The sequence below is a fragment of the Streptococcus cristatus genome (assembly GCF_003944225.1).
Lineage (GTDB): Bacteria > Bacillota > Bacilli > Lactobacillales > Streptococcaceae > Streptococcus > Streptococcus cristatus_K.
This window is the reverse complement of sequence record NZ_RJPN01000002.1, coordinates 57672-115342: the sequence shown is the minus strand read 5'-3', so window position 1 is coordinate 115342 and position 57671 is coordinate 57672. Positions and strand designations below refer to the sequence as shown.

Sequence of the window (57671 nt, the reverse complement as noted above, 5' to 3'; positions counted from 1 at the left end):
GATTTTAAAATCATGTCTGGAACCCCATTGACTTCTGTATTAGATTTACAAAGAGAAACAGAGCGATTAAACCAGCAGAAAGGACAACTGGCTCATAAGAGCCTAGCAAAAAAAGTTAGAAGGTATTTATCGAATCTTTTTAAAAGTTAGATAATAGTTTCTGTAGAAAGAATAATGAAATTTTTAGTCAATTATTATAAGCAGATTTCCTATTTGCTTATCAGTTTTTTAGTTTTGGATACCATAGCTGTTGCGACTTTATTCTTATTTCAAGTAAATAAGGGTTTAGATAATTATGCCAGCCTCGGTTTGGTTTTTCTCGTTTTAATAGCGGTTTTATTTGGTGTAGGTCAGATTATTGCCCAACTGCTAAATCGAAAATTATTAGTCTGGTCTTTTCTCGTTTATGGAATCTACACCCTGTTTTCTTATTTGCTGACGGTGACGCAGCATGTGAATGATTTTGATTTTAAAGCAGAGAATGTTTTCAGTAATCACTTTGTAGAAGTTAACGGTTTACCTTACTTGCTGCTAATATTTTTATTTGCTTATCTCATTAACCGCTTTTCTTCTCTACAAAAATATCATTCCCGAAGCTTTCTAACTGTTGATGAATTTAATATCGGTTTTCTAGAGATACTTTTCTTGTCCCAATCTTTTCTTCTCTTATCGCTAACAGATAGTAAGATGACCGCTATTTTTCAGCAACAGAGTTTGTTGATGAATTATCTTTCAGATAGCGGCTTTAAAATTTCTCAGGATTCGATTTTTAAGTTAATTGGTTTTATTATTTTACTCTTTTTCTTATTTTCGATTCCTAGCTTTTTAGCGGTAAAGGGTTTGATAGATATTTCGAGAAATAAAGGAAGCCTTTCAGTCGCAGTCTTAAGTAGCGCAGCTTTTTCTATTATCTTTAACTACACTATCCAAAATAGTATTCGAGCGGATGTTTCTGTGTTAGAACTTCATTTATTTACTGGGGCAAGTCTCTTTCAGATAGCAGTCTTTTTTGCACTATTTATTTTTATCTATCTTGCTTTTAATCAAATTTTTCTACCCACAATTATCATATTGGCGATAGGTGTTAGTTCAACAATTGCCAGCAGCTTGAAATTTCAATATCGACAAGAGCCAATTTTGCCAAGTGATATTAGTTGGCTAAAAGATCCGAAGCTCTTATTTGATTTTCTAGGTGGTAATTATGGAATCTATGCGATTGCTAGTGTGGTAGCTATTGGTCTTTTCTATTGGTTTTTCCGTAGGAAAATTTTACCTGGAAAAATAATCGCCATGGTAAAAATTCAACTTATTTCACTAGTTATTCCTATTGTTTTTTTCTTAGGTGTTTTACAGATATTCTCTTCGAAAGAGAATGGCAAAGTTGCCGATAATATTCCAGTTGTGTCCATTTTGAATAATTATCATGATTTGACTTGGTTTGGTAATACAGTTAATTCGCAAATGAAGTCGGTTTCTTTTGTTTGGTTTACTCAATTATCTGATAAGCCTATGATTCAGCCGGCGGGATATTCTAAAGAAAGAATTCAAGAATTGGAAAAGAAATATGGGGCACTAGCTGATTCTATCAATCAGGAACGTAAGCAGAAAATAGAAGAACAGACAGTCATTTATGTTCTTAGTGAGAGCTTTTCTGATCCAGCACGGATTTCTGGTGTATCTATGTCGCAAAATCCGATTCCAAATATTCAGAAAATCATGTCTAAGACTACCAGTGGGTTGATGCAATCAGATGGCTATGGTGGTGGAACTGCGAATATGGAATTCCAAACGCTGACCGGTTTACCGTTTTATAACCTATCACCCTCTGTCTCTGTCATTTATACAGAAGTTGTACCAAAGATGAACAAGCTTCCGGCAATCAGTGATTCCTATTCTTCTCAAAATCGTACAGTGATTCATTTAGCTTCACCAAGTAATTATTCCAGAAATATCATATACAAAGATCTGGGATATGATACCTTTATTCATTATGGAACTCAAGGATTACAGGGAGATCATATTGGTGGAAACTATAGTGATAGAACGACCTATAATCAAGTTCTAGACCGTCTCAAAACAGACCAAAGTCAATTTTTCTCAGTTATGACGATGCAAAATCACATGCCTTGGACGGAAGTTAATCCGATTTACATGTCTGCTAGTTACTCAGGTTTCACGGAGGCAGGAAATAAATCCTTATCCAGCTATGTAAGGATGCTCTACCACACAGACAATGCGACCAAGGAGTTTCTAGATAAGCTTTCTAAAATTGATAAAAAGATAACAGTAGTCTTTTATGGAGATCACTTGCCAGGTCTGTATCCTCAGTCAGCTTTTAAGGATCATCCTGAAAATCAATATTTGACAGATTACTTTATCTGGAGCAATTATGAGACACCTAAGTTGAACTATCCTTTAGTCAATTCTAGTGATTTTTCAGCCTTGCTACTTGAGCAGACCAATTCGAAAGTATCTCCTTACTACGCTTTATTGACGGAGGTTCTCCATAAAGCCAGTGTGGACAAGAAAGCACTGGATTCATCCGCTCAGGAAATTGCAGATGATTTGAAATTGATCGAGTATGATATGGTTGGTGGAAAAGGATATCTTTCGAAGGATTTCTTTGCTGTACCAGCAAAATAAAAAATAGAATAGGTTTACCAATTCTATTTTTTATTATTTTATGCTAAACTAGTAGTAAGGGGGGTGAAGATATGATAAAGATTTTTGGGAAAGTCCGCTATCATTGGCAACCAGAAATGTCGGTGTTGGTGATTTATTGGTCTTTGTCTGTCATTCCGATTTTTATAGGACTGGCCTTGATGTACGAAAGCTCCAGTGTTCCGACTCTTGTCCTCTTTTCATTCTTTTTATTCATGGTCTTACTGGCTATCGGTGTGCATAGATATTTCACGATTTATGATGACGGTATTTTGCGCATTATTACGGCAAATCCTTTCACGCCAATCAAGATTGATATTTCAACTATTGAGAAGCTAGAGGTAACAAAGACGTCTATCACCCTTCATTTTACAGGGAAGAGTCGTAGCAGGACCTTCTGTATGCGGAAGTGGCCAAAAAAATATTTTGTCAATGCCCTAGCTTTAAATGAGCATTTTAAAGGCGAAGTGGAATTAGTAGACAATCTGACTCTTCTAGACTATTTCGAGGTCTACTATGGTGACCAATCTAAGAAAAATTAGTCTTTTAGCAGAGCTCGGGTTGGACAGTTTTTAATAGCCTCGAGAATCTCAGGCTGACTCTCAACCTCTTTCTCTAAGAGCTGGTCGTCTTGATAAAATTTGACAATGCCATTATCGTGATAATCAAAAAGATCTGAGTAGGTCTGGCAGAGTCCGCAAGCAATGCAACGTTCGGGAATGAGTGTAACTTTCATACTCATATTGTAATAAGATTTTTAGAAAAACTCAAGGAGGAAGTCATGGAAAAAGAACCATGGGAAGCAGATGTATATGATAATGGAGCAGAGAAATTGAATCGCAGAAAGAAAAGTCAGGCGAGTAAAGTTGATCGCTGGCTGACCATATTAGCAGCTATTTTTCTAGTGATGGTCATTGCTATGGCACTCTTTTTCGCCTATCTATCTACTGGTGGAAGTGATAAAAAGACCGTTATGGATGGGTTTTATGGTACTTCTAATGCAGCTGCATCTTCAAGTAGCAGCGCGGAACAACCAGCTCCATCAGAACAACCAAGTGAATCAGAAGAAAAGCCAACTCAGTCTTCAGAAGGTACCTTGACTGTTCAGCCTGGTGAAGGAGAAGCTGCGATTGCAGCGCGTGCAGGTATCTCTATTGCAAAATTGGAGCAATTAAATCCGTCGCACATGTCTACTGGTTCTTGGTATGCCAACCCAGGTGATATTGTTAAGATTCAGTAGGAGCGGGTTATGAAACAGATTCAGATTGCGATTGATGGACCTGCGTCAAGTGGGAAATCCACTGTTGCAAAGATTATTGCCAAAGATTTTAATTATACCTATTTGGATACGGGTGCCATGTACCGTGCAGCCACTTACCTAGCTTTACAAAATCATTTGACTGAAAATTATGTAGATGAGATCGTAGCTTTGCTCGAGACTTATTCGATTAGTTTTGGTCGTTCTGAAAATGGTGAGCAGCTAGTGTTTGTAGGAGATGTTGATGTCACTCATCCGATTCGAGAAAATGAAGTAACCAATAATGCGTCGTGGGTATCAGCTATCCCGGAAGTGCGTGAAAAATTGGTTCATTTGCAGCAGTTGATTGCTGCACAAGGTGGTATCGTCATGGATGGACGTGATATTGGAACGGTCGTTTTGCCAGATGCAGAATTGAAGATTTTTCTAGTTGCTTCAGTTGAGGAAAGAGCAGAACGCCGCTACAAAGAAAATCTTGAAAAAGGGATTCCGGCTGATTTGGAAACTCTTAAAAAAGAAATAGCGGAGCGGGACTACAAGGACAGTCATCGTGAAGTATCACCTTTGAAACCAGCGGCTGACTCCATTCATTTTGATACGACAGGCATTGGAATCACAGAAGTTGTCAAATTTATTGAAGAAAAAGCAAAAAAAATTATTGACAAATAAAAAGAAACTTGATATGATAGTGGAGTTGAGAAAAGCAGAAGTGAGAACTTCTCGCCTTGCGACTAACGTTGTCTGGCTCTACAGGATTCAGTTTCAGTGATGAAATACTATCATGTAGTGCGGGTTTGCGTTAGCAGGTCCGCACTTGTTTTTCTCTAAAAATAAAAAAAGAGGTGAAAACCATAGCAAAACAAGACTTATTCATCAATGATGAAATTCGTGTGCGTGAAGTTCGGTTGATCGGTCTTGACGGCGAACAATTAGGTATTAAACCGCTTAGCGAAGCGCAATCTCTTGCGGATGAAGCAAATGTCGATTTAGTCCTGATTCAGCCACAAGCTAAACCACCTGTTGCGAAAATTATGGACTATGGTAAGTTCAAGTTTGAGTACCAGAAAAAGCAGAAAGAACAACGTAAAAAACAAAGCGTTGTTACTGTGAAAGAAGTACGTCTCAGTCCTACCATTGATAAGGGGGATTTTGATACAAAACTTCGTAACGCACGCAAGTTCCTTGAAAAAGGAAATAAAGTTAAGGTATCCATTCGCTTTAAAGGCCGGATGATTACCCACAAAGAAATCGGGGCTAAGGTCTTGGCAGACTTTGCTGAAGCAACTCAAGATGTTGCAATCATTGAGCAAAAGCCTAAGATGGATGGGCGTCAAATGTTCATGCAAATGGCACCGATTAGTGACAAAAAATAAACTGTCAAAAAGTTAGAAAAAGGAGATTTTATCATGCCAAAACAAAAAACACACCGCGCATCAGCTAAACGTTTCAAACGTACAGGTTCTGGTGGCTTGAAGCGTTTCCGTGCTTACACTTCTCACCGTTTCCACGGAAAAACTAAGAAACAACGTCGTCATCTTCGTAAAGCATCTATGGTGCATGCTGGAGATTTCAAACGTATCAAAGCAATGCTTACAGGTCTTAAATAAGAGATTTTGTAACAATTATCTAGGAAATATTGGAGGAAATAAAACATGGCACGTGTTAAAGGTGGCGTTGTATCACGCAAACGTCGTAAACGTATTTTAAAATTAGCTAAAGGTTACTATGGAGCAAAACACATCTTGTTCCGTACTGCAAAAGAGCAAGTAATGAACTCTTACTACTATGCATACCGTGACCGTCGTCAGAAAAAACGTGACTTCCGTAAATTGTGGATCACTCGTATCAATGCGGCAGCTCGTTTGAACGGACTTTCATACTCACAATTGATGCATGGTTTGAAATTGGCTGAGATCGAAGTGAACCGTAAAATGCTTGCTGACTTGGCTGTTAACGATGCAGCAGCTTTCACAGCTCTTGCAGATGCAGCTAAGGCTAAACTTGCTAAATAAGAATACAAAAAGTTGAAACATCGTTTCAACTTTTTTCTTGTCAGGATGACAATCGCCAAGTGTTTTAGTATAATATAGTGAGAATGAATGGAGGACTGAATGATGATGTCAAATCGGCTAGCTTGGGATGAATACTTTGCAGCACAGGCACTTTTGATTGCCAACCGTTCGACCTGTAAGCGCGCCAAGGTCGGAGTGGTCTTAGTCAAGGATAATAAGGTCATATCGACCGGCTACAATGGCTCTGTTTCAGGAACAGAGCACTGTATTGATCATGAATGTTTGGTCATCGACGGTCATTGCGTGCGAACCTTGCATGCAGAGGTCAATGCTATCTTGCAGGGAGCTGAGAGAGGCGTTTCTAAGGGATTTACGGCTTATGTGACTCATTTTCCCTGTTTAAACTGTACCAAGCAACTTCTTCAGGTCGGCTGTAAGCGGGTAGTCTACATCAACCAATATCGAATTGATGACTATGCTCAGTATCTCTACAAGGAGAAAGAGGTGGAATTGGTTCATCTGCCACTAGAAGATGTGAAAGAGGCCATTGCTCAGACGGAATTGGTATAGTTTGTTTGAAATGTTTAGCACTAATAATCCACTTGAGTAGAACAAATCTAAATGATAAAGTTATAGTTTTGAACTATAGCTTTTCTTTTGAAAATGATTCAGCATAATTCTAAAAATCATGATATAATGGAGAGGTTATATAGTCCCGATAAGATGGTAGGAAACTTCTATCAGTACTTTGTAACTCGCAAACAATGACGGCTCCAAAGTTACTCGTCATTCAACGGTTGCAGCTATGCAGCGGTCACCCTATGCGCCTTACTAGCTTCAGAAATAAAGGCATCGTTTTTATTTCTTTCGCGTCGTAACTCGTGTGCGAGATGATTTGCAATCATTTTGGAGTTTGTTTACTTGTTTAATATTTTTTAAGGGGGGACATTTCTATGTCAGAACGTAAACTTTTCACGTCTGAATCTGTATCGGAGGGACATCCCGATAAGATTGCAGACCAAATTTCCGATGCTATTTTGGATGCTATTTTAGCTCAGGATCCAGAGGCTCATGTGGCAGCTGAAACTGCTGTTTATACAGGCTCCGTTCATGTTTTTGGAGAAATTTCGACTACTGCCTATGTAGATATCAATCGGGTGGTTCGTGATACCATCGCAGAGATTGGCTACACCAATACAGAGTATGGCTTTTCTGCAGAGACAGTAGGCGTCCATCCATCTTTGGTGGAGCAGTCGCCAGATATTGCCCAAGGGGTCAATGAAGCATTTGAGGTTCGAGGAAATGCTCAAAAAGATCCGTTGGATTTGATTGGGGCTGGTGACCAAGGCCTTATGTTTGGTTTTGCGGTGGATGAAACACCAGAGCTCATGCCATTGCCTATTTCTCTCAGTCACAAACTGGTGCGTCGTTTGGCAGAACTGCGCAAATCAGGTGAATTGTCTTATCTGCGACCAGATGCCAAGTCTCAGGTTACGGTCGAATACGATGAAAATGATCGCCCAATTCGTGTAGATACGGTAGTTATTTCTACTCAGCATGATCCTGAAGTCAGCAATGAACAGATTCATCAGGATGTTATCCAAAAGGTGATTGCTCAGGTGATTCCAAGTGGATACTTGGATGGTCAGACCAAGGTCTTTATCAATCCTACTGGCCGCTTTGTTATCGGTGGCCCGCAAGGAGACTCTGGCTTGACAGGACGTAAGATTATTGTGGATACCTATGGTGGCTATTCTCGCCACGGCGGTGGTGCCTTCTCTGGTAAGGATGCAACCAAGGTCGATCGCTCTGCATCTTACGCGGCTCGTTATATCGCTAAAAATATCGTAGCTGCTGGTTTGGCTAAGAAAGTAGAAGTGCAGTTGGCCTATGCTATTGGGGTAGCTCAGCCTGTTTCAGTCCGCATTGATACTTTTGGAACCGGCGTAGTTTCTGAAAGCAGACTTCAGAACGCTGTCCGCCAACTCTTTGATTTGCGTCCAGCAGGTATTATCCAAATGTTGGATTTGAAACGACCAATCTATCGCCAAACAGCTGCTTATGGTCATATGGGTCGAACAGATATCGATCTTCCTTGGGAACGCACAGACAAGGTAGCTGCGCTCCAAGCGGCTTTGCAATAGAATAGTAGCCCTCGGTTTAAACTGAGGGCTTTTTTGTCTAGGAAAATGGATAAAACTATGATATAATAAAGAGTAATACCGTGAAAGAGCTAATTTTAAAACATGAAAAAAATTGTAATTAATGGTGGTCGCCCTTTAAAAGGAGAGGTGACTATTAATGGTGCCAAAAATAGTGTTGTGGCCCTTATCCCAGCTATTATTTTAGCTGATAATGTTGTTACTTTAGATGGTGTGCCGGCGATTTCGGATGTTGATAGCCTCATCGAAATCATGGAAATCATGGGAGCGACTATCAAACGGTCTGGAGATTGCCTAGAGGTTGATCCTAGAAATATCAAGAATATGCCGATGCCATCTGGTAAAATCAATAGTCTACGAGCGTCTTACTATTTCTATGGAAGTTTGCTAGGGCGTTTTGGAGAAGCGACAGTTGGGCTTCCTGGAGGCTGTGACCTTGGTCCTCGTCCGATTGATCTCCATCTCAAGGCTTTTGAAGCGATGGGCGCTCACATGACCATGGAAGGCAATTATATGAAATTGTCAACGGGTGGCAAACGCTTGGCTGGAGCTAGTATTTACATGGATACTGTTAGTGTAGGTGCCACAATTAATACGATGTTGGCAGCAGTCAAGGCTGAGGGGCGTACGGTGATTGAAAATGCGGCGCGTGAGCCAGAAATCATCGATGTAGCTACGCTACTTAACAATATGGGAGCTCATATTCGTGGGGCTGGGACTGATATTATCACGATTGAAGGTGTAGACAGCCTTCATGGAACGCGCCATCAGGTTATTCCAGATCGGATTGAGGCTGGGACCTATATTTCTTTGGCGGCAGCAATTGGACAAGGTGTCCAGATCAATAATGTCCTTTATGAACATTTGGAAAGTTTCATTGCGAAGCTAGAGGAAATGGGTGTGCGCATGACCATTTCAGAGGATAGCATCTTTGTAGAAGGGCAGAAGGATTTAAAAGCTATTAACATCAAGACTTCGCCTTATCCTGGCTTTGCTACGGATTTGCAGCAGCCGATCACTCCGCTCTTGCTGACAGCTCATGGCCATGGAAAAATCGTTGATACCATCTATGAGAAACGGGTTAACCATGTCGCTGAATTAGCAAAAATGACTGGTAAAATCTCAACCGCTAGCAATCAAATCGTCTATGAAGGACCAAATCAGCTGCAAGGTGCTTCTGTGAAAGCAACGGATTTGCGTGCAGGTGCAGCATTGGTGATTGCTGGTCTGATGGCACAAGGCCGAACAGAGATTACCAATATTGAATTTATTTTACGCGGTTATTCCAATATTATTGAAAAATTAAGAAGTCTGGGTGCTGACATCCAGCTCATCGAAGAATAAGCGTTCATCGCTTATTTTTTATAGAGGAAGCCTATGAATTTGTGGACACAGTTAGCAGCTTTTTCTTTTATTGAAACAGAGCATTCGTTTTTACGCCCGATTCTTTTTGGAGATGCAGAATCCCTTTATAAAATTGCTTCTAATCCGGATAATACCGAATTTATCTTTCCGACTGAAAGTAGCTTGCAGGAAAGTGAATATGTCATCGCCAATTATTTTATGAAAAATCCCTTGGGAATCTGGGCAATTTGTGATAAGGAAACGAATGAAATGATTGGTTCCATTAAATTTGAAAAAATGGACGAAATAAAAAAAGAAGCTGAACTAGGATATTTTTTGAGGAAAGACTACTGGGGACAGGGCTTGATGACCGAAGTTGTCCGCGAATTGATTTTTCTTTCCTTTACGAAATTCGACTTTAAGCGTCTAACAATCATCACGCATGAAGAGAATATTGCCAGTCAAAAAGTTGCACTGAAAGCTGGTTTTAAGCTCTTCCGCCAGTTTAAGGGGAGCGATCGCTACACGAGAAAGATGAGAGATTACACCGAATATCGCTACGAAAAAGGAGATTTCAATGAGTAAACACCAGGAAATTTTAGCTTATCTTGAAAATCTTCCAATTGGCAAGCGGGTCAGCGTTCGGAGTATTTCAAATTACTTGGGTGTCAGCGACGGAACAGCCTACCGAGCGATAAAGGAAGCTGAAAATAGAGGAATTGTCGAAACCAGACCCAGAAGTGGGACTGTCCGCGTGAAGTCGAAAAAAGTTGTTTTAGAGCATCTGACCTACAAGGAAATTGCGGATATTACTGGTTCAGAGGTGCTTGCCGGCGAAAAGGGACTGGAAAAAGAATTTAACAAGTTCTCCATCGGAGCTATGACCGAGCAAAATATCCTACGTTACTTAAACGAAGGCGGCCTACTTATTGTCGGGGATCGGACGCAGATTCAGATCTTGGCTCTTGAGAATGAGAATGCTGTGCTAGTAACGGGAGGATTTGAAGTTGACCCAGAGGTTTTAAAATTGGCCAATCGTATTGAAATTCCCGTACTAAGAACCAAGCACGATACCTATACCGTGGCGACCATGATTAACCGCGCCCTGTCCAATATCCAGATTAAAACTGATATTTTGACAGTAGAACAGGTTTATAGGGCTAGTCACGAATATGGTTTCTTGCATGATACAGATACAGTTCGTGACTATCTGGACTTGGTTCGTCGTAATCGCACCAGTCGTTTTCCAGTCGTCAATCAGCATCAAATGCTGGTTGGTGTCGTGACGATGCGGGATGCGGGAGATAAGTCTCCTTTGACTACCTTGGATAAGGTTATGACTCGCAAGATCTTCATGACTGGACTGTCGGCGAATATTGCCAATATCAGTCAGCGCATGATTGCAGAGGATTTTGAAATGATTCCGGTGGTACGTAGTAATCAGACTCTCCTTGGAGTGATTACACGTCGGGATATTATGGAAAAAATGAGCCGTTCTCAGATTTCTAGTCTACCGACTTTCAGTGAGCAGGTGGGCCAGAAGCTTCATCGCCAAGAGGATATTTTTTCTTTCACTGTCGAGCCTTTCATGCTGGAGCAAAATAGAGTCTTGGCTAATGGCGTCTTGACGGAAATTATCACTCGGATTACGCAGCAGTTGATGACGAGGAATAGCCAGAGCTTAATCGTTGATCAGATGATGATTCATTTCTTTCAGGCTGTTCAGATTGATGATGTCCTGCAGATTCGGCCACGGATTATTCATCAAACACGACGAACAGCAGTGATTGACTATGATATCTACTTAGATTCGCTATTCGTTGCCAAAGCAACGATTACTGTAAAAATTACTTAGTAAAGAGGTTAATAATGATTACTATAAAATCACAACGTGAAATTGATTTAATGGACAAGAGCGGAGATTTCTTAGCTTCTGTTCATATCGGCTTGAGAGATTTGATCAAGCCAGGTATTGACATGTGGGACATCGAAGAATATGTCCGCAAGCGCTGTAAAGAAGCTAATGCCTTGCCCCTTCAGATTGGCGTAGAGGGCAGCATCATGGATTATCCTTATGCGACTTGTTGTTCTCTCAATGATGAGGTGGCCCATGCCTTTCCTCGCCATCAAGAATTGGTAGAAGGCGATATCATCTGTGTGGACATGGTTGTTGGCTTGGTCGACAAGGCTGAATTGGATGTATCTAAGCTGGACTTTAACAACGTAGAGCAGATGAAGCAATATACAGAAAGCTTCCGTGGCGGTGTCGCAGATTCTTGCTGGGCTTATGCAGTGGGTCAGATTAGTCCAGAAGCGCAGCAACTCATGGATGTGACCAAGGAATGTCTCTACCGAGGAATTGCAGCTGCAAAAGTTGGCAATCGCATTGGAGATATTGGTGCAGCCATTCAAGAATACGCTGAAAGTCATGGATACGGAGTAGTTCGTGATTTGGTTGGTCACGGTGTTGGTCCAACCATGCATGAGGAGCCAATGGTGCCGCATTATGGCCGTGCGGGACGTGGCCTGCGTTTGCGGGAGGGAATGGTTCTGACCGTTGAGCCAATGATCAATACAGGTACTTGGGAAATTGACACAGACTTTGAGACCGGTTGGGCGCATAAAACCCTAGATGGCGGTCTTTCTTGCCAATATGAGCACCAATTTGTCATTACAAAAGATGGTCCTGTGATTCTAACCAGCCAGGGCGAAGAAGGAACTTATTAAGTATAGAGGGCTGGGCTTGTCCCAGTCTTTTTGAATAGGAGAGAGATGTGACAGGATTCATCAAAAAGATAAGAGAAAATGAATTTCTCAGAGCTTTTTTCCATTTTTATCAGGCGTCGGAGGCAGATATTACTAGTATTGCTGTGGCCTACTATTTTCTGATTTCGATTTTTCCCTTGCTATTGATTGCGGCAAATATTCTGCCCTATTTTCAAATCCAGCCAGATGAACTCTTGGTTGCGCTAAAAGACTTACTGCCAGAGTCATTGTATCTGACGATCGCCAAAGTTGTCCGCGATGTGCTGACCAAGCCATCGACAGGTTTGCTGAGTATTTCTATCCTGTCTGCCCTGTGGACTTTTTCCCAGAGTATGACTTTTCTGCAAAAGGCTTTTAACAAATGCTATGGTACGAAGCAAGGGCGGGGGCTTATCTGGGAGCGCATCTTTGCTTTTATCATGAGTCTAGGCTTGCAAGTCCTATTAGGCTTGTCGCTCGTTTTGACCATATTCGGTCGAATGCTGGTTGGGATTCTTTATAATTTCTGGCAGTTTGACCGTGGCCTCTACCAGCAGTTGCTGACCATGACAGAGCCTACGATTTATCTGATGCTCTTTCTTTCGCTGATTCTGCTTTATTTTTCTTTACCCAATGTGAAGATTCCTAAAATCCGCTATGTGCTACCGGGTGCGACCTTGGTTCTTGTTATCATTTATAGTCTCATGAACCTTTTTACTGTTTATATTGAAGCTTACCTGGATCGCTTTTTAGATGTGCGTTTTGTCGGCTCAGTGGTGGTTGTGATTATCATGTTTTGGTTTATCCTGATTGCCAAGGTGCTGATCATCGGGGCCGTTCTCAATGCAAGCATCCAAAGTCGTTTCGTATCGCACTTTGAAAGCCGTAGTGGTGAGCTTATTCTGAGATTTGATGACGAAGGACCAAAGGATAAGGATGCAGATGTCTAATAGGTAAGACATGAAACAAACAATTTTTAATGCCTCGTTAGAGGGAAGTATGAACTTAGTGACGGATCAGTATATCACAACTTCATTTGAGGATTTCAATGAAAAAGGTTATGAGGGAAAGCTTTTAGGATTTATCACAATGCAGTTTATCCTATTTCTGATCTTCCTTTTAAGTATTCGGCTTGAGTCTCTAAATTTTCAGTTTTTCTTTATGAAAGTAAGTCTCATAAATGGTGCTTTATTTGGATTAGGATTTGTAGGGTTTGTCGGCTATTTAATTGATCTAACCAAAATAAAAAATCAGTCAATACTATCCTACTATTACTATAAAAAATGGATTCATTTTGTGATCTTTCTTCTTTGTTTGCAGTGTATAGTAGTAGGTATAGCCGGAGCAGGAACGATAATTGGAGAGATTTTATCTGGCACATTATATACGGTTGCTTTTATTCTGTACTTTATTAGACTATTTCAAAATTTTCAGAAGAACACGTTCGAAATTTTGTATCAAAAGTCTACTTACTCAAATAGAGGAGCGGATTTTCTCGATCGTTTTGTTGTATTTGCAAAAAGGTACGGAGGGCTTATCCTATTCCTAATAGTTATTCTCCGTATCTTTTTTCCAAACTCGGATTTTATTCAGCAAAATGGTACCCTTCGTTCAATTTTTATAGCCATTAATCCAATATTATTTGCCCCCTTCCTTTATTTTCTGTATGCTTTAAGTGTGAACAATTTTCAAGGCTACTATCTCAAAAAATATTTGGAAGATTACCGCCAGTTATCTGACTACTCCATAGAAGACTGGTATGGGAAAGAATCGAAAAGATACAAAGAGTCGTTGGATCAGGAGGTTTAGTTCTTCATGGAAATTTTCAAAGATAAGTATTTTTAAATATTTTATTGCATTTGCAATAAAAATCTGCTATACTATCTTCAGAAGGAGGAGGTATGTCGATTTTACGTGAGATTGGAATTATTGCTCGGGCTTTGGATTCCATCGCTAATATTGAGTTTCGTGACATAGATTTGGCGCGGGGGCAGTATCTCTATCTGGTGCGGATTGCGGAGAATCCTGGAATCATTCAGGAGGAGCTGTCGGATTTGCTCAAGGTAGATCGCTCGACGGTGGCTCGTTCAGTCAAAAAGCTAGAAAGCAAGGGTTTACTGGAACAGCGGCCAGCTACCAATAACCGCAAGAACAAGGAATGGTTTGTTACCGAAAAGGGGGTGGCCCTCTATCCTCTTATCTTAGCGGAAAACGAATATTCGGAGCAGGTGGCGTTGGAAAAATTTTCAGAAACTGAGCGAAAAGAGTTAGAAAAGTTGCTGGTTCGCGTCCGAGAGAATATTACCAAGGATTGGGAGCTGGTCAAAAAAGGACAGAAAAGAAATTATTGAGGTAGAACATGAAAATTGCAGTTGAAAATGAATTTTGGGCTTTGTTTCCAGAAGCGCAGATTAGTGTCTTAGTGGTCAAGGGACTAGATAATAAAGTTGATGAAAGTAAGGATCCTTATTTCAAATCCCTGTTAGATAAGGGCGCAAAGCGAGCAGCAGACTTTATTCCAGATGAGAATTTCACTCAGAATGATGTTATTCAGGAGTGGCGGCAGGCTTTCAGCCAATTCAAGACCAAAAAAGGAGCGCGTTCCTCTATCGAAGCCCTGCTCAAGCGGGTCAGTCAGGGACGGGAATTCAACCCAATCAATCCCTTAGTAGATATTTATAATAGCGTTTCCCTCTCTTATGCTGTTCCTTGTGGCGGTGAGGATTTGGACAAGATTGTCGGCGACCTTTATCTGGGAAAGGCCAAGGGTGGTGAAGCGTTCTTTCCATTAGGAGCTGAGACTGATGCACCAGCTTTACCGGAAGAAATCATCTACTATGATGATGAGGGAGCGGTCTGCCGTTGCCTTAACTGGCGAGAAGCGCAGCGGACTATGTTGACAGAAGAGACCAAGGATGCTATCTTGGTTATCGAAGCCATCAATGGAGAGCAGGCGGCGCGTGCTCAAGCAGCTATGACTGAACTCCAGACTCTGATTGAGGATTATTTTGGTGTTAAGGGTGAAATCACCCATCTGACTCTTGATAATCCAAGCTTGGAAGTCTAAAAATAAAAACATCTGGATCAGAAATATCTGGTCCAGTTTTGTTTCTATAGGTGAAATAGCTGCTCTACTCTTATTCTGCCTTATTTTTAAAGACAAAAATCTTGCTGAAGACGTAGTTGAGAACGATAATCAGCACTTGAGCTATCAAGGTTTCAATGGTGTTGACCATCTTAATATCGTTGTGGACGAATTGACCAATAATCTGCGGGAAGCTAGTGACAAAGATAAAGGTTAGCAGCAAGTTCAAGGCCATAGTTGCCAGTCGGGCTGTGAAAAATTTGACCAATCGCACTGGCCAGCCTTGTCTTTTTTGCTTGAAAACGATGGTATCGTTGGTCACAAAGGCAAAGAGAATCCCTAGAATATCACCGATTATCGTAGCTAGTAGTTCGTTTCCTGTCAGTTCATAGCAGAGCATCCGACTGACAACGGATACGACAGTTGTTGCCACACCAAAGAAAAGATAGGACAGAACCTCATTGTCAAAGAATTTTTTGATTAAAGTTTTCATAAAGATAGTCTATCACATTTCTAGGATTTATGCTATACTAGTGAAGTTGTCGATTTTTGGGAGATAATTTTCCCGTCTGACGCAACCCTTGGCGCTTAACTTCTTTCGCCAAGCATATTACACGCGCTCATGCGCTAAAGGAGAAAACATGAAACAAGAAAACTTATCAGTCCGTGATTTGGTTCAGATTGCCATTGTTGCTGCTATTTATGTAGCCCTTACGATTACGCCCCCTTTAAATGCTATCAGCTATGGTGCTTACCAGTTCAGAATTTCTGAAATGATGAACTTTATGGTCTTTTATAATCGGAAATACATCATGGGAGTGACCATCGGCTGTATGATTGCCAATCTCTATAGCTTTGGAATTATTGACGTCTTTGTCGGCGGCTGGTCAACTTTAGTCTTCCTATCATTAGGTGTCTACCTCTTTAGTCGCTATAAGAATCAATACCTGATCAAAGATTTGCTTCGTTTGGATCATTTCTATTTTGCTATTTTCTTCTCAATTTCGATGGTGACGATTGCAGCAGAGTTGTATTTCTTACAGGGCTTGCCATTCTTCCTGACTTGGTTCACAACGGCTATTGGAGAATTTGCTTCCTTGATTGTTGGAGCTATCATTATTAACCAGATTGCGAAAAGGATTGATTTGACGAAATAAGGCAGCAGAGAGCGGAATTTCCGCTCTTTTTCTGTCTTCTTTTTTAGTGAGAATTCGGAACAAATAGAGGAAGATTTTGTGCATTGTGGTATAATGTCCACACTTTACTTAGCAGTCCTAATTTTATATATAGATTGAGTCTCAGATCGCTTTTTTAAATATCAGAAATACATATGACTTTGAATAACTCGCTTCAACTCATCATTTTATGGGTAATTTAAAAAATATATTTTGCAATGATTGTTTCATGCCTAATTAGGTAAATTAGCCATTCTTCGAGCGGTCGTATTTATATTTTCATTGTTTGAGGGAAGATCTTACCGTTTGCAAATTGATGGTTAAGTCGATATATTTTTCCTTCTCAAGTATTTTCCAAATCATTTAAACTTTTTAAAGATAAGAACCACTTTCTAATTAATCAAAGACTACTTCAAATTTTTCAACTCTTGATAACATGAGAAAACCTCCGTAAAATGATTCAATTTATCATAACAAAAAAATACCGAAAAACACCATATTATATTGGTATGCGTCTGGTGTTGGATGAAATTGACTTTCGAAAACATTAACTATATAATGTCTGTAAACAAGAAATAATGAGGTAACGATATGAATAAAACAGAATTACTGTTACAAAGACTAGATGATATTGGTCAGTCTCTAAAAGATTCTAGACAAGCACTAGCTTTGCTGGCACTTGGTTCTTGCGGAGCAGAAAGAGAACGATTGGATCAGTACTCAGATTTGGACTTCTTTGTTATTGTAAAAGATGGCTACAAGCATGCCTATATCCAGGACCTAACCTGGTTAAGTAAGCTAGAACCAATTGCATTTCACTACCAAAATACAGTGGATGGACATAAAGTTCTATTTGAAGATGATGTTTTTTGTGAATTTGCTGTCTTTGAAGCTCATGAACTAGTAAACATTCCCTTCGCTGAAGGCAAGATTATCTGGAAGGAGGTCGGTTTTGATGGAACAATCTGCCAACCACAAAGATTGCCATCAAAAGAAAATAGAGACCGTGAATGGCTGTTGGGAGAAATTTTATGCCATCTCTATATAGGACTAGGTCGCTATCAGAGAGGCGAAAAATTGGCTGCTTATGATTTCATCCAAAACAGATCCGTCAAGCTTTGGACCGAACTAATCAATTTGGAAAAAACTTCTAAATCTAATTTTATAGATATTTTTAACAGCAACAGGCGATTTGAAAAAGGTTATCCAAATGAGGCCAAACAATTACCCTACTTTTTGCAAGGTTACGAACGAATCTCTGAATCTGCTCAGGCACTCCTAGAATATCTTGATAAACACTATCCTCTTAACGCATTTATAAAAGAAAAAATTCGCAATTTATTATAATAGAGACTTTCCAAAAAATGACCTAAATTCCAAAAGTTAGTTATCTTTGTCAACTGTAGTGGATTAATGAAATTTTAAAATCTGTAGAGGATAATTGATGTCCTCTACTTTTTTATGTTCAGAGTGAGAAAGATTCATTTCTTAAAGTTGCCAAAGTTAAAAGATCCAAAGGTTAGTATTTGATTGGTTTAATCAGAGACTAAAAAGTACCTTTGAGGTTACTTTTTTAGTTGAGCTTAGCGTTTACTTTAGCTATTGGACTGCTGGGTGAGGTGTGTTATAATAGAAGTATGAAAGAAAGAATGTCAGAATTAGTCAAATTGCTTAACCGATACGCTCATGAGTATTATACGGCAGATAGGCCAAGTGTATCAGACAGCGAGTATGACAGACTCTATCGTGAGTTAGTGGAGTTAGAAGAAAAGTACCCAACTGATATCCTACCTGATAGCCCGACGCATCGGGTGGGTGGGAAGATTTTAGAAGGATTTGAAAAATATCCACACCAGTATCCTCTCTTTAGTTTGCAGGATGCTTTTTCACGTGAAGAATTACTAGCCTTTGACCAGCGGATTCGCAAGGAATTTCCTCAGGTTTCCTATATTTGTGAGCTCAAGATTGATGGACTTTCTATTTCCCTAACCTATGAAAAGGGAATCTTGGTAGCAGGGGCGACTCGGGGGGATGGCTCTGTTGGAGAAAACATCACTGAAAATCTCAAGCGGGTCAAGGATATTCCGCTGACTTTGAAAGAGCCGCTGGACATTACGGTTCGCGGAGAGTGCTACATGCCCAAGGCTTCCTTTGATGCGGTCAATCAGCTGCGGCAGGAGAACGGTGAGCCTGAGTTTGCCAATCCCCGCAATGCGGCAGCAGGAACCTTGCGCCAGTTGGATACAGCAGTTGTGGCCAAGCGCAATCTAGCAACCTTCCTCTACCAAGAAGCCAGTCCGACTCAGGCTGGCAGCCAGAAAGAAGTCTTAAACAAGCTAGCGTCTTTGGATTTCTCAGTCAATCCGATTCATTTTCTAGCAGCTTCGATTGATGCCGTTTGGGAGTTTATTGAAAAGATCGCTCAGGAGCGGGACAGTCTGCCTTATGAGATTGACGGTATTGTCATCAAGGTCAATGACTTGGCGGTGCAAGAAGAACTTGGCTTTACTGTCAAGGCACCCAAGTGGGCCATCGCCTATAAGTTTCCTGCTGAGGAAAAGGAAGCCCAGCTTCTGTCTGTTGACTGGACAGTCGGCCGGACGGGAGTTGTGACTCCAACGGCGAACTTGACGCCAGTTCAGCTATCGGGGACGACTGTTAGCCGAGCAACCTTGCACAATGTGGACTATATTGCAGAGAAGGATATTCGTCAGAAAGACACCGTTATCGTCTATAAAGCGGGGGATATTATTCCTGCTGTTTTGCGCGTGGTGGAGTCTAAGCGGGTCTCAGAAGAGGCTTTGGAAATACCAAGTCACTGTCCGAGCTGTGAGAGTGAGCTGGTGCACTTTGAAGATGAAGTAGCTCTGCGCTGTATCAACCCGCTCTGTCCAGCTCAGATCAAGGAGGGCTTGATCCACTTTGCCAGCCGGGATGCCATGAACATCACGGGTCTTGGTCCAGCAGTAGTCGAAAAGGTCTTTGATAAGGCCTTGGTCAAGGATGTGGCTGGAATTTATCGACTTTCTGTAGAAGATTTGCTGACCTTGGACGGCTTTAAGGAAAAATCAGCGAATAAATTGTATAATGCCATTCAAGCTTCTAAGGAAAACTCAGCAGAGAAATTGCTCTTTGGTCTGGGAATCCGTCACGTGGGAAGCAAGGCTAGTCGGATTTTGATGGAGAAATTCCACGATATGATCAAGTTGTCACAGGCCAGTCAAGAGGAAATTGCTTCTATTGACAGCTTGGGGACAGTTATCGCTCAGAGTCTGCATTCTTACTTTGAGCAGGAAGGCAGTCAGCTTCTGCTGCAAGAATTACAAGAAGCTGGCGTTAACCTAGACTATCTAGGGGAGAAAGTGGCAGCTGATGCCGCTCTCGCTGGCAAAACAGTCGTATTGACCGGAAAATTACAAAAATTAACACGGAATCAAGCTAAAGAAAAATTGCTGAGCTTGGGTGCAAATGTCGCTGGAAGTGTGTCTAAAAAGACAGATTTGGTGGTGGCAGGTAGCGATGCCGGCAGCAAATTGACCAAAGCTCAAGAACTTGGAATCGAGATTCGAGACGAGGACTGGCTAGATAGCTTGTGAGGCTGAGTATGGAAAATAAAATAAAAAAAGCAAGATTGATTTATAACCCAACTTCTGGGCAGGAAATTATCAAAAAAAACATTGCCGAAGTCTTGGATGTCTTGGAAGATGTTGGCTATGAGACCAGTGCCTACCAGACGACTCCAGAGCCTTTCTCTGCTCAGCGAGAAGCTGAAAGAGCAGCAAGAGCAGGTTTTGATTTGGTCATAGCAGCCGGTGGAGACGGTACTATCAATGAAGTAGTGAATGGGGTTGCGGGCTTAGATGTGCGCCCCAAGCTGGCTTTCATCCCAACCGGTACAACCAATGATTATGCGCGTGCCTTGAAAATTCCGATGGGAGATCCAGTAGCTGCAGCTCGGATTATCGAGAAAAATCAGACGATTCAGATGGATATCGGCCGGGCTTATGGCAGCAAATACTTTATCAACATTGCGGCGGCAGGTACGCTGACAGAGCTGACTTACAGTGTCCCTAGTGAAGTCAAGACCCGTCTAGGCTATCTGGCTTATGTAGCCGAAGGAGCCAAAATGCTGCCACGTTCCAAATCCCGTAAGGTACGGATTGAGCATGACCATGGTGTTTTTGAGGGCAAGATTTCGCTTGTCTTTGCAGCCTTGACTAATTCTATCGGAGGCTTTGAAAAACTAGCGCCAGATACCAAACTGGACGATGGAAATTTCACCTTGATTCTTGTAAAAACGGCCAAGTTGTTTGATATGCTTAGTCTCATCATACAGGCAATTAATGGTGGCCAACACGTGACGGATGCCAATGTTGAATATCTGAAAACCAGCAAATTGAAGCTAGAAGTATTGGATAAAAAAGCACCCTTTATGTTGAATCTGGACGGTGAGTACGGAGGAGATACACCAGTAGAATTGGAAGTTTTGCACAATCATCTGGAGTTTTTCGCCAATATAGATGAAATCGATGAGAGCGCTCTTTCCTTAGAAAAATTAGAATGAAGAGATAAATGAAAATGCTAGACTATAAAGTCATTGTCCATTACCATAATCCTAAGGGAGATTACTTTTCTTATGATTTGTGGCAGTGGCAGACGGATCAGTGGGGAAAAGAAGCACCTTTTTCTAAACTAGATTATTTTGGTATTCAGGGAGAACTATCTTTTGAAAGTTGGGAGCCTCTTAGTCAGACTCATGTGATTGTCAAGCGTTCAGACTGGTCCAGCCAATCTTGCGACTACCACATTGATTTATTGCCAGTACATTTGCCCACAGAGGTTTGGTTGATTGAAGGAGATCATCAGGTCTACTATTCCTTGCAAGCGGCGACGACGAGCCACCAATATTCGCGGCGACGTCCTCATAATTTCGATGTGGCTATTCGGTCGGATTATTTTGACGAATGCTGGGGCTACCAAGGTTGGCTTGGGCATCGTCTGCAGGGGCAAGTAAATGAGTTTAAAGTTTGGGCTCCGACAGCCAAAAAGGTTGAATTGGTAGTTTATAAAACTTCCGATAATCAAGCAGCCGTTTATAAAGAATTCCCTATGGAAAAGGGCGAAATTTATTCGCACGATCATGAAAAAAATACAATCGGAGTTTGGTCAGTAGAAGTGCCAGAAGATTTAGCTGGCAAGGCCTACCAGTATCATGTTCATTTTGAGAACCAGCATTTTTTGACGCGCGATCCTTATACAATCGCTACCAGTCCTGATGGCAAGCGCTCAGCTGTTGTTACTGAACAGGACAAGACTGTTGCTGGTTTTAAGGTATGTCAAGGCAAGGAGGCAACTTGGCGTTTAGATAACCCAAATCAAGAGGTCATCTATGAGATGCATATCCGAGATATTAGCAAATCGCCTAGTTCCGGTGTCGCAGAGCATTTGCGAGGGACTTTTTTAGGTGCTTGTCAACGTGGCACTAGAAATAGTCAGGGAGATCAGACTACTTTTGATTATATTCGCAATCTAGGTATCAATGTCGTGCAGCTCCAGCCGGTTTCTGATCGACACAAGGACTATGACGAAAATGGCCAAGTTACCTATAACTGGGGCTATGATCCACAGAACTACAATGCACCAGAAACCAGTTTTTCTTCTAATCCGGATGATCCAGGTCAGGCCATCCGAGATTTGAAAACCATGATTCAGGCTTACCACGATGCAGGGATTTCTGTGACCTTGGATGTGGTTTACAATCATATTTATTCGACCTTTGACTCAGCCTTTCAGTCAACAGTTCCCGATTATTACTACCGGATGAATCCCAACGGTTCTTTCCAAAATGGTACCGGAGTCGGCAGCGAGACGGCCAGTGAGCATGAAATGTTCCGCAAATTCATGATTGATTCCCTTCGCTACTGGGTAGAAGAATTCAATGTGGATGGCTTCCGTTTTGATTTGATGGGAATCCATGATGTCACCACCATGAACATCATCCGAGAAGAAATGGATAAAATTGATCCACGGATTTTGCTTTATGGTGAAGGTTGGGACATGGGAACAGGCCTGATGCCAGAGGACAAGGCTAAGAAGGACAATGCTTATCAACTGCCACGGATTGGCTTTTTCAATGATACTCAGCGCGATGCGATAAAGGGGGCTGAAGTCTACGGTGGTCTGAAAGCTGGTTATGTGAGCGGACAAGCGACTGAGGATATTATAGCAAAAGCCATTTTGGGCAGTAGTGAGTTAGGCTCCTATTTGACACCAAGCCAAGTTCTTAATTATGTGGAGGCGCATGATAATTTCAATCTGCATGACTTGCTGGTTGACTTGCACCCAGATGATGATGAGGTCACTCGGACCAAAAGAATTGAGCTGGCAACAGCTATGAACTTGCTCATGCAGGGAATGGCATTTATGGAATTGGGCCAAGAATTTTCCCGCACAAAATTAGTAGGAACAGGCGAAGAGGGCCAAGTCCTGCCTAGCGACCGTGACAGAGCAATGAATAGCTACAATGCTCCCGATGCTGTCAATCAAGTGAATTGGGAATTGATCAGCCAACATCAGGAGAGTATTGACTATATCAAGCAGATTATTCACTTAAAGACAAGTCAGAAGGAATTTTCTTATCAAACCTATGAAGAGATTTACAAACATGTCTTTGTAAGAGAAGCCTTTGCCGGTAGTGGTATCGTCATTTTTGAGATTAAAGATGAAAAACATTATGAAATCATTTTTAATGCAAGTGGCCTGCCCTATTATCTTGAGAATGCGGATCATCTACGTTTATTGGTCGGAAATAGTCGTCATAAGAGACCCTTCTATGTGGAGAATCTGACCGCTTCCGTTTTTGAAGTGATTGCATAGTATGAATAAAAATAAGAAAAGATTGAAGACAGGCTTTGTGGCTCACGTTTTCAATCTTTTTTGTGCTTCAAAAATAAAAACTCTCCCCAAAACATTTTCAATGTTTTAGGAAGAGTTGAGTAGCCTCATAGATTAGGGACTGGCACTTGAACTGGAGGAGCTAGAAGAACTGGAGGACTCTCCGCTAGTTCCCTCTTCGCTGCTAGTGCTAGAGTGAAATTGTTCTGGGTGAAGTACTCGATAACTTGGTGAATTAAAGAGATCCACAGAAGATACACCGCCACGTTTTGAATAAAGGCTAGTCGATTGATCACCTTTTTCTTTCTCAATAGACTTGAGGGCTTTCAAAGAGTTGATGTAGTTGTAATCATCAGGATTGACTTTTCCTAGGTTATTGCCCGTATAAAAGCGGAATAGGTCCCCTGTCTGAATAGCATCGCTCATTTTCAGCTGTGTATTTGCGGCTGTTCGGATAGCTTCTAGTTCAGCCGTTGTTGACTCGTCTGGCAGAGTGATCTCCTCACCAGTTTGTGTGTTGTAAATGCGGCCACTATAACTTGTGTATTTTGGTGTTACAAAGTTATTGGTTGAGCGGAAGGCCACGATTTGCTGGTGCTGAGGTGAGAGGAGGTCTTGCCCGACTTGAAGGTAATTTTTAGAGTCAATCCCCAATAAATGCTCCAAGGTTGGCAGTATATCGATTTGTCCGCCAAAGGTATCGATAATTTTTCCCTTTTCCATTCCAGGTATCACGACCATGTATGGTACTCTCTGCAACATGGCGTTGTCGTAACTAGACCAAGTCTCAGAATTTTTATTGATCAAAGGTGCCAAAGCTGGATTACGAGAATTAGAAATTCCATAGTGGTCTCCGTAGAGGACGATGATTGAATTTTCATAGAGTCCAGCTTCTTTTAGGTAGTCAAAGAAAGCTTTGACAGCGGAGTCGAGGTAGTTTGCTGTTGCAAAATAGCCATTGATGGTTTCGTCTTTGGTATCTGCCAGTGGGAAACCAATCTCATCGCCAATCAGACTGGTCGTATAAGGATAGTGATTGGAGACAGTGATGTATTTGGCATAGAAAGGCTGTTGCAAATGTTCCAGATATTTGATGGAATCTTTGAACATAATCTTATCGTTCAAGCCATACTGGAAGGAGTTGGTCTCGTCTTGCTTGGTAAAGTAAGACGCATCGAAGAAATAATTATAGCCCCATTGCTTGTAGGCAGTGTTACGGTTCCAGAAGCTACCTGTATTTCCATGGAAAACAGCAGATGTATAATCTCCGTTTTTTGATAGGATAAAAGGTGCTGCCTGTTGGGTATTGGTACCGCCGTAGTTTACCATGAAGGAGCCTTGGTTGAGACCAAAGAGACCTGTTTCAATCATGGTTTCCGCATCGGAAGTCTTTCCAGCTTTAACCTGATTAAAGATATTTGAAAAAGCTAAAGTTGAGTTGGAGTGGTAAAGGGAGTTGAGGAAAGGCGTAACTTCATATTCCTTGCCCTCCATCTGCAGTTTATAATCAATCAGAAACTGCTGGAAACTCTCTAGATGGACATAGATAACATTGCGGCCTTTGGCAATACCATAGTATTCAGAGTTTGGCTCAGCATAGTGGGATTGGATATATTGTTGAACGGGCTCTAGATCCTTGGCAGAGGCTTTGGAACGCTCTTTATTAGCAGCATAGGTTTGATTAGCACTGTAGCCGAGAAAGGCAGGAAGACCAAGGGCGCGAACGACATAGTAATTTGAAAATCCGCGTGTCAGGAGCTCAGGACGATCAATTTCTGCCAGGAAAAGATTGGCCGAAAAGAGCATCGCTGATAGGGATGTTACGGCAAAACTGGCGCGGAAATTAAACCTACGATGATCCAAGCGGATATACTTTTTATAAAAAAGCCAGCCTAGAATCGGGAAATCAATGATATAGATAGCATCCCAAGGGCGGAAGAGCTCCATGGCTGCTGCCCCGAGACCTGCAGACACCTTGCTAGAGGCCAACATGGTATTGACTGTCACAAAGTCGGTAAACTCACGGTAGTAGATGGAGTTTGAGACCAACCAGACAAAGAGCATGATGTAGATAGCTGTGCTGACACAATAAAAAAGCTTAGTCGGCTTGATATAAAGAGCGAGTCCAATCAGTAAAAGTCCAATTGGGAAAGGGTTAATCAGAGCCAGAAAAATTTGATAGGCTCCTTGAATATCTAAATTAAAATCAACGGTATAAGCCCACATGGTTTTTAACCAATAAATCGTGAGCAAGCTCAAGACGAAACCGAGCCTTGTACTCATAAAATTGAGTAAATTCTTGGTTATTTTTTTCACAGAAAGATACTTCCTTGTCTTATTTCCTAAAAATTCTCTTCTTCTAAGTATATCACAATTTTTCAAGTTGAGGAAAAATTGAGGTGATTTAGTGTTTAGTTTATTTTATTTGTAAGGTAATTTAATAAGGGCAATTATTTCCTAGCTTCAAGATTATTCGCAAAAATATCTAAAATTAAACAGGCTTTGTTTCAATATTAATGATGGAAAGTGGGAATAGGGAAGCTTACTTGAAAGTCCGCCTGATAAAATAAATATTTAATATATAAAATGTTGAAAATTTCTTCTACTAAAACAAGATTATGTGAAAATAATAAATATGCTTTGAGAATTTTCACAATATTTGGTATAATAATGCTTATGAAGAAACTTACTGTTAATAAACAGACAGAGGAAAAGTTGAGAAAAGGAATTTTAGTTCTAGATAAGAATGATTTTCCAACTCTTTCATTCACCGATCAATGTGTGGAATTGCATAGTCAGCAGGGGAAGTTCTTGGGAACGGCTTATCTCTCCTTACAAAATAAGGGACTTGGCTGGCTGATTTCCTATGCTAAGGTAGAGCTGAACTCAGCTTTCTTTCAGCATTTGTTTGAAAAAGCTAAAGACAAGCGTTTCTATTACCGTCATGCGGAGGATACGACAGCCTATCGCTTGTTTAACCAAGAAGGTGACGGTTTTGGCGGTTTTACGGTTGATATCTATGAGAAATATGCCGTTTTCTCTTGGTACAATTCCTTTGTTTTTTCAATCAAGGACCAGATAGTGGCTGCTTTCCAGCAGGTCTTTCCTGAGGTCGCTGGAGCTTACGAGAAGATTCGCTTCAAGGGCTTGGACTATGAGTCTGCCCATCTCTACGGAGCAGAAGCGCCAGCCTATTTTACGGTTTTGGAGAATGGCGTTCGCTATCAAGTCTTCATGAATGATGGCCTGATGACTGGGATTTTTCTGGACCAGCACGAGGTGCGGGGGAGTCTGGTTGACGGCTTAGCTAGCGGAAAAAGTCTGCTCAATATGTTCTCCTACACAGCAGCATTTTCGGTGGCAGCTGCCATGGGCGGTGCCAGTCAAACAACTTCGGTGGATTTGGCCAAACGTAGCCGCGAGCTTTCCCAAGCGCACTTTGAAGCCAATAGTTTGGATTTAGAGCCGCATCGTTTTGTGGTCATGGATGTTTTTGATTATTTCAAATACGCCAAGCGTCATGAATTAAAGTATGATGTGATTGTCCTAGATCCGCCGAGCTTTGCTCGCAATAAGAAACAGACTTTCTCTGTTGCGAAAGATTATCATCGTTTGGTGGCTCAGGCCTTGGAAATCTTGAGTCCGAATGGAATATTGATTCTTTCGACCAACGCAGCTAATGTTTCTAAAAGTAAGTTTAAAAAAGAAATTGAAAAAGGATTTGCAGGAGTTCCTCATCGCTATCTGGCGGAATATGGTCTACCAGCAGACTTTGTATACAATAAGAAAGATGAGAATAGTAACTACCTCAAGGTATTTACAATTAAGGTGGACAAATGAAATTAGTCGTTTCAATCATGCCCAGAAGTTTAGAAGAGGCTAAAGCAATTGATGTGAGTCGTTATGATGATGCTGACATTATCGAATGGCGCGCGGACTTTTTGCCGAAAGAGAGCATTCTCAACGTTGCTCCTGCTATTTTCGAGAAATTTGCTGGTCGTGAATTACTCTTCACACTGCGAAGTTGCGCAGAAGGTGGCGAAATTGATCTGTCAGATGATGAATATGTTGCTCTTATCAAAGAAGTAGCCAATTTTTATTCGCCAGACTATGTTGATTTTGAATACTATTCGCATAAAGATAAATTTGAAGAAATGCTCGAGTTTCCAAATTTAGTTCTCAGTTATCATAATTTTGAGGAAACGCCTGAAAATATGATGGAAATTTTGTCAGAATTGACAAGTTTGGCACCAAAAGTGGTCAAAGTTTCTGTCATGGCGCATAATGAGCAGGATGTCTTGGATCTGATGAACTACACTCGTGGATTTAAGATTTTGAATCCTGAGCAAGAGTATGTGACGATTTCTATGGGAAAAGTCGGAAAGATTTCTCGCTTAGCTGCAGATTTGACAGGTTCCAGCTGGTCTTTTGCCAGCGTTGAACAGCCGAGTGCACCAGGTCAGGTTTCCCTCGCAAACATGAAGGTTGTTCGGGAGATTTTAAATGAAAATTGATGGCCATACTCGTCTAGCTGCAGTGGTTGCTAAGCCGATTAAACATAGCATTTCACCATTTATTCATAATACTGCCTTTGAGAAGACTGCTGTCAATGGTGTCTACCTTGCTTTGGAAATTGAAGCAGAGGATTTAGAAGCGACCGTTGCTAATATCCGAAGGTATAATATGTTTGGGATAAATTTGTCAATGCCCTACAAGCAGGAAGTCATCCAATATCTTGATGAATTGGCTCCCAGTGCACGTCTTATCGGGGCTGTGAATACAGTGGTGAATAAAAATGGTACATTGATAGGATATAATACGGATGGCAAGGGATTTTTTAAGAGCTTGCCGTCTTTTGCTATTCAGGGCAAAAAAATGACCATTTTAGGTGCTGGAGGAGCCGCGACAGCTATTATCGCTCAAGCTGCTTTGGATCAGGCGGAAGAAATCTTTGTCTTTACTCGGCAGACTTCCTATGATAAGACTGTCAGCAAGATGACAGTTATCAGCCGCCAGACTAAGAGTAGGATTCATGTATTGAACTTAGAAGACTTGGCTATCTTGCAGGATAAAATCAACCAGTCAGACCTTCTGGTCAATGGAACAAGTGTGGGTATGGATGGCAAGACTTTGCCATTAGCAGAAAGTGTTCAGCTGCCGAGCCAGATTTTAGTTGCGGATGTGATTTATAAACCTTTTGAAACACCTTTTTTAAAGTGGGCTCGAAGTCAGAAGGTAGTGGCAGTGAATGGTCTGGGGATGTTGCTTTATCAGGCAGCAGAAGCTTTTGAGCTTTGGACAGGACAACCCATGCCTTGTCAGGAAATTTGGCAGCAGCTAGAAGCTCTGTATAAATAGTCACTCGTACTCAGCTGCTCTATGGTGGAGCAGGAAAAATAAGGAGGCACTTATGAAATTGAATGTAAATCTCCCCCACCATCCCTATGACATTGTAATTGAAAAGGGGACTTTATCTCAGGCTGGAAAGTGGCTGCGTCAGCTTTGGCAGCCTCAGAAGGTGGTCATCATCACGGATAATCGAGTCGCTCGACTCTATGCGGAAAAGGTCAAGCTGAGCATAGAAGCAGCTGGGTTTGAGGTCTATGTTTTTGACTTTTTAGAGGGTGAAGCCAGCAAGAACTTAAAGACGGTCAACAAAGCTTATGAATTCCTGGTCAAGGTTGGCCTGACCCGCAGTGACGGCATTGTAGCCTTGGGTGGTGGAGTCGTCGGTGATTTGGCGGGCTTTGTTGCTTCGACCTATATGCGGGGCATTCATTTCGTGCAGATTCCGACCAGTCTGACAGCCCAAGTGGACTCCTCTATCGGTGGTAAGACAGGTGTCAATACGCCTTGGGCCAAGAATATGGTCGGGACTTTCACCCAGCCTGACGGGGTTCTGATCGACCCAGAAGTCTTGCAGACCTTGGGCCAGCGGGAACTGATCGAAGGCATGGGCGAGGTGGTCAAGTACGGCTTGATTGAGGATAAGGAACTCTGGGACGAGCTTTCAGAAATGGATGGCAGCCCAGAGTCGATTTTGGAGCATGCGGAGAGTATCATCTACCATTCCTGCGATGTCAAGTGTAAGATTGTGGTCGAGGACGAGCTGGATAATGGCGTCCGCCTCTATCTGAATTTCGGCCATACCATTGGGCACGCTATTGAAGCGACCGCGGGCTATGGCAAAGTCATGCACGGTGAAGCTGTGGCGATTGGCATGGTACAGGTTTCCCGCGTCGCTGAGAAGAAAGGCCTTATGCCAGCCGGAATTACAGAAGACATCATCCGTATGTGTCAGAAGTTTGGCTTGCCGGTAGATTACCAGCCTTGGGATGAGAATGCACTCTATCAGGCCCTGACCCATGATAAGAAAGCTAGAGGCAACTCTATCAAACTAGTACTGGTGCCTGAGCTGGGTTCGGCTAGCATTCACCAGATTCCGCTGGAAGAGATGAAAGAATTTCTGAAGAAATAAGTGCCAGATGGAGTTTAATACGATTGGACAGTTTAGATAAAAATAGACGGAATGTCCAGTTTTTCCATCTCAGAATAGGAGAAAATGTATGAGATACTTAACAGCAGGAGAATCCCACGGACCACGTTTGACAGCTATTATTGAGGGGGTGCCGGCTGGTCTTCCTTTGACCGCTGACTATATCAATGCCGAGCTCAAGCGCCGTCAGGGTGGATACGGCCGCGGTGCCCGTATGAAGATTGAAAGCGACCAAGTTGAGATTACGTCTGGTGTTCGGCATGGATTGACCATGGGCGGTCCGATTACCCTCAATGTCACGAATCTGGACCATCAGAAATGGCTGGAGATTATGAGTGCGGTAGATGTGGATGAAAAGAAAAAAGGGCTACGCAAGATTACCAAACCACGCCCTGGCCATGCTGACTTAGTTGGCGGCATGAAATATCGCTTTGACGATTTGCGAAATTCTCTGGAGCGCTCTTCTGCCCGCGAAACGACCATGCGTGTAGCAGTCGGAGCAGTAGCCAAGCGTTTGCTGGAAGAAATCGGTGTAGAGGTAGCCAGCCATATCGTAACCTTTGGCGGCATTGATATTGATGTGCCGGCCGATCTAACTGTAGCAGAGATCAAAGAAAGAGCTGCCCAGTCAGAGGTTTCCATTGTCAATCCCGAGCGCGAAGAAGAAATCAAGGCCTACATTGATCAGATTAAGAAAGACGGGGATACCATCGGTGGTGTCATTGAGATTGTCGTTGGCGGTGTGCCGGTCGGTCTGGGTTCCTATGTCCAATGGGACAAGAAGCTGGATGCCAAGATTGCTCAAGGAGTCGTGTCTATCAATGCTTTCAAGGGAGTTGAGTTTGGTGTGGGCTTTGAAGCCGGCCGTCTCAAGGGCAGTCAAGTCATGGATGAAATCCTCTGGTCTGAGGAAGATGGCTTCACTCGCAGGACTAATAATCTAGGTGGCTTTGAGGGTGGTATGACCAATGGTCAGCCAATTGTGGTGCGAGGTGTTATGAAGCCTATTCCTACCCTTTACAAGCCACTGATGAGCGTGGATATTGAGACCCACGAGCCTTATAAGGCGACAGTGGAGCGGAGCGATCCAACGGCTCTGCCAGCGGCGGGTGTTGTCATGGAAAGCGTGGTGGCAACAACTTTAGCCACTGAAGTTCTGGAGAAGTTCTCTTCGGACAATCTGGAAGAACTGAAGGATGCGGTAGCCCGCCATCGGGAATTTGTCAAGAACTTTTAGATGTAAGGAGAGGGCATGGAGAGAAAAACGGTCTATATCGCTGGTCTGGGACTGATTGGAGCATCTTTGGCTTTGGGCATCAGGCGAGCTCATCCTGAGATAGAGATTCTTGGTTATAATCGAAGTGAAGAATCGCGTGGAGTTGCATTAGAGCGGGGAATGGTAGACCGGGTAACGGATGATTTTGCCGCCTTTGCTCCATTGGCTGATGTGATTATTTTGGCTGTGCCCATCAAGCAGACCATAGCATTTATCAAGGATCTAGCGGAGCTGGACCTGAAGGAAAATGCCATCATCTCAGATGCTGGATCAACCAAGGCTGAGATTGTGGCAGCAGCAGAAAAGTATCTGCAGAATAAGCCCGTCCGCTTTGTCGGCGCTCATCCTATGGCCGGAAGTCACAAGACTGGAGCCAAGGCTGCTCATGTCACTCTCTTTGAAAATGCCTATTATATCTTCACGCCCTCTAGCCTGACCAAGTCTGGTACGCTTGAGGAAATGAAAGATTTGCTGAGTGGTCTTCATGCCCGCTTTATTCAGGTAGATGCAGCCGAGCACGACCGAGTGACCAGTCAAATCAGTCATTTTCCGCATATCCTAGCCTCCAGCCTTATGGAGCAAGCGGCAGCTTATATCCAAGAGCATGAGCTGACCCAGTCTTTTGCAGCCGGTGGTTTTTGAGATATGACGCGGATTGCGGAGAGCGAGCCAGGGATGTGGACCTCTATCCTCTTAACAAATCCCGAAGCCATTTTGGAGCGGCTGGAAGATTTTAAAACCCAGTTAGACAAGGTGGCCGCAGCGATTGAGGCTAAGGACGAGACAGCTATCTGGGAATTTTTCGACCGAGGACGGCAAATCCGCAAGCAAATGGAAATTCATAAGCGAGCGGGTGTGGACAGTTTTTACGACCTCTTTATTGAGGTGCCCGACGAAGAAGATGCAATTTTGGGCATTCTGGAGCTCCTGCGCGGAATTTCGGTCGTCAATATTCGAATCAACGAGGAAAACCGTGAAGATATCAACGGTATTCTGCAAATTACCTTTAAAAATCGTCAGGATTTGAAAAAATCTGCTAAAATAGTAAGAGAAAATACGGATTACCTAGTGTCCGTAGACTAATATAGAATGGAGAACTCTATGTCAAATATTTATGATTTAGCCAATGAACTCAGTCGAGGACTTCGCGAAATGCCAGAGTACAAAGCTGTGGTAGAAAGCAAGCAGGCTATCAATGCGGATAGTGAAGCCAAGGCTATTTTTGATGACTATCTAGCTTTCCAGAAAGAGCTGCAGCAACTGGCTCAAACAGGTCAAATGCCGACTCCAGACATTCAAGAAAAGATGCAGAGTTTTGGAGATAAAATCCAAGGCAATGATTTATTATCAGCTTTCTTTAACAAGCAACAACAGCTCTCTATTTACTTGTCTGATATTGAACGGATTATTTTTGAACCAATTCAGGAACTATTCTAATAGAAGAAGTTATAAAATTAGATGAAACCAAGAAGCCATATCGGGCCTTCTTGGTTTTTCTATGCTTTAGAAAGGCTATTCAGGCTGAAAATGAGTATTTTTAATTCAAGAAAGAGGAAGAAAACTTAGGTGTTTTTTATAAAATCAGATTATAGCAACAATTAAAATATATTGGCCTTGCTTTCTATTTACTATTGCCGTAAAGGCTGATATACTAATCAAAAAACGCTTACACTCTGATTTTTGAAAGGAACTGGTATGACTTTAGAAACAAGAAAGATTGCTATTCAAGATACATATGGCGACCGATTTCAACATTGCTGGGGCTGTGGCCCTAAGAATGAGCTAGGCTTACATTTAAAGACTTATCCTAGCTTGGATGGGAAGGAATGTATCACTAGAATAAGACCAGAATCTCACTATACTGGTGGTGTGCCGGCCAATCTTTTTGGTGGCATGATTGCTATGATTTTTGATTGCCATGGAACGGCTTCAGCAGCTTGGTTTGCCCATCAAGAAAAAGGCTTGGGCTTGACCCAAGATACAGTCATTGGACGCTTTATCACAGCCCGCTTAGAAGTTGATTACCAGAGCCCGACCCCCATTGACCAGGAAATCATCGTCACTTCGCGGCTTGAGGAGTTGGGGGCAAGGAAAGCTATTATCGTGATGGAGATGTCAGTAGCAGGACAGTCAAGAGCCAAGGCTAGAATGGTAGCAGTTGCAGTAAAAGATCATATGTAGTCAAATTCCCTTGGTGCCTTATATCAAGGGAATTTTAGCATCTTTGGAGTAATTTTATCTTGATTTTTGCAATTAGGACATTATTTTGGTATAATAGTTACTTGTCTTGGGGTCGTTACGGATTCGACAGGCATTATGCGGCACATTTTGCGACTCATCTAGCGGATGTAAAACGCCAGTTAAATATAACTGCAAAAAATAACAATTCTTACGCTTTAGCTGCCTAAAAACCAGCTAGCGTGACCTGATTCGGATTGCTTGTGTCTGATGACCGGTCTTATTATGAGCAAGCTACGGTAAAATCAAGTCTAGGGATTTTACAAGAGATTGATAGACTCGCTTAGCTTGGGCTTGAGCCATGTGTCAAAGCTGAGTTAAATAAAGACATGGCCTATGGTCGTAGACAAATGTGTTAGCAGGTGTTTGGACGTGGGTTCGACTCCCACCGGCTCCATAGGGATATGTAAATGAGGTTTTTGATGATATGAGTTTTTTTGGAAAAATCTTAGGGAAGAGTCAAGATAGTCATCTACCCATTGAGGAAGTTTCTGTTGATTTAGAAAATCTTCCGAATGAATGGGGCTCTTTTTCGACCCTTATTGATGACCGAATGGCTAGTATTCGTCTAAATTTAGCGTTGAATTCTATCGCTCCCTATTCATCCTATACTTATGCACTACGGTTGAGAATTGCCATTTTGAATGTTGATCCAGAGACAGGGTTTCCAGATTATGACGAATTTTCTAATTTGAACCTTATTGAAGATCGTCTTTCAGAAGCGATGAAGCGCATTGCGGCTATCTATGTCGGAGTAGTCATCACAGATGGTCATATAGAATTTTATTACTATTTGAAAGATAGAGAGCGACACATGCCGATTATTGCTCAGGTAATGGAGCAGTTTTCAAAATATCAATATAGTTCAGCTACCTTGGTGGATCCTGAATGGAAACAATATTTTGACTTCTTGTATCCAAATGAATATGAGTACCAATCTATTTTAAACCAGCGTATCTGGTATCGCCTAGAAAAAGAAGGGGACGATCATAGTCAACTACGGGAAATCAGGCATCAGTTTAGTTTTGAGACTTACGATGATCGTGTTTCCTTTATGGGGGATGCCTCTGCTCTTGATTATGATATTTCTTCTAGTGGAAAAGAAGAAGGCGATCCTCGACCTTACAAATTGGAAATATCACGATTAGCTACTACTGAGCTCCATAGTATTAATCAACAGGTTTGGGAATTAATAGAAATTTCGAAAAAATATAACGGAAAGTATAGCGGCTGGAGCTGCAATGTGGTATAATGGATAAAGTTTTGAGAAAGCAAGTCTTTCTCTTGTATGGAAGATTACTCAAGAGGCTTAAGAGGCTGTGTTGGAAACGCAGTAGGCGTGTAAAAGCGTGCGTGGGTTCGAATCCCATGTCTTCCGTTGTATTTCAAGAAGCGCCTAAAGGCGTTTTTTTGATAGCAGGACGAAGAACGATAATCACTTTGTTTAATGCTAGACCCGCAGAATATAGAAGTAAGGATAGTATGCAAGCAATCAGATGGATTCGTTTCCATCTTTTTTATTTGAGAAAAACCTTGAAATTTTTCTGAAAAGGAGTAAACTGTACATAGAAAGTTTCGGAGGTTCTGCATGAAGTTATATGTCCAGTTGATGATTATTTTCTCGATTTCCATCATTGGAGAGGGGATATCAAGTGTCTTCCATCTTCCCATTCCAGGTAGTATTATCGGCTTAATCTTGCTATTTCTTGCTTTGCAGTTTAAGTTATTGAGGCTCCGCCATGTCAGTATGGTCGGTAACTTTCTGTTAGCCAATATGACCATTCTTTTTCTGCCGCCAGCGGTTGGTATTATGGATAAATTTCACGTGATTGCTCCTTATCTGCTACCGATTGTCTTGATTATTCTTGGTGCCATTGTTTTAAATGTGATCGTCATTGCCCTTGTCGTACAATTCATCAAGCAGCATTTTGAAGGCGATTATGAGGAAGGAGGGATGGATCATGTCTAATCTATGGAGTAACCCGCTATTTGGACTCGCCTTGTCCATTTTGGCCTACCTCATTGGGATGCTGATTTTCCGTAGATTTCCACATCCTTTGACAACGCCTCTCCTTTTAGCAGCGATTTTGGTCATTGCTTTTTTGAAATTAACAGGAATTTCTTATAAGGACTACTATGTCGGTGGGGCTTACTTGAACAATTTAATCGTACCGTCTACGGTTGCTTTAGGAATTCCGCTTTATAAGACCTTCCACTTGATGAAACACCACGCTCGCAGTATCCTGCTAGGAACCTTTGTGGCTGTGGTGGTCAATACGACTTTCACGGCTCTGCTGGCAAAATTCTTTGGGATGGACTTCTTTTTAGCGATTTCCCTATTCCCAAAATCTGTCACAACAGCGATGGCGGTAGGAATTACTGATAAAATGCAGGGCTTGACAACTGTTACCTTGGTGGTTGTTGTGGCGACAGGTATTTTGACAAGTGTCATGGGACCGACTATTCTTAAACTGCTGAAAATTAAGGATCCAGTAGCAGTTGGCTTGGCCTTAGGTGGCACGGGGCATGCAGTTGGTACCGGAACGGCTTTCAAATATGGACATGTTGCTGGAGCCATGGCAGGTCTTGCAATCGGAGTGACAGGGATCATGTATGTAATTGTCAGTCCAATCGTCGCAGCCATTATCTTAAAATAAAAAAACATGAAGCAGTATTTCTCGGAAATCATGCTTCATGTTTTTATTTTATCTTAGTTGATAGCTGCTAGGAGGGCATCTGCTTGGGCAGAAAGCTCAGCAAGCTTGTCTTCTGAAAGGACTAATTGGCCAGTTCCCCAAGCTTCTGGATTGATACCGACACCAGTAAATTGATCAACCACATTCATACGAATGAATGGAAGGAGGCTACGGTAGTGCTTGAAGACCTCATCAGGTGAAGTGCCGTTAGCAACAGATGAAACAGTTACCACTTTGGCATTGAGGGCAGAAGGGCCACTTGGATCTGACAAATCAAGTGCGCGTGAAGTCCAGTCGAGCAAGTTTTTCACCACGCCTGGGATCGCCCAGTTGTAGACAGGTGAGAAGATCCAGATAGCATCAGCTGCAAGGATTTCTTCACGAACCTTGGCAACAGCAGCTGGAGCTGGACTTTCGAGATCTTGGTTAAAGAATGGTACATCCTTGTAGTCCAGATAGGAAACCTCAGCTTTGCCAGCTAGAGCCTTTTCTGCTTGAGCTGCCAACTGATGATTGAATGAACCTTGACGAAGTGAGCCAACAATAAATAGTACTTTAGACATAAATGTGTCCTCCATTTTATCTTTATTTAAGAGGTGTCCCTCTTGTTACTATCTATGTTACAACAATTGTCACTAATTAGCAATAATTTAGCTCAGCCTTTTAAAAGTTTTTAAAATCCGCACTAAATCTTCCTTGTCTTTTTGGGATAGGAGAGCAGTCATGTGGCTGATATTGGCGATGTGCTCTGGCAAGACAGCCTCGATTTTTTTCTGGCCTTGTTCGGTTAGTTGGATGAGAAAGGAGCGGCGGTCATTGGGATCGCAGCTGCGACTTATCCAGCCATCTCTCTCCATGTTTTTGATAACGACTGTCATATTTCCCGATGTAGCCAGCATGCTATCAATCAAATCTTGAATCCGCAGTTCTCCCTTACTATATAAGGTTTCCAAAACGGAAAATTGGGTTGGCGTCAAATCGTGCTTTTTAAAAATTTGAGCTTCGAGATTACGAATGGTGCGCTCCGCCTTATGGAGAACGATAATTGTCTTGAGGTCAAGTAGAGTCTCGTTATCTAAGTTTTCAGTTATTTTCATAGCAACATTTTATCAATAAGTAGTAATAAATGCAAATGTAATAAAAGTCCTAGAAAAATCAGGCTATTTGTAGTATAATGATTCAGTGAAACATAAAATTAAAGAAAGGGCTAAATTTCCTATAAGGCACTATGCTATTGGGCTTTTCCTGGTCCTCACGGCGCTTGTTTTTTCATTTTTTACGATCTTGCACCTTGCTATCGAGCCTTGGCAGTCAGCCAAGGAAGGTTCTCAAAAAATCGCTAAGGAATATGCAGATTTGGAGAGTCTGACGAGCTTTTCGATTTACAATGGCAAAGAGTCCTACTATAGCTTGATTGGGACAACTAGTAAAAAAGAGGAAGAAGCTGTTCTGATTTCCAAAAATTCCAATAAAATCCATGTCTATCGCTTGCAAGATGGAATGAGTCAGGCAGAGGCAGAGCAGCTGGCCAAGGAAAATGGAGCGACCTCTATTGATAAGACCACTTTTGGTTACTTTGACGGTCAGCCTGTTTGGGAAATTAAGTCTGGAAGTACTTATTATAATATCGGATTTGAAAGCAAAACATTGCTCAGCAAGGAGGGGCTATGAAATTATCCAATCGTGTTTTAAATATGGAAGAAAGTGTGACTCTGGCGGCGGCAGCCAGAGCGAAAGCTTTGAAGGCGGAAGGCAGGGATATCCTTTCTTTGACCTTGGGAGAGCCAGATTTTCCGACGCCTAAGAATATTCAGAAAGCAGCGATGGCAGCGATTGAAGATGGCAGAGCTAGTTTTTATACGGTAACAAGTGGTCTGCCTGAGCTAAAAGCAGCGGTTGTAGACTATTTTGCCAAGTACTATGGATATGAGATCCAGCCTAATCAAGTGACAGTGGCAACAGGTGCTAAGTTTTCTCTTTACACCTTCTTTATGAGCGTGATTGATCCAGGAGATGAAGTCATCATTCCGACGCCTTATTGGGTCAGCTATGCCGATCAGATCTTGATGGCCGAAGGAAAGCCTGTTTTTGCTCAAGCGACAGAGGAAAACAACTTTAAGGTGACGGTGGCCCAGTTGGAGGCTGCCCGTACTGAGAAGACCAAGGTCTTGGTTCTGAACTCGCCGTCCAATCCGACTGGTATGATTTATACAGCAGAAGAGCTGCTAGCTATCGGAAACTGGGCTGTTGAGCATGATATCCTAATCTTAGCCGATGATATTTATGGCCGCTTGGTCTATAACGGCAATAAATTCACGCCGATTTCTAGTCTGTCAGAGGAAATTCGCAAGCAAACAGTCGTCATCAACGGTGTTTCTAAAAGCTACTCTATGACGGGCTGGCGGATTGGCTATGCTGTAGGTGAGCCTGAGATTATCTCAGCGATGAGCAAGGTTGCAGGGCAAACGACTTCTAATCCGACAGCGGTGGCGCAATATGCAGCCATTGAAGCCTTGACGGGCAGTCAGGATACGGTCGAAAATATGAGATTGGCCTTTGAAGAGCGCCTGAATACTATTTATCCTTTGCTAGCTCAAGTGCCTGGCTTTGAAGTCGTCAAGCCTCAGGGAGCCTTCTACCTCTTCCCAAATGTTAAAAAAGCGATGGAAATGAAAGGCTATACAGATGTGACAGCCTTTACCACAGCGATTTTAGAAGAAGTAGGTGTGGCTCTAGTGACAGGGGACGGATTTGGTGCGCCAGAAAATGTCCGCCTCAGCTATGCGACTGACATGGATACACTAAAAGAAGCGGTTCAACGCCTCAAGAATTTTATGGAGAAGTAAGAATGATTGATCATTTTGGGATTAAAGTAAAGAATTTGGAAGCTAGCAAGCTCTTTTATCAGAAAACCTTAGCTCCTTTGGGTTATAAAATAGCCTTTGAGATACCTCAAGCAGTGAGTTTTGCAGAGCCGCGAACAGCGACAGCTGGTGATTTCTGGCTAGGTCAAGGAGAATCGGATCCAACTCATTTTGCTTTTAATGCTGAGACGCGGGAGCAGGTGGATGATTTTTATCAAGCAGGTCTAGCAGCGGGCGGTCAAGATAATGGTGCCCCGGGCATTCGTCCCCAATATCACCAGCCTTATTATGCAGCTTTTATCCTAGACCCAGATGGAAATAATGTCGAAGTAGTCTGCCACAAAGAATAAAAATAGAAAAGAGAAAAAACGTGTCGAAGAAAAATGTAACAATTATTGATGTAAAAAATCATGTTGGTGAAGAAGTAACGATTGGTGCTTGGGTGGCCAACAAGTCAGGAAAAGGGAAAATCGCTTTCTTACAGTTGCGTGATGGTTCTGCTTTTTTCCAAGGTGTAGCCTTCAAACCTAACTTTATTGAGAAATTTGGCGAAGAAGTAGGACTTGAGAAGTTTGATACTATCAAACGCTTGAGCCAAGAAACATCTGTCTATGTGACAGGGATCGTCAAAGAAGACGAGCGTTCAAAATTTGGCTACGAGCTGGACATTACAGATATCGAAGTCATCGGCGAGTCAAATGACTATCCAATCACGCCAAAAGAACACGGAACAGACTTCCTCATGGACAACCGTCACTTGTGGCTGCGCTCTCGTAAGCAAGTGGCTATGATGCAGATCCGTAATGCCATCATCTATGCTACCTATGAATTCTTTGACAAGAATGGCTTTATCAAGTTTGACAGCCCGATCTTGTCAGGAAATGCAGCAGAGGATTCGACTGAGCTCTTTGAAACAGACTACTTCGGAACTCCAGCATACTTGAGCCAATCTGGTCAGCTTTACCTGGAAGCGGGGGCTATGGCTCTGGGACGTGTTTATGACTTTGGACCTGTATTCCGTGCAGAAAAATCAAAAACTCGTCGTCATTTGACAGAGTTCTGGATGATGGATGCGGAGTATAATTTTGTTACTCACGATGAGTCACTCGACTTGCAGGAAGCTTATGTCAAAGCCTTGATTCAAGGTGTTCTTGACCGTGCTCCTCAAGCTTTGGAAACATTGGAACGTGATGTAGAACTCTTGAAGCGCTACGTTGCTGAGCCTTTCAAGCGTGTTACTTATGATGAAGCGATTGATCTTTTGCAAGCTCATGAAAATGATGAAGATGCAGATTATGAGCATTTGGAACATGGCGATGACTTTGGTTCACCGCATGAAACATGGATTTCAAACCACTTTGGTGTACCAACCTTTGTCGTGAACTACCCAGCAGCCATCAAGGCTTTCTATATGAAACCAGTTCCTGGAAATCCAGCCCGTGTCCTCTGTGCAGACTTGCTTGCTCCAGAAGGTTACGGTGAAATCATCGGAGGCTCTATGCGTGAGGAAGACTACGATGCCCTCGTTGCTAAGATGGATGCACTGGGTATGGATACGACAGAATATGAATTCTACCTTGATCTTCGTAAGTATGGAACAGTCCCACACGGAGGCTTTGGTATCGGTATTGAGCGCATGGTGACCTTTGTAGCGGGGACCAAGCATATCCGTGAAGCCATTCCATTCCCACGTATGTTGCACCGTATTAAACCGTAAATTAATGAAAACGCCCGTGTGGCGTTTTTTCAACAATGAACTATGAAATAATCCAAATATAGAATTTTAGAGAAAGAAGAGGTGGAGATCATGTAAACAGCAGATTAACAAGTGATAAAGGATAGAAATGAAAAAACACTTGTTAAAGGAGAAAATATGTTTAAAAGAAGTTATCGGAAAAATATCGGTCTGATGGCCGGAGTAGAATTTTTTGCCTTTCTAGGCATTACCAGTTTTTGGATTTTATTTCTAAGTCAAAATGGCATGTCCCTCTGGCAGATTGGACTTTTAGAAAGTATCTTTCATGCGACTAGCGTTATTTGTGAAATTCCTTCTGGGATGCTGGCAGATCGCTTTTCCTACAAGACCAATCTGTATCTAAGCCGGATAGCTGGGATTGTGTCTTCTGTTCTCATGTTGGCGGGGCAGGGGAACTTTTGGGTCTATGCACTGGCTATGATGATCAGTGCTTGGTCCTATAATTTTGATTCGGGGACAAGCGCAGCCATGGTCTATGATTCTTCTGTAGAGGCTGGACTCAAGGAACGTTACTTGTCCATCTCCAGTTTTATGTCTGGAGTGGCTGAAGCGACCCGGTCTTTGGGAACAGTCTGGGCTGGATTTTTTGTCCATGGACAATTGCATCTGACCTACTATATCATGATTGGCACCTCTATCATCGTTCTTTTCTTGACTTGGATGTTGAAGGAGCCAAGTGTCAAGGCAGAGAAAGCGGAGCGTCTGACCATGAAAAAGATTATCTGGGTTGTCAAAGAGGAGTTGCAGAGAAATCCCAGCCTTTTTATCTGGATGATTCTGTCGCAAATTATCGGAACCCTCATGTGCATGTTTTATTTTTACTACCAAAATCAATTGCCTGACTTAAAATCTTGGCAAATTTCGGCGGTCATGCTGATTGGCAGTGTTTTGAATATCTTAGCAGTTTATCTGGCGAGTATGATTGGAAAGAAATTTTCTGCCTTAAAACTCTTTCCTTCAGTAGTTCTTTTAACTGGAGCAAGCTACCTGCTGTCCTATTTTGGAACGCCAATCATCTATATTTTGATTTACCTAATCAGCAACGCCTTGTATGCTCTTTTCCAGCCAATTTTTGACAATGATTTACAAAAGCAGCTGCCAAGTGAAGTGCGGGCGACCATGCTCAGTGTTTATTCTATGATGTTCAGCCTTAGTATGATTGTCATCTTCCCTATGACGGGTTGGTTGATTGATAATCTTGGCTTCGATTGGACATTTATAGTTTTGGGCGGCTTCTTATTAGCAGCGACACCGTTTTTGCATATGGTTCTAAAGAAAATAAGCCAAAACTTACAAGAAGTCTAATATCAATGTTCTCTTTCTGCTGGTCAGAAGGAGAATATTTTTTTCCCTTTGAAAATTATGATAAAATAGAAACAGTTTAATGGAGAAGTAGGCAGTATGAAAGATTTATTGAGATATTTCAAAGGCTATATCAGGGAGTCTTTGCTGGGGCCTTTGTTCAAGCTTTTGGAAGCTAGTTTTGAACTCTTGGTTCCGATTTTGATTGCTGGGATTGTGGACGAGACCATTCCTAGACGCGACAGCTCCCATCTCTACTGGATGGTTTTTCTTTTGATGGGCTTGGCTGCGTTGGGAGTGGTGGTAGCAGTCGTAGCCCAATATTATTCGTCAAAGGCGGCAGTGGGCTTTACTCGCCAGATGACAAGCGACCTCTATAAAAAAATTCTGCGCTTGCCTAAGGCTAGTCGGGATGAGCTGACGACTTCTAGCTTGGTGACTCGGCTGACGAGCGACACCTATCAGATCCAGACGGGAATCAATCAATTTCTTCGTCTCTTTCTGCGGGCGCCTATCATCGTTTTTGGTTCCATCATCATGGCCTTTACTATCAGTCCGGTCATTACCTTGTGGTTCTTGCTCATGGTGGCAATTTTAACGGCTATTATCGTTTTCATGTCTCGTCTGATGAATCCTCTCTATGCTAAGATTCGTCAGCTGACAGACCAACTGGTCAATCTGACTCGTGAGCAACTGCAGGGTATGCGGGTTATACGAGCTTTCGGTCAGACCCAGCGCGAGGTTCAAACCTTTCGCAATCGCAACGAGCTCTATAAAACCTGGCAAATCAGGACGGGAGCTCTAGCTAGTCTGATTAGTCCTCTGACCTTTCTTACAGTCAATGGTACTCTGATTGCTGTGATTTGGCAGGGAAATGCTTTTATTGGCAAAGGGTTGCTGACCCAAGGGATGCTAGTGGCCTTGGTTAATTATTTATTGCAAATTTTGGTGGAATTGCTCAAGCTGGCTATGCTGGTCAATTCTCTCAATCAAAGCTATATCAGTGCAGGGCGCATCAATCAGGTCTTCGAGCAAGCAGAAGAAGATGTCCTGCAGGAATTAGTGCAGGAAACAGCTCTGCCAAATCAAGCCATTAAAGTCCAGCAGGTTAGTTTTTCTTATCCAAATGCAGCTAGTCCAGCCTTGACTGGTCTGACTTTTGATTTGAAAAACGGCCAGACTTTAGGTGTTATCGGCGGGACAGGTTCAGGGAAGTCTACTCTGGTTCAGCTGCTGGCTCATCTCTATCCTGTGGCTGCTGGTCAGTTGACCATCTTTTCCCAAGGATGCAGTCCTAAAAATCTCAGAGAATGGCGGTCTTGGATCAGTCTGGTGCCTCAGAAGGCGGAGCTTTTCCAAGGAACCGTTCGCTCCAATCTGACTTTAGGATTGTCAAGCAAGCCAACAGACGAAGACTTGTGGCAGGCTTTAGAGATTGCTCAGGCGGCAGACTTTGTCTCTCAGAAGGAAGGTGGATTGGATGCGACTGTAGAGGCCTTTGGCCGGAATTTTTCTGGCGGTCAGCGTCAGCGTTTAACCATCGCCAGAGCTGTCTTGCGGAGGGCGCCTTTCTTGGTTTTAGATGATGCAACCTCTGCTCTGGACTATCTGACAGAGGCTAGACTCTTGCAGGCTATTAAGAATGAATTGACAGAGACCAGTCTGGTCTTGATCTCTCAGCGGACCAATAGCTTGCGCTCAGCGGATCAAATCTTAGTGCTGGATAAGGGAGAACAGGTGGCTCTTGGTCGCCATGAGGAACTATTGGTCAGCTCTGCCATTTACCGAGAAATCCATAACTCGCAGCATAGTCAAGGAGAGGAGGACAAGCATGAAGCATAAGACATCACCTAGCAGCTTGAGGCGTTTGACTCGAGATTTGCTGCAGGCGCGCTGGCTCTTTCTCCTAGCTAGTCTGGGAACGGTGGCTCAAGTGGCTCTGACTGTTCTTCTCCCAGTTTTAATCGGGAATGCGGTTGATAGCGTTCTTCTCCCTCAAACAGAGCAGCATTTGATGCCGATTTTAGGCCAGATGTTGTTGGTCATCTTAGCCAATACGCTGATTCAATGGCTCAATCCCTTGCTCTATAATCAGCTGGTCTATCGCTACAGTCAGCAGCTCCGACAGGGGGTTATCAAGAAAGTGCACTATCTGCCTTTGGCTTATCTGGATCGGCAGGGAACTGGCGACTTAGTTAGTCGGGTGACGACTGACTTGGAGCAGCTTAGCAATGGCCTGCTTATGGTTTTTAATCAATTTTTTGTGGGTTTGCTAACCATCTTAGTCACTATCATTAGCATGGCCAGATTGGACTTTTTTCTCCTGCTTTTGGTGCTGCTTTTGACGCCTCTTTCTCTCTTCTTAGCTCGCTTTATTGCTAGAAAGAGTTTTATCTTTTTCCAACGGCAGACGCAGGCGAGAGGGGCACAGACCCAGCTGATTGAGGAAAGTTTGACCCAGGAAAGTCTGATTCAGGCATTTAATGCTCAGGAGCAGTTTGATACAGCTTTTACTCGCAGTAATCAAACCTATGCAGATTATTCTCAGGCGGCCATTTTCTATTCTTCAACGGTCAATCCTTCGACTCGTTTTATCAATGCCCTGATTTATGCTTTGATTGTGGGTTTTGGGGCTGTTCGAATCATTCAGGGAACAGGTTTTACGGTTGGGCAGCTGGTAACCTTTCTCAACTACGTCAACCAGTACACCAAGCCTTTCAACGATATATCGTCAGTCATGTCAGAATTGCAGAGCGCTTTAGCTTGTGCGGAGAGGATTTACAGCGTTTTGGACCAAGAAGAAATAGCAGAGTCTGGTCAGGAAATCCTCCAGTCTGAAGATGTCAGAGGACAGATTAGCTTTGAGCATGTGGCTTTTGGCTATGAGCCTGGAAAAGAGCTGATTCAGGATTTGAATATAAGGATTCCAGCAGCTAGCAAGGTCGCCATTGTCGGGCCAACTGGTGCTGGCAAGTCAACCCTGATCAATCTCCTCATGCGCTTTTACAATGTAGACAGTGGTCTTATTTCGCTAGACGGTACTCCCATCAGTCATTACACCAGAGCCTCTTATCGTCAGCAGTTTGGTATGGTACTGCAAGAGACTTGGCTCAAGACGGCGACCATACATGACAACATAGCTTTTGGCCGGCCAGATGCTAGCCGAGAAGAGGTCATTGCAGCTGCCAAGGCGGCCAATGCTCATTTCTTTATCCAGCAGCTGCCTCAGGGGTATGATACCTATCTGGCAGATGCTGGGGACTCCCTTTCTCAAGGTCAGCGGCAGCTCTTAACCATCGCGCGCGTCTTCCTGGCTGTTCCTAAAATCCTAATCTTGGACGAGGCGACTTCCTCCATCGATACCCGGACAGAAGTTTTGATTCAGGAGGCTTTCAGCAAGCTCATGGTGGGGCGTACTAGCTTTATCATCGCTCACCGCCTGTCTACTATTCAAAATGCTGACATCATCCTCGTCATGGTAGATGGTAATATCGTTGAGCATGGCAGCCACCGAGAGCTCATGGCAGCCAAAGGTGTTTATTACCAAATGCAGACGGCGCAAAGTACGATTGATAGTTGATTTTGAAAAATTCAATTAACCTTTTCAGATGAGGACTGTAAATATCTTTCCTATAGCTGATCTTTGTAAGATTTTTAAACCATATAAGATAATTTCTTTGTATAGAAAAGTAAGACGAATCATTAATAAGAATTGGAGAGTCAAATGAGAGTGGGACAGAAATCGGTAATTCGTTAGAATTCGATTTCGTCGTCCCACCTCTGCACAGTTGAGTAGGGCTGTAAAAGCTGATGAAATCAGCCTAGTAGAGCCCACTCAACCACTGCGTCTTGCTCGACAATCCAAAGACAATATAGAGGCTAGGACTTTTGTCCCAGCCTCTATATTTATAAAAGATAAATTTAGTGTACTACTTGTTTTGAATCGCTTCTTTTACTTGGGCAATGGTGACAGATTGAGCGTCTCTATAAAGGACTTTGTTGCCTTTAGTATCAAGAATTTCTCCGACTAGAGGTTCGCTACTATCTGCAGGTTTAACAGAAAAACCGCCACCCATGTTTTCAGGATAGGCAATGATAGTATCCTGGTCTGAAAATTGATTTAATATTTCCAAGAGAGTAGGATCTTTAGAAGCTTGTTTTACCATTATCTCTAAAGTTGGTGGTTTCGCTTGGATATCCTCGCCTTTATCATTTGCAAATATAATATTACTTCCGATAAGGACAGAAGAAATTAGAGTAATGATAAAAGCACATGTAGTGACTTTCTTAAGCATGCTGAGTCTCCTTATCAGTAAAATTTTGTTTTGCTTAGTATTAACCAAAAATGCGAAAAGATAAATCGGTTAGTTCTGACGCATTAAGCCAGAGAAATATAGTTTCCTAATTTTTTCCTTTCTATCTCTAGTTAAGCGATAGTCCTTCCATTAATATTGTACTTCTTTTTTTAAAAAATGCAAGGAAAGAAACTTAAATAAATAAGTGATTTTAAAAATAATATAAGAGTCATTTACTCATAGATTCTAGTTCAAGGATAGGTTTAGTTCCACCTCTTCCAACCCTGTCTCTGTCAATCGATAAATCTCTTGGCAGACTTCTTTGAGAAAGATTCGGTCATGGGAGACAGCGATGATAGCGCCGGGATAGGTCGCCAAAAGCTGGCGAACCTGAGGCTGAGAGGTGGGAGAGAAGTTGCGGGTTGGCTCGTCCAGAAGGAGGACATTGGGGCGGTCTAGGACAAGTTTGAGCAGGAGGAGCTTGGCTTTTTGACCGCCGGAAAGCTGCCCAATCGGGTGGCGGGCCTCATCGCGCGTGAACTGGAGACTGGCTAGATGGGTCAGAATTTTCTCCTCCTGAGCCTTGTCGCCAGAGGGAGCCAGAAAGTCCAAGGGAGAGCTTTCGTCATCCAGCAAGTCTCCATAATGTTGGGGCATGTAGCCTACTCGCATGTCTGTTCGCTCACGCAGGGCCTTCCATATTTCCTTAAGCAGAGTAGATTTGCCTGCACCATTAGCACCAATCAGTCCTATTTTTTCCTGACCGCAGACCTCCAGAGTTAGGTTCTCCGCTAGTTGTCGTCCATCTGCTTCTAGTTTCATTCCTTCTAATTTTAGGATTCTTTTGGTCAATGGCAGAGCTTCTATGTCTGAGAAGTGAAGGCTGATAGCATCTTCCTGTGTTGGGATTTCGGTCATTTCAGCGCCTACCTTTTCAAATCGTTTGCCCTGCGAAAGAACGTTTTTCATCTTCTTGGCTAGTAGTCGGCCTTGGACATCATTTTTGGTATTTCTCAAGGCATTCTCAACATTTTGCTTAACCCGTCGGTGTTTTTCCATGGTCTTGGCGTGTTCTTCCCGCTCTTTCCGTGCCAATTGACCTTGTTTTTCAAAGGCCTCCTGACGCTGGTGGCGGTAATTTTCGTAGTCCAGACTTTTGACGCTGGTTCTAGCCTCCTGCTTCTTTTTGATTCGCTCCAGATGAACAATCTTGGTCGCGGCTTGAGCGAGAAAGTGTTCGTCGTGAGAGACGAAAAGAACTGTTCTCTGGCTGTGGCTGATAAAGTTTTCCAGCCAAGTCAAAGTTTCAAGATCGAGGTCATTAGAGGGCTCGTCAAGAAAGAGAATGTCCCAATCACTGGCTAGTTTTTTGATGAGCTGGACCTTGAGTGTTTCTCCTCCAGATAGGGTAGCGAGCTGCTGCTGACTGGCAAAGCGCTGGCTGTCAAAGTTAAGCTCTCCAGCATAGCGGTAGAGCTTGGCATAGTCCAGCTTAGTCTCAAAATCAGCAAAGAAATAATCATTGAGCGTCAGTTGGGCATCCTCTGAAGGCAGCTGCTGGGGCAGGTAGACAGCAGCAGTATAGGACTTATCAATCTGTCCGCTGTAGCTGACATAGGAGTTGACCAGTCGCTCGTCTAGCAGGAGCTTGAGCAGGGTGGACTTGCCATTGCCCTCCTCACCGATAATAGCGACCTTGTCTCCTTGATTGACTGTCAGTGACAAATCTTTGACTAACTCCTTCAGGTCTTTTAGGTGGGTAATGGTTAGATTTCTTATTTGCAGCATAGATGTCTCCTTCGTTTTATAATACAAAATACAGCCCTGCTTTATTTAGCAGAGCTGTTGAGATTGCACAAAGAAGACACTGGAGTGTCCAAGTAGGATCATTCGTTTCTAGGCTCTCATCTTGCACTGTCATAGGAGCGACAGGATTAATCTAAAGATAAGCCATAGATGCTTGAAAACACAAAAAAACGAAAGTCCCGCGGATATGCAGAAACATGACAAAATCTACTAAATAAAGTTTCCTTTAAAAAATAGACTTAATTTTTCATGTCTCCGTGTACCTCCGAAATCATTCTACCCTTAGTCTAGCAAAAAGGGCAGCATAAGTCAATAAAAATCCTGAAAGATTACTTTCAGGATTCGTCATATTTATACGTTGAGCACCTTATCTAAGAAGTCCTTGAGACGTGGATGCTGAGGGTTATCGAAGATTTGATCTGGTTTGCCGTCTTCTAGGAATTCACCGTCAGCAGTGAAGATAACGCGATTAGCAACCTGACGAGCAAAGCCCATTTCGTGAGTCACAATCAGCATGGTCATGCCCTGCTGAGCCAGATCTTTCATAACGTTGAGAACGTCACCAACCATTTCAGGGTCGAGAGCAGAAGTCGGCTCGTCAAAGAGCATGATGTCTGGGTTCATAGCCAATCCTCGAGCGATGGCCACCCGCTGTTTTTGTCCTCCTGACAGGCTATCTGGTTTTGCATCAGCCTTGTCTGCCAGCCCAACCTTCTCCAAGAGCTCCATACCAAGTTTGTCTGCATCAGCTTGGCTCATTCGCTTGTGCTCAACAGGAGCAAAGGTGATATTTTGCAGGACAGTCATGTGTGGGAAGAGGTTGAAGTGCTGGAAGACCATTCCGATATCTTCACGAACATGGTCTACATTTGTAGCCTTATCTGTCAAGTCATAACCGTTGACAGTAATGGTTCCGCTAGTTACTTCTTCAAGTAGGTTCAGGCTGCGTAGGAAAGTTGATTTACCTGATCCAGAAGGACCGATGATGCAAACAACATCTCCCTCATAAAACTTAGCACTAATCCCTTTTAGGACTTCATTTTCCCCATAGTATTTATGTAAATCATTAACATCAATTTTTAATTTAGCCATTAGTGAATCCTCTTTTCTAAGCGTTTAGCCAATCTTGTTAAGAGTGTGATGATGACCAAGTAAAGCACTGCTAGGATAGCATACATCTTGAAGCTTTGATAGTTACGGGCAATGATGATTTTACCTGTTTGGAAGAGCTCAACAAGTCCGATAGCTGATACGATAGTTGTATCCTTGAGAGCGATGACGAACTGGTTGACAAAGTTTGGTAGCATGATCTTGGTTGCTTGAGGCAGGATAATCTTGCGCATGGTCTTTCCATACGAGATCCCCAGACTTCGGCTAGCTTCCATCTGTCCGACCGGAACGGCTTGAATCCCTCCGCGAACAATTTCAGCGATATAAGCACCAGCATTGAGTGACAGAGCAATTGTTCCTGCAACGAAGTCGTTAATCGGACTTTGCTGACCAGTCATAGATTCAATGAGGTTTGGAATTCCCCAGAAGATGAAGGCAGCCAGAATCATAAGTGGAATACCACGAATAACGTCAACAAAAATTTCTGAAATGATGCGAAGCGCTTTGATAGGGCTGACGCTGAACATCCCAAAGATAATCCCGATCACCATGGCAATCGCAAAGGAGATCAGTGCTAAAGCAATGGTAATTCCAAGTCCGCTTAACAGTTGTTTGTAGTTGTTTTGGAGAAGTCCCCAGATAGTTGTTTCATCAACGGTTGTGGAATTATCCTTCTCAGCTGAGAGATATTTATCAAGAATTTCTTGATATTTACCATTCGCTTTTAGATTAGCCAAACCATTATTGAACATCTCGATGAGTTCAGGGTTGGTGCCTGCTTTTACTGCAAAAGCAACTTCACCACTAGGGGTTCCTTCGATTGGCGTTTTCATTTTTTTGCCTTGATTGATGGCATATTTGACAACAGGCTCATCGTCCATAATAGCAGCGACAGAGCCAGAGTTCAGACTATCATACATAGAAGAACCGTCTGAAAAAGTTTTGATTTTGTAGCCGTATTTGCTTTGATTTTCGACGAGGAAGGTTTGAGAGGCCGTACCGTTTTTGACTCCGACGGTCTTTCCTTTCAAGTCTTCATAGGAGCTAATAGTGCTTGACTCTGTCACCGCAAGGATAGAGTTAGCAGTGTAGTATGGTTCAGAGAAATTAAAGGTTTCTTTGCGGGCCTCTGTCACAGACATCCCCGCAATCATCCCGTCAGCCTGTCCAGATTGAACGGCATTGATGGCAGCGTCAAAACCAGGGTTAGAAATTTCAAGTGTAAAACCTTGGTCTTCGGCAATGGCTTTGATCAAGTCCATGTCAATACCAGTGTATTGGTTGCTATCATTTTGGAAAACGAAAGGAGCAAAGGATGAGTCACTGGCAATCGTATATTTGGCTTTGACTGGAGTGGCTTTTTGTCCAGACTTGGTTGTCGTCTCTGGTACTGCTGAGTTGGTTGAAGTGCCAGAAGTGGCAGTCCACTTGGTGATGATGTCTTTCAAGGTACCATCTTTTTTCATCTGAGCCAATGCTTCGTTAAACTCAGTCACTAGATGTTCGTATTTGCTGCCTTTTTTGACACCAAATGCGAAGCTACCAACGGCCTCACCCTTCATTGAGATTTTCAGATCTTGTCCTTGGCTGATTGCATACTCGATAACGGGTTGGTCATCCATAGCTGCATCAACGGCTCCAGCTGTTAGGCTGTTATACATAAGGTCGCCTGTATCAAATGTTTTGATAGTAAAGCCGTATTTGTCCTTGATTTTTTCAAGGAAACGTTGTGCGGCTGTACCATTTTTGACTCCGACTGTCTTTCCTTTAAGTTGATCGTAAGATTTTACTGTATTAGCCTTGGTCGTTGCGATGACAACTTTTGTGTCATAATATGTATCAGACATGGTAAAGACTTTTTCCCGTTCAGCAGTCTTGGTCATACCAGCCATAATAGCATCGGCCTGTCCTGATTGAACGGCATTGACAGCAGCGTCAAAGCCAGGGAAGGACATTTCATATGCCCAGCCTTTGATTTCAGCAACTTTATTGATAATATCTACATCAATCCCTTTATAGGTTTGATCGGAATCTTTAAATTCAAATGGGGCATAAGCCGTGTCAGATACGATTTTGATGGTATCTGCGTGAGTTGTTGTCCCTAGTGCAAGGATAGGGAATAACGCTAGCAGAAAAGCTATGATTTTTTTCTTCATATTTTCTCTCCTTTAGTTGAATATTTTTTGATTATATCAGAAAAATTTAAGAAAGGCAAATATTTTCTGTTTCGATGTTATATTTTCTGACATAACGATGAATATTACCTATTATACTATTATGATAAAATATGTTATAATAAATAAATGATGAAAGGAGATTTCTATGTTTAAATCACGCATGTTAGATAATGTGAAGCTGTCGCGCTACATTCCTCCTATTTGGTTAGCAGTTCTGATCTCCATTGGCTTTATCCACGTAGGAGAAATCTTTGTAGGGATCATCATTGGAACTGTGCTTGCCATGGTAAATCCGATAGCTGACGGGGCTACACTTATGGAAGTGTTCGGGCATTATTATATCTTTTTTCAGCTGGGTAGTTTTTTCTTTATGGCCTTACTTGTTTTTCTGTGGGTCAAGTTTCGAGAAAAGAGAGCTTTCTCCAGCCTGGGTTTCTTTAAGGAAGGATGGCTGAAAGAACTGGGCAGAGGCTTCCTTATTGGAGCCGTTCAGTTTTCACTGATTGTTGTCTTGCTCTTGGTAACGGGGACAGGCAGTCTGAAATTTGGTCAGGTGAATTTGCAGTCTTTGATTTTTGTCCTAGCTATCATTCCTTTCTGGATTCTCCAAGGTGGGACAGAAGAGCTAGTGACGCGTGGTTGGCTCTTTCCAGCAGTTAGTGCTAAGTCAAATATCTTCATTGGTATCTTGATTTCTAGTGCTCTATTCGGGGCTCTGCACCTCTTTAACCCTGGTGTGACCGTTCTTTCTATTGTCAATATCATACTAGACGGTATCTTTGCTTGTTTCCTTATGCTCACGTATGACAATATGTGGGTGCTGGCTGGTATGCATGGCGCTTGGAATTTTGTGCAAGGAAATATCTATGGTATTCAGGTCAGTGGCCAAGGAGCATCTACCTCAATCTTGAACTATAGCTCACAATCTTCTGTGGATTTGCTGTCCGGTGGAGCTTTTGGTGCTGAAGGATCTATTTTTGCCAGTATAGTCTTGATTGGCTGCATTGCCTATCTCTACTGGTCACTCAAGAAAGAAAATCGCCTGCCTCAGGCGCTGAACTTTAAGAAATAATGAAATCGCTCAGCTTAACTGGGCGATTTTTGATGTGAATGAATGATCAGAATGCAAGACTAGCCATTCTTAGAGATGTAGCTACTAAACCAGAGCCAAACCCAGAGAAAATGTGTCAAATATGGTAAAATGATAGAAGCACAATTTAAGGAATAAAAGATGATTAACAGAATAACAGATAATAAATTTGAATTGGTGTCTAAGTATGAGCCTTCAGGTGACCAGCCTCAAGCTATTGAACAGCTGGTGGATAATATCGAGGGAGGCGAGAAAGCCCAGATTCTCATGGGAGCGACGGGTACTGGTAAGACCTATACCATGAGTCAGGTTATCGCTCGGGTCAACAAGCCGACTCTGGTTATTGCCCATAATAAAACGCTGGCCGGCCAGCTCTATGGTGAGTTCAAGGAATTCTTCCCCAATAACGCGGTGGAATACTTCGTTTCCTACTATGATTACTACCAGCCTGAGGCCTATGTGCCTTCCAGTGATACTTATATCGAAAAGGATAGCTCGGTCAATGACGAAATTGATAAGCTCCGTCACTCGGCGACTTCTGCTCTCTTGGAGCGAAACGACGTGATTGTCGTGGCTTCGGTCTCGTGTATCTACGGTCTGGGTTCGCCTAAGGAATACTCCGATAGCGTGGTAAGCCTACGTCCTGGACTAGAGATTTCCCGCGATAAGCTGCTCAATGATTTGGTAGATATCCAGTTTGAGCGCAATGATATTGACTTTCAGCGGGGAAAATTCCGGGTTCGTGGTGATGTAGTGGAGATTTTCCCAGCTTCTCGTGATGAGCATGCCTTTCGGGTAGAGTTTTTCGGAGATGAGATTGACCGGATTCGTGAGGTCGAAGCCTTGACAGGACGAGTCTTGGGTGAGGTGGACCATTTGGCCATCTTCCCAGCCACTCACTTCGTGACCAATGAAGATCATATGGAAGTAGCCATTGCCAAGATTCAGGCCGAGCTGGAGGAGCAGCTTGCTATCTTTGAAAAGGAAGGAAAGCTTCTGGAAGCTCAACGCTTGAAGCAGCGCACGGAGTACGATATCGAAATGCTACGTGAAATGGGCTATACAAACGGCGTTGAAAACTATTCTCGTCACATGGATGGTCGAAGCGAAGGAGAGCCGCCTTATACCCTTCTGGACTTTTTCCCTGATGATTTCTTGATTATGATTGACGAGAGTCACATGACCATGGGACAGATTCGGGGCATGTACAATGGCGACCGCTCTCGCAAGGAAATGCTGGTTAATTATGGTTTCCGCCTGCCATCTGCCTTGGATAACCGCCCGCTGCGTCGGGAGGAGTTCGAGAGCCATGTTCACCAGATTGTCTATGTATCGGCTACGCCGGGCGACTATGAAAATGAACAGACGGATACAGTCATTGAGCAGATTATCCGGCCGACAGGGCTTCTGGATCCAGAAGTGGAAGTCCGTCCAACCATGGGGCAGATTGATGATCTTTTGGGTGAAATCAATGCTCGTGTCGAGAAGAACGAACGTACCTTTATTACAACCCTGACCAAGAAGATGGCGGAAGATTTGACGGACTACTTCAAGGAAATGGGTGTCAAGGTCAAGTACATGCACTCGGACATCAAGACCTTGGAGCGGACTGAGATTATCCGAGACCTGCGCTTAGGTGTCTTTGACGTTTTGGTCGGGATTAATCTATTACGCGAGGGAATTGACGTACCTGAGGTTAGTCTAGTCGCCATTCTTGATGCGGACAAGGAAGGCTTCCTACGCAACGAGCGTGGCCTTATCCAGACTATTGGACGGGCAGCCCGCAACAGCGAGGGGCATGTGATTATGTATGCGGACACCATGACCCAGTCCATGCAGCGCGCTATCGATGAAACTGCCCGCCGTCGGGCAATCCAGATGGCTTACAATGAAAAATACGGCATTGTACCGCAGACTATCAAGAAAGAAATCCGCGATCTAATCAGTGTGACCAAGGCTGCCCTGCCAGACAAGGAAGAAACAGTCGAAATCGAAAGCCTCAATAAGCAAGAGCGCAAGGAGATGATTAAGAAACTAGAAGGACAGATGCAAGAAGCTGCCGGACTCCTCGACTTCGAACTAGCCGCGCAGATTCGCGATATGATTCTGGAAATAAAGGCGATGGATTGAGGGATATCAAGGAGAAAAACAAATGGTCATCACTATCAAAACAATGGAAACAGCTGAGGAGATAGAAGGGAAATCCAGAGTTCATTGGCAGACATGGCGAGAAGCTTATGATGAGATTTTGCCTGCGGAATTTCAAGAGCAAATGACCTTGGATAAGTGCCGATTTTATAGTCAAAAGTATCCTGAAAATACCTTGATCGCCTTGGATGATGCTAAAGTGGTCGGTTTTGTTAGCTACGGTGATTTTCGAGATCCAGCTACGATAGCGGGTGAAATTATCGCTTTGTATGTCTTAAAAGATTATTATGGCAAGGGTGTAGGACATCAGCTCATGCAGGCTGCATTTGCTGCCTTGGATAGTTATCCAGAGATTTTATTATGGGTGTTAGAAGATAACAAACGTGCCATCGCTTTCTATGGAAAAATGGGTTTTGTTTTTGACGGCGAGGAAAAGGTCATTGACTTAGGAAAAGCCGTGAAAGAAAAACGGATGATTTACATGAGAAACTCGAACAGTTAGTCTGAAAATAATAGGTATATTTTTAAGGAGCACACATGCGTTATGCACTTTTACTCCGCGGCATCAATGTTGGCGGAAAAAACAAGGTCGTTATGGCTGATTTGAAGAAAGATTTGGCTGGGTTGGGTTTTGAAAATCCAGTTTCCTACATCAATAGCGGCAATCTTTTCTTTGATAGCGAGGAGCGGGAGGAGAGGATTCGGGAGATTTTGACGGATTATTTTAGTCAGTCTTATGATTTTCCTCTGCCTTTCGTCCTTGTCAGCTCTGCTATGCTTGAAAAAGAAACAGCAAATCTGCCTACTTGGTGGCAGGATGAAACAGCCTTTCGGCGAGATGTTCTCTTTTATCTGCCCGATACAGACAGGGAGAGTGTTCAAGAGCTGGCAGGCAGCTGGGCGAATGACAAGGAGCAGCTGCATTTTGGGCAGACGGCTTTCTTTTATAGCAATGCTGACCAAGCGGACTATCTCAAGTCCAACTACCATAAAAAACTGCTCAAATCTAGTTTTTACAAGCAACTGACTATCCGAAACGGCAAGACTTTCCAGAAGATTGTGGAGTTGGTTGGAAATGAGTGAGCTACATTTGGAAGATACAAGGGAAGAAAAAGCGAAGCGCTGGAAGTTTTCTAAAGTTATTTGGCTAGTGCTCTATCTCTTGTTATTTATCTTTGTCTTGCTACATTTTAGCTTGAGTCCGTTTGGCTTGGCCTTTACGCCCTTTCTGTGGAACAATTGGCTTTTTCTTCTGTCAGTGGTCGTATTTTGTCACCTATGGTTTCTCTTTTTGAAAAAGAGAGAGTTTCGCTGGTTCCACCTCATCTGGGGGATCCTGAGTGTACCTCTTGCACTTTTTATATGGTTTACAATTTTCTTTCATTTCTCTATAGTCAAATCAGAAAATTCTGTCCCGATTAATATGGACTACGGGATAGAGGGGAGTGAAGTTATTTTACGAAAAGGCTTTTTATTTGGGGAATATGATGAATACCATGATTTAGTCAATCCCTATATCATGAAAACCAAGGTCAATCGTGTTCGCTATATTGATTGATGCAGGTCTTGTCAATGGAATCTAGCTCCAAAGCCCGTTCAAACAAGCTAGTAGAGGGAGGTATATGGATGTGAATAAAAATAGGAATGAGTGGATGTGGCTAGATAAAGTGAATATATGGCTCAAGCTCCATGGTTTTCTAGCTTGGGTATTGGATTTCTCCGTCCTTATGCTTTTTGCAATGATTACGGCCATCCTAGTTTTTCAAATCCCCTTCCTCCCTACATATTTAAAGGGTAATTATGTTTTTCCTTTGTTTATAAATATTCTTGTTTTACTGTACTATGCCTATGGTTCTATTCTCCGTGAAAATAGTGCAAAGAGGGTCACTTCTTTGAAAGACTTAGTCAATCCTCTCCTTTATATAAATCCTCTAGCTCTTTTATTTCATTACTTTGGAGTGAAGAGCCGCCGTAATAGAACTATTTTATTACCATTGCCTGCTTTGGATCATCGCTATGTCTGGTTCCCGATTGCCACTTATCTTACTTTCTTTCTGATAGCAGCGATCATCATGATTGCAAGCAAAGGAAGTAAGAAAAAATAGAAAAGCCGCTTTATGTACTAAAGTGGCTTTTGTGTTTGTTCTGATAAATCTAAGGGCATAAAGGCAGCCATGACACGGCCGATGACCTTGGGTTCTTCTTGATGCGGTATGAATTTGTCGCTGTATTTCTTATTGAGAGAGATGAGGCGAATGCCAGTTGGATCGTTGAAAACTCTTTTCAAAATGGTTTGTCCGTCGTAATCAATGGCATAGATAGCGCCAGCAAATTCAAAATGTGTATTCTTGATGAGAGCTACAGACCCTTGCGGATACTTGGGTTCCAGCGAGTCTGTCCGAATCCAGAGGGCAATATCATAGTCAAGCTCTTTGTCTAACCAGACGATGTCAGCTTGTTCGGGCTTGTTCAAGAAAGTCTGGAAGCTTTCATAGACCTTGTAAGGAAAATAATTATCTTTTAATCTCTCCTCAGTCGTTTGATTTTCTAGCTCTTTTTTAGCAAAGTCTGTCACAGCCTGCTTGCGAGGTTGGTCTAGAGATTGAAAAATATCTGCGAACTCTAGCGAAAATGGTGTAGGGCTATGAACTGATAAATAGCGAGGATCCAGCTCTTGAACATCCATATCAAAGAAGTCTGCAATCTTTTGCATATTTTCGAGGACAGGCAGGGAATTTCCTTTGATATAGCCAGTAAGAGTGCTGGCTGGAATTCCTGTTCCTCGGGAAAGTTCAATTTGTTTGATTTGCTTTTGCTTCAATAAAGTTTTAATTTTCTTAGAAATGAGCCGCATTGCCTCCTTATCCTGGGGGCTAGCGACACCGCGTCCTCTGGCCATGATATTCACTCCTTTTCTTTCTTCTATTTTAACGAATTAAATCGAAAAAGTAAAGAGCTGAATACAGATATTCAGCTCAAAAGGAGAGGATTAAATTTCGTAGCCCATCAAGAGGCCGCCTTCTTCTGCGTAAAAGCTGCAAAGTCCAGAAGTTGGTAGGAATGAAATGTCGGCAGCTGGGA

At 42.7% G+C, this 57671-nt stretch carries 57 protein-coding genes, 1 tRNA gene, 1 other RNA gene, 1 pseudogene, 1 riboswitch and 1 other annotated feature (2 of these 62 cut by a window edge); of the genes and pseudogenes, 49 read left to right on the top strand and 11 right to left on the bottom strand.

Going from position 1 to position 57671, the window contains the following annotated elements:
• The 3 genes from D8797_RS03570 to D8797_RS03560 all read left to right on the top strand — a co-directional run.
• On the top strand, positions 1-150 hold the end of the coding sequence (locus D8797_RS03570) for a rhamnan synthesis F family protein (protein WP_125379294.1). It extends 1497 nt beyond the left edge of the window; the window shows 150 of its 1647 coding nt (coding positions 1498-1647); its start codon lies beyond the left edge, outside the window; it ends in the stop codon at positions 148-150.
• Positions 151-174: 24 nt separating this feature from the next.
• Entirely contained in the window at positions 175-2643 is a 2469-nt protein-coding gene (locus tag D8797_RS03565; RefSeq protein WP_125379293.1) for an LTA synthase family protein, read from the top strand.
• A 71-nt stretch (positions 2644-2714) separates the two neighbouring features.
• Positions 2715-3203: an EbsA family protein gene (locus tag D8797_RS03560; RefSeq protein ID WP_045499491.1), complete on the top strand. Its 489-nt coding sequence runs from the start codon at positions 2715-2717 to the stop codon at positions 3201-3203.
• Here the strand turns inward: D8797_RS03560 and D8797_RS03555 are convergent.
• Positions 3200-3397: a ferredoxin gene (locus D8797_RS03555; protein ID WP_306452468.1), complete on the bottom strand. Its 198-nt coding sequence runs from the start codon at positions 3395-3397 to the stop codon at positions 3200-3202. The genes D8797_RS03560 and D8797_RS03555 overlap by 4 nt on opposite strands.
• A 45-nt stretch (positions 3398-3442) precedes the next feature.
• Between D8797_RS03555 and D8797_RS03550 the strand changes: the two genes are divergently transcribed.
• The 15 genes from D8797_RS03550 to D8797_RS03475 all read left to right on the top strand — a co-directional run bounded on the left by D8797_RS03550 (position 3443) and on the right by D8797_RS03475 (position 15249).
• Entirely contained in the window at positions 3443-3901 is a 459-nt protein-coding gene (locus D8797_RS03550) for an SAG1386/EF1546 family surface-associated protein (RefSeq protein WP_125379292.1), read from the top strand.
• A gap of 9 nt (positions 3902-3910) precedes the next feature.
• On the top strand, positions 3911-4588 hold the full coding sequence (gene cmk / locus D8797_RS03545) for a (d)CMP kinase (RefSeq protein WP_125379291.1): 678 nt from the start codon (positions 3911-3913) through the stop codon (positions 4586-4588).
• A gap of 26 nt (positions 4589-4614) precedes the next feature.
• Positions 4615-4745 (top strand) — a sequence feature (ribosomal protein L20 leader region).
• A gap of 16 nt (positions 4746-4761) precedes the next feature.
• On the top strand, positions 4762-5292 hold the full coding sequence (infC, locus tag D8797_RS03540; protein ID WP_015604487.1) for a translation initiation factor IF-3: 531 nt from the start codon (positions 4762-4764) through the stop codon (positions 5290-5292).
• A gap of 33 nt (positions 5293-5325) precedes the next feature.
• Positions 5326-5526: a 50S ribosomal protein L35 gene (gene rpmI / locus D8797_RS03535; protein WP_005590589.1), complete on the top strand. Its 201-nt coding sequence runs from the start codon at positions 5326-5328 to the stop codon at positions 5524-5526.
• 45 nt (positions 5527-5571) lie between these two features.
• A complete protein-coding gene (rplT, locus tag D8797_RS03530; protein ID WP_005590588.1) occupies positions 5572-5931 on the top strand; it encodes a 50S ribosomal protein L20 in 360 nt (119 codons plus the stop codon).
• 102 nt (positions 5932-6033) lie between these two features.
• Positions 6034-6501, top strand: coding sequence for a deoxycytidylate deaminase (locus D8797_RS03525; RefSeq protein ID WP_125379413.1), 468 nt, complete (start codon positions 6034-6036; stop codon positions 6499-6501).
• A gap of 383 nt (positions 6502-6884) precedes the next feature.
• Positions 6885-8075 carry a methionine adenosyltransferase gene (gene metK / locus D8797_RS03515; RefSeq protein ID WP_125379290.1) on the top strand — a complete coding sequence of 397 codons (1191 nt, stop codon included), beginning with the start codon at positions 6885-6887 and terminating at the stop codon, positions 8073-8075.
• Between the two features lie 102 nt (positions 8076-8177).
• Positions 8178-9437: a UDP-N-acetylglucosamine 1-carboxyvinyltransferase gene (gene murA / locus D8797_RS03510; RefSeq protein ID WP_125379289.1), complete on the top strand. Its 1260-nt coding sequence runs from the start codon at positions 8178-8180 to the stop codon at positions 9435-9437.
• A 33-nt stretch (positions 9438-9470) separates the two neighbouring features.
• On the top strand, positions 9471-10022 hold the full coding sequence (locus tag D8797_RS03505) for a GNAT family N-acetyltransferase (protein WP_125379288.1): 552 nt from the start codon (positions 9471-9473) through the stop codon (positions 10020-10022).
• Positions 10015-11292, top strand: coding sequence for a CBS-HotDog domain-containing transcription factor SpxR (gene spxR, locus D8797_RS03500; RefSeq protein WP_125379287.1), 1278 nt, complete (start codon positions 10015-10017; stop codon positions 11290-11292). The genes D8797_RS03505 and spxR overlap by 8 nt, the downstream gene beginning before the upstream one ends.
• A 14-nt stretch (positions 11293-11306) precedes the next feature.
• The gene (locus D8797_RS03495) at positions 11307-12164 is read left to right on the top strand and encodes a methionyl aminopeptidase (RefSeq protein ID WP_125379286.1); all 858 of its coding nucleotides are present in this window, start codon (positions 11307-11309) and stop codon (positions 12162-12164) included.
• A gap of 47 nt (positions 12165-12211) precedes the next feature.
• Positions 12212-13132, top strand: a complete 921-nt coding sequence (locus D8797_RS03490) for a YihY/virulence factor BrkB family protein (RefSeq protein ID WP_125379285.1) — start codon at positions 12212-12214, stop codon at positions 13130-13132.
• 10 nt (positions 13133-13142) lie between these two features.
• Entirely contained in the window at positions 13143-13991 is an 849-nt protein-coding gene (locus tag D8797_RS03485) for a hypothetical protein (RefSeq protein WP_125379284.1), read from the top strand.
• A 92-nt stretch (positions 13992-14083) separates the two neighbouring features.
• Positions 14084-14533 carry a MarR family winged helix-turn-helix transcriptional regulator gene (locus D8797_RS03480; RefSeq protein WP_125379283.1) on the top strand — a complete coding sequence of 150 codons (450 nt, stop codon included), beginning with the start codon at positions 14084-14086 and terminating at the stop codon, positions 14531-14533.
• Positions 14534-14541: 8 nt separating this feature from the next.
• The gene (locus D8797_RS03475; protein WP_125379282.1) at positions 14542-15249 is read left to right on the top strand and encodes a B3/B4 domain-containing protein; all 708 of its coding nucleotides are present in this window, start codon (positions 14542-14544) and stop codon (positions 15247-15249) included.
• Between the two features lie 70 nt (positions 15250-15319).
• On the opposite strand, the gene D8797_RS03470 is transcribed toward D8797_RS03475, so the two are convergent.
• Positions 15320-15760, bottom strand: coding sequence for a GtrA family protein (locus D8797_RS03470; protein ID WP_125379281.1), 441 nt, complete (start codon positions 15758-15760; stop codon positions 15320-15322).
• A gap of 28 nt (positions 15761-15788) precedes the next feature.
• A riboswitch (PreQ1 riboswitch) is annotated at positions 15789-15911 on the top strand.
• Here D8797_RS03470 and D8797_RS03465 point away from each other — a divergent pair.
• The 5 genes from D8797_RS03465 (at position 15909) to pulA (ending at position 23318) form a co-directional block, all read left to right on the top strand.
• Positions 15909-16424 (top strand): QueT transporter family protein, encoded by a 516-nt coding sequence (locus tag D8797_RS03465; RefSeq protein ID WP_125379280.1) that lies wholly within the window; start codon positions 15909-15911, stop codon positions 16422-16424. Its footprint overlaps the riboswitch before it by 3 nt.
• Before the next feature lie 609 nt (positions 16425-17033).
• A complete protein-coding gene (locus tag D8797_RS03460; RefSeq protein WP_125379279.1) occupies positions 17034-17789 on the top strand; it encodes a hypothetical protein in 756 nt (251 codons plus the stop codon).
• A 290-nt stretch (positions 17790-18079) separates the two neighbouring features.
• On the top strand, positions 18080-20038 hold the full coding sequence (ligA, locus tag D8797_RS03455) for an NAD-dependent DNA ligase LigA (protein WP_125379278.1): 1959 nt from the start codon (positions 18080-18082) through the stop codon (positions 20036-20038).
• A gap of 8 nt (positions 20039-20046) precedes the next feature.
• Entirely contained in the window at positions 20047-21006 is a 960-nt protein-coding gene (locus D8797_RS03450; protein ID WP_045499540.1) for a diacylglycerol kinase family lipid kinase, read from the top strand.
• Between the two features lie 14 nt (positions 21007-21020).
• Positions 21021-23318, top strand: coding sequence for a type I pullulanase (gene pulA, locus D8797_RS03445; RefSeq protein ID WP_125379412.1), 2298 nt, complete (start codon positions 21021-21023; stop codon positions 23316-23318).
• 132 nt (positions 23319-23450) lie between these two features.
• Here the strand turns inward: pulA and D8797_RS03440 are convergent, their stop codons facing one another.
• Positions 23451-25652, bottom strand: coding sequence for an LTA synthase family protein (locus D8797_RS03440; protein WP_125379277.1), 2202 nt, complete (start codon positions 25650-25652; stop codon positions 23451-23453).
• Positions 25653-26012: 360 nt separating this feature from the next.
• On the opposite strand from D8797_RS03440, the gene D8797_RS03435 reads away from it, so the two are divergent.
• From D8797_RS03435 to D8797_RS03375, 13 genes and pseudogenes are all read left to right on the top strand, one after another.
• Entirely contained in the window at positions 26013-27176 is a 1164-nt protein-coding gene (locus tag D8797_RS03435; RefSeq protein WP_125379411.1) for a class I SAM-dependent rRNA methyltransferase, read from the top strand.
• On the top strand, positions 27173-27850 hold the full coding sequence (aroD, locus tag D8797_RS03430) for a type I 3-dehydroquinate dehydratase (RefSeq protein ID WP_125379276.1): 678 nt from the start codon (positions 27173-27175) through the stop codon (positions 27848-27850). The genes D8797_RS03435 and aroD overlap by 4 nt, the downstream gene beginning before the upstream one ends.
• Positions 27840-28694 (top strand): shikimate dehydrogenase, encoded by an 855-nt coding sequence (locus tag D8797_RS03425; protein WP_125379275.1) that lies wholly within the window; start codon positions 27840-27842, stop codon positions 28692-28694. The genes aroD and D8797_RS03425 overlap by 11 nt, the downstream gene beginning before the upstream one ends.
• Before the next feature lie 52 nt (positions 28695-28746).
• Positions 28747-29814, top strand: a complete 1068-nt coding sequence (aroB, locus tag D8797_RS03420) for a 3-dehydroquinate synthase (protein ID WP_125379274.1) — start codon at positions 28747-28749, stop codon at positions 29812-29814.
• A gap of 88 nt (positions 29815-29902) precedes the next feature.
• Positions 29903-31069, top strand: coding sequence for a chorismate synthase (gene aroC / locus D8797_RS03415; RefSeq protein ID WP_125379273.1), 1167 nt, complete (start codon positions 29903-29905; stop codon positions 31067-31069).
• Between the two features lie 15 nt (positions 31070-31084).
• Positions 31085-32191: pseudogene (locus D8797_RS03410) on the top strand (prephenate dehydrogenase).
• An 18-nt stretch (positions 32192-32209) separates the two neighbouring features.
• Positions 32210-32545, top strand: a complete 336-nt coding sequence (locus tag D8797_RS03405; protein ID WP_048765128.1) for a YlbF/YmcA family competence regulator — start codon at positions 32210-32212, stop codon at positions 32543-32545.
• Between the two features lie 258 nt (positions 32546-32803).
• A complete protein-coding gene (locus D8797_RS03400; RefSeq protein ID WP_125379272.1) occupies positions 32804-33289 on the top strand; it encodes a thioesterase family protein in 486 nt (161 codons plus the stop codon).
• Positions 33290-33397: 108 nt separating this feature from the next.
• Positions 33398-33746: a transfer-messenger RNA gene (ssrA, locus tag D8797_RS03395) on the top strand.
• 27 nt (positions 33747-33773) lie between these two features.
• Positions 33774-34598: a DUF695 domain-containing protein gene (locus D8797_RS03390; protein WP_125379271.1), complete on the top strand. Its 825-nt coding sequence runs from the start codon at positions 33774-33776 to the stop codon at positions 34596-34598.
• A gap of 38 nt (positions 34599-34636) precedes the next feature.
• Positions 34637-34724 (top strand) — tRNA-Ser (locus tag D8797_RS03385).
• A 210-nt stretch (positions 34725-34934) separates the two neighbouring features.
• Positions 34935-35315, top strand: coding sequence for a CidA/LrgA family protein (locus D8797_RS03380; protein ID WP_045499562.1), 381 nt, complete (start codon positions 34935-34937; stop codon positions 35313-35315).
• The gene (locus tag D8797_RS03375; RefSeq protein ID WP_061422692.1) at positions 35308-36003 is read left to right on the top strand and encodes an LrgB family protein; all 696 of its coding nucleotides are present in this window, start codon (positions 35308-35310) and stop codon (positions 36001-36003) included. The genes D8797_RS03380 and D8797_RS03375 overlap by 8 nt, the downstream gene beginning before the upstream one ends.
• Before the next feature lie 53 nt (positions 36004-36056).
• Here D8797_RS03375 and D8797_RS03370 read toward each other — a convergent pair whose 3' ends face one another.
• On the bottom strand, positions 36057-36605 hold the full coding sequence (locus tag D8797_RS03370) for an NADPH-dependent FMN reductase (protein WP_045499565.1): 549 nt from the start codon (positions 36603-36605) through the stop codon (positions 36057-36059).
• 87 nt (positions 36606-36692) lie between these two features.
• Entirely contained in the window at positions 36693-37139 is a 447-nt protein-coding gene (locus tag D8797_RS03365; protein WP_125379270.1) for a MarR family winged helix-turn-helix transcriptional regulator, read from the bottom strand.
• 85 nt (positions 37140-37224) lie between these two features.
• On the opposite strand from D8797_RS03365, the gene D8797_RS03360 reads away from it, so the two are divergent.
• The 7 genes from D8797_RS03360 to D8797_RS03330 all read left to right on the top strand — a co-directional run bounded on the left by D8797_RS03360 (position 37225) and on the right by D8797_RS03330 (position 45544).
• Positions 37225-37713, top strand: coding sequence for a cell wall elongation regulator TseB-like domain-containing protein (locus D8797_RS03360; RefSeq protein ID WP_125379269.1), 489 nt, complete (start codon positions 37225-37227; stop codon positions 37711-37713).
• Entirely contained in the window at positions 37710-38888 is a 1179-nt protein-coding gene (locus tag D8797_RS03355) for a pyridoxal phosphate-dependent aminotransferase (RefSeq protein ID WP_125379268.1), read from the top strand. Before D8797_RS03360 ends, D8797_RS03355 begins: the two co-directional genes overlap by 4 nt.
• A 2-nt stretch (positions 38889-38890) precedes the next feature.
• Complete coding sequence (locus D8797_RS03350) at positions 38891-39256, top strand: VOC family protein (protein WP_125379267.1); 366 nt, start codon at positions 38891-38893, stop codon at positions 39254-39256.
• 20 nt (positions 39257-39276) lie between these two features.
• Complete coding sequence (gene asnS, locus D8797_RS03345; protein WP_125379266.1) at positions 39277-40623, top strand: asparagine--tRNA ligase; 1347 nt, start codon at positions 39277-39279, stop codon at positions 40621-40623.
• Between the two features lie 156 nt (positions 40624-40779).
• Positions 40780-41967, top strand: coding sequence for an MFS transporter (locus tag D8797_RS03340; RefSeq protein WP_125379265.1), 1188 nt, complete (start codon positions 40780-40782; stop codon positions 41965-41967).
• Between the two features lie 96 nt (positions 41968-42063).
• Positions 42064-43806: an ABC transporter ATP-binding protein gene (locus D8797_RS03335; protein ID WP_125379264.1), complete on the top strand. Its 1743-nt coding sequence runs from the start codon at positions 42064-42066 to the stop codon at positions 43804-43806.
• A complete protein-coding gene (locus D8797_RS03330; RefSeq protein WP_125379263.1) occupies positions 43796-45544 on the top strand; it encodes an ABC transporter ATP-binding protein in 1749 nt (582 codons plus the stop codon). The genes D8797_RS03335 and D8797_RS03330 overlap by 11 nt, the downstream gene beginning before the upstream one ends.
• A gap of 349 nt (positions 45545-45893) precedes the next feature.
• Here the strand turns inward: D8797_RS03330 and D8797_RS03320 are convergent, their stop codons facing one another.
• From D8797_RS03320 to D8797_RS03305, 4 genes are all read right to left on the bottom strand, one after another.
• A complete protein-coding gene (locus D8797_RS03320; protein ID WP_125379262.1) occupies positions 45894-46259 on the bottom strand; it encodes a hypothetical protein in 366 nt (121 codons plus the stop codon).
• A gap of 246 nt (positions 46260-46505) precedes the next feature.
• Entirely contained in the window at positions 46506-48047 is a 1542-nt protein-coding gene (locus tag D8797_RS03315) for an ATP-binding cassette domain-containing protein (protein WP_125379261.1), read from the bottom strand.
• 369 nt (positions 48048-48416) lie between these two features.
• Positions 48417-49157 (bottom strand): amino acid ABC transporter ATP-binding protein, encoded by a 741-nt coding sequence (locus D8797_RS03310; RefSeq protein WP_005590533.1) that lies wholly within the window; start codon positions 49155-49157, stop codon positions 48417-48419.
• The gene (locus D8797_RS03305; RefSeq protein ID WP_125379260.1) at positions 49157-51331 is read right to left on the bottom strand and encodes an ABC transporter substrate-binding protein/permease; all 2175 of its coding nucleotides are present in this window, start codon (positions 51329-51331) and stop codon (positions 49157-49159) included. Before D8797_RS03305 ends, D8797_RS03310 begins: the two co-directional genes overlap by 1 nt.
• A gap of 166 nt (positions 51332-51497) precedes the next feature.
• Between D8797_RS03305 and D8797_RS03300 the strand changes: the two genes are divergently transcribed.
• The 6 genes from D8797_RS03300 to D8797_RS03275 all read left to right on the top strand — a co-directional run bounded on the left by D8797_RS03300 (position 51498) and on the right by D8797_RS03275 (position 56695).
• Entirely contained in the window at positions 51498-52424 is a 927-nt protein-coding gene (locus D8797_RS03300; RefSeq protein WP_125379259.1) for a CPBP family intramembrane glutamic endopeptidase, read from the top strand.
• Between the two features lie 159 nt (positions 52425-52583).
• Positions 52584-54572 (top strand): excinuclease ABC subunit UvrB, encoded by a 1989-nt coding sequence (gene uvrB, locus D8797_RS03295; RefSeq protein WP_125379258.1) that lies wholly within the window; start codon positions 52584-52586, stop codon positions 54570-54572.
• Positions 54573-54594: 22 nt separating this feature from the next.
• Complete coding sequence (locus D8797_RS03290) at positions 54595-55092, top strand: GNAT family N-acetyltransferase (RefSeq protein WP_125379257.1); 498 nt, start codon at positions 54595-54597, stop codon at positions 55090-55092.
• 35 nt (positions 55093-55127) lie between these two features.
• Complete coding sequence (locus tag D8797_RS03285; RefSeq protein ID WP_125379256.1) at positions 55128-55673, top strand: DUF1697 domain-containing protein; 546 nt, start codon at positions 55128-55130, stop codon at positions 55671-55673.
• Complete coding sequence (locus D8797_RS03280; protein WP_125379255.1) at positions 55666-56148, top strand: hypothetical protein; 483 nt, start codon at positions 55666-55668, stop codon at positions 56146-56148. The genes D8797_RS03285 and D8797_RS03280 overlap by 8 nt, the downstream gene beginning before the upstream one ends.
• Positions 56149-56212: 64 nt before the next feature.
• Positions 56213-56695 (top strand): hypothetical protein, encoded by a 483-nt coding sequence (locus D8797_RS03275; protein ID WP_125379254.1) that lies wholly within the window; start codon positions 56213-56215, stop codon positions 56693-56695.
• Between the two features lie 17 nt (positions 56696-56712).
• Here the strand turns inward: D8797_RS03275 and D8797_RS03270 are convergent, their stop codons facing one another.
• Together D8797_RS03270 and D8797_RS03265 are read right to left on the bottom strand one after the other, a co-directional pair.
• Positions 56713-57489 carry an XRE family transcriptional regulator gene (locus tag D8797_RS03270; RefSeq protein ID WP_125379253.1) on the bottom strand — a complete coding sequence of 259 codons (777 nt, stop codon included), beginning with the start codon at positions 57487-57489 and terminating at the stop codon, positions 56713-56715.
• A gap of 90 nt (positions 57490-57579) precedes the next feature.
• Positions 57580-57671: the 3' portion of a DegV family protein gene (locus D8797_RS03265; protein ID WP_125379252.1), read on the bottom strand. The gene runs 751 nt beyond the window's last position; the window shows 92 of its 843 coding nt (coding positions 752-843); its start codon lies beyond the right edge, outside the window; it ends in the stop codon at positions 57580-57582.

What these genes read in the sequence shown, in the direction of transcription:
- aroB (WP_125379274.1), top strand. Translation starts at nt 28,747, where the DNA reads ATGAAATTGAATGTAAATCTCCCCCACCATCCCTATGACATTGTAATT.
- D8797_RS03270 (WP_125379253.1), bottom strand. Translation starts at nt 57,489, where the DNA reads ATGGCCAGAGGACGCGGTGTCGCTAGCCCCCAGGATAAGGAGGCAATG.
- D8797_RS03280 (WP_125379255.1), top strand. Translation starts at nt 55,666, where the DNA reads ATGAGTGAGCTACATTTGGAAGATACAAGGGAAGAAAAAGCGAAGCGC.
- D8797_RS03365 (WP_125379270.1), bottom strand. Translation starts at nt 37,139, where the DNA reads ATGAAAATAACTGAAAACTTAGATAACGAGACTCTACTTGACCTCAAG.
- D8797_RS03470 (WP_125379281.1), bottom strand. Translation starts at nt 15,760, where the DNA reads ATGAAAACTTTAATCAAAAAATTCTTTGACAATGAGGTTCTGTCCTAT.
- D8797_RS03565 (WP_125379293.1), top strand. Translation starts at nt 175, where the DNA reads ATGAAATTTTTAGTCAATTATTATAAGCAGATTTCCTATTTGCTTATC.
- D8797_RS03550 (WP_125379292.1), top strand. Translation starts at nt 3,443, where the DNA reads ATGGAAAAAGAACCATGGGAAGCAGATGTATATGATAATGGAGCAGAG.
- D8797_RS03300 (WP_125379259.1), top strand. Translation starts at nt 51,498, where the DNA reads ATGTTTAAATCACGCATGTTAGATAATGTGAAGCTGTCGCGCTACATT.
- aroD (WP_125379276.1), top strand. Translation starts at nt 27,173, where the DNA reads ATGAAATTAGTCGTTTCAATCATGCCCAGAAGTTTAGAAGAGGCTAAA.
- cmk (WP_125379291.1), top strand. Translation starts at nt 3,911, where the DNA reads ATGAAACAGATTCAGATTGCGATTGATGGACCTGCGTCAAGTGGGAAA.
- D8797_RS03380 (WP_045499562.1), top strand. Translation starts at nt 34,935, where the DNA reads ATGAAGTTATATGTCCAGTTGATGATTATTTTCTCGATTTCCATCATT.
- D8797_RS03405 (WP_048765128.1), top strand. Translation starts at nt 32,210, where the DNA reads ATGTCAAATATTTATGATTTAGCCAATGAACTCAGTCGAGGACTTCGC.
- D8797_RS03475 (WP_125379282.1), top strand. Translation starts at nt 14,542, where the DNA reads ATGAAAATTGCAGTTGAAAATGAATTTTGGGCTTTGTTTCCAGAAGCG.
- D8797_RS03335 (WP_125379264.1), top strand. Translation starts at nt 42,064, where the DNA reads ATGAAAGATTTATTGAGATATTTCAAAGGCTATATCAGGGAGTCTTTG.
- D8797_RS03465 (WP_125379280.1), top strand. Translation starts at nt 15,909, where the DNA reads ATGAAACAAGAAAACTTATCAGTCCGTGATTTGGTTCAGATTGCCATT.
- D8797_RS03425 (WP_125379275.1), top strand. Translation starts at nt 27,840, where the DNA reads ATGAAAATTGATGGCCATACTCGTCTAGCTGCAGTGGTTGCTAAGCCG.
- rpmI (WP_005590589.1), top strand. Translation starts at nt 5,326, where the DNA reads ATGCCAAAACAAAAAACACACCGCGCATCAGCTAAACGTTTCAAACGT.
- D8797_RS03555 (WP_306452468.1), bottom strand. Translation starts at nt 3,397, where the DNA reads ATGAAAGTTACACTCATTCCCGAACGTTGCATTGCTTGCGGACTCTGC.
- D8797_RS03275 (WP_125379254.1), top strand. Translation starts at nt 56,213, where the DNA reads ATGGATGTGAATAAAAATAGGAATGAGTGGATGTGGCTAGATAAAGTG.
- D8797_RS03340 (WP_125379265.1), top strand. Translation starts at nt 40,780, where the DNA reads ATGTTTAAAAGAAGTTATCGGAAAAATATCGGTCTGATGGCCGGAGTA.
- murA (WP_125379289.1), top strand. Translation starts at nt 8,178, where the DNA reads ATGAAAAAAATTGTAATTAATGGTGGTCGCCCTTTAAAAGGAGAGGTG.
- D8797_RS03375 (WP_061422692.1), top strand. Translation starts at nt 35,308, where the DNA reads ATGTCTAATCTATGGAGTAACCCGCTATTTGGACTCGCCTTGTCCATT.
- D8797_RS03560 (WP_045499491.1), top strand. Translation starts at nt 2,715, where the DNA reads ATGATAAAGATTTTTGGGAAAGTCCGCTATCATTGGCAACCAGAAATG.
- D8797_RS03350 (WP_125379267.1), top strand. Translation starts at nt 38,891, where the DNA reads ATGATTGATCATTTTGGGATTAAAGTAAAGAATTTGGAAGCTAGCAAG.
- ligA (WP_125379278.1), top strand. Translation starts at nt 18,080, where the DNA reads ATGAAAGAAAGAATGTCAGAATTAGTCAAATTGCTTAACCGATACGCT.
- D8797_RS03400 (WP_125379272.1), top strand. Translation starts at nt 32,804, where the DNA reads ATGACTTTAGAAACAAGAAAGATTGCTATTCAAGATACATATGGCGAC.
- D8797_RS03390 (WP_125379271.1), top strand. Translation starts at nt 33,774, where the DNA reads ATGAGTTTTTTTGGAAAAATCTTAGGGAAGAGTCAAGATAGTCATCTA.
- D8797_RS03285 (WP_125379256.1), top strand. Translation starts at nt 55,128, where the DNA reads ATGCGTTATGCACTTTTACTCCGCGGCATCAATGTTGGCGGAAAAAAC.
- D8797_RS03460 (WP_125379279.1), top strand. Translation starts at nt 17,034, where the DNA reads ATGAATAAAACAGAATTACTGTTACAAAGACTAGATGATATTGGTCAG.
- D8797_RS03355 (WP_125379268.1), top strand. Translation starts at nt 37,710, where the DNA reads ATGAAATTATCCAATCGTGTTTTAAATATGGAAGAAAGTGTGACTCTG.
- D8797_RS03450 (WP_045499540.1), top strand. Translation starts at nt 20,047, where the DNA reads ATGGAAAATAAAATAAAAAAAGCAAGATTGATTTATAACCCAACTTCT.
- metK (WP_125379290.1), top strand. Translation starts at nt 6,885, where the DNA reads ATGTCAGAACGTAAACTTTTCACGTCTGAATCTGTATCGGAGGGACAT.
- D8797_RS03310 (WP_005590533.1), bottom strand. Translation starts at nt 49,157, where the DNA reads ATGGCTAAATTAAAAATTGATGTTAATGATTTACATAAATACTATGGG.
- D8797_RS03315 (WP_125379261.1), bottom strand. Translation starts at nt 48,047, where the DNA reads ATGCTGCAAATAAGAAATCTAACCATTACCCACCTAAAAGACCTGAAG.
- spxR (WP_125379287.1), top strand. Translation starts at nt 10,015, where the DNA reads ATGAGTAAACACCAGGAAATTTTAGCTTATCTTGAAAATCTTCCAATT.
- pulA (WP_125379412.1), top strand. Translation starts at nt 21,021, where the DNA reads ATGCTAGACTATAAAGTCATTGTCCATTACCATAATCCTAAGGGAGAT.
- D8797_RS03370 (WP_045499565.1), bottom strand. Translation starts at nt 36,605, where the DNA reads ATGTCTAAAGTACTATTTATTGTTGGCTCACTTCGTCAAGGTTCATTC.
- D8797_RS03525 (WP_125379413.1), top strand. Translation starts at nt 6,034, where the DNA reads ATGATGTCAAATCGGCTAGCTTGGGATGAATACTTTGCAGCACAGGCA.
- D8797_RS03305 (WP_125379260.1), bottom strand. Translation starts at nt 51,331, where the DNA reads ATGAAGAAAAAAATCATAGCTTTTCTGCTAGCGTTATTCCCTATCCTT.
- D8797_RS03320 (WP_125379262.1), bottom strand. Translation starts at nt 46,259, where the DNA reads ATGCTTAAGAAAGTCACTACATGTGCTTTTATCATTACTCTAATTTCT.
- D8797_RS03435 (WP_125379411.1), top strand. Translation starts at nt 26,013, where the DNA reads ATGAAGAAACTTACTGTTAATAAACAGACAGAGGAAAAGTTGAGAAAA.
- D8797_RS03330 (WP_125379263.1), top strand. Translation starts at nt 43,796, where the DNA reads ATGAAGCATAAGACATCACCTAGCAGCTTGAGGCGTTTGACTCGAGAT.
- D8797_RS03485 (WP_125379284.1), top strand. Translation starts at nt 13,143, where the DNA reads ATGAAACAAACAATTTTTAATGCCTCGTTAGAGGGAAGTATGAACTTA.
- D8797_RS03290 (WP_125379257.1), top strand. Translation starts at nt 54,595, where the DNA reads ATGGTCATCACTATCAAAACAATGGAAACAGCTGAGGAGATAGAAGGG.
- aroC (WP_125379273.1), top strand. Translation starts at nt 29,903, where the DNA reads ATGAGATACTTAACAGCAGGAGAATCCCACGGACCACGTTTGACAGCT.
- D8797_RS03480 (WP_125379283.1), top strand. Translation starts at nt 14,084, where the DNA reads ATGTCGATTTTACGTGAGATTGGAATTATTGCTCGGGCTTTGGATTCC.
- uvrB (WP_125379258.1), top strand. Translation starts at nt 52,584, where the DNA reads ATGATTAACAGAATAACAGATAATAAATTTGAATTGGTGTCTAAGTAT.
- D8797_RS03495 (WP_125379286.1), top strand. Translation starts at nt 11,307, where the DNA reads ATGATTACTATAAAATCACAACGTGAAATTGATTTAATGGACAAGAGC.
- D8797_RS03505 (WP_125379288.1), top strand. Translation starts at nt 9,471, where the DNA reads ATGAATTTGTGGACACAGTTAGCAGCTTTTTCTTTTATTGAAACAGAG.
- rplT (WP_005590588.1), top strand. Translation starts at nt 5,572, where the DNA reads ATGGCACGTGTTAAAGGTGGCGTTGTATCACGCAAACGTCGTAAACGT.